Raw genomic sequence first — 54910 nt, forward strand, 5'->3', positions numbered from 1 at the left:
CAGGAAGGCCTCGACCGGCATGCCGGGCACGAGCGAGACACCCTCGGGCAGCGTGTCTTCGGCGAACGCGATCTCTGCGCGGTAATAGCTGCGGCCAGATTGCTGCTCTGTCAGCGCATCTGCCGAGACCCAGGACACGGTGCCATCGATCCGGGGCGTGCGCCGCTGATCGAGCGCGGTGAGGCGCAGCGTGACCGGCTGGCCGGGCCAGACACGGTCGATCTCCGACGCCGCGATCTGGGCCATCACGCGGAAACTCTGGTCCTGCGGAACGAGCGTCATGATCGGATCGCGCGGCCCGATCACCGCCCGTGCGGCGGTGACCCGCAGATCGTGCACCACGCCCGCAATCGGCGCGACGATCTCGAGCCTGCGGCGATCCTCGGCCAAGGCCGCGCGGCGGGCGTCCAGGAGACGCAGATCGGCGCTCGTGTCCCGCAATTCCGCGATGACCTCCGCTCGGCGCTCTTCCTCGAGCCGGGCGGCCAGTGCATCGACCTCCTGGCTTTGCATCCGCGTGGCGCTGGCTTGCACGGCGAGCGTGTCGAGCCGTGCATCGAGCTGTGCCGCGGTTCGCTGAAGGCCCCGCACGCGCGTCATCTGCACCAGCCCCTGGTCGAGGAGGCTCTGCTGGTCGCCCAGCTCTTCGCGCACGATGGCCCGCTCCGCGATGATGCCCGCGCGTTCCGTCGCGTGGGCGCGCAGCTCTTCGGCGAGGCGGGCGCGCATGATCTCGCGCTCGCGTGTCTCCTCCGCGCGGGTGCGGGCACGGGCATCGAAGAGGTTTTCCTGCCCGGTCGCAAGTTCGGCCACAGCCGGATCGGTCTTGGCCCGCGCGAGAAGGGGGGCCGCGAAGGAGAGAGTGTCGCTGCCGTCCCGCTCCGCCTCGAGCCGGGCGCGGCGGGCAAGGAGTTCGAAATACTGGCTGTCGGCCTCCGCGATCTCTGCATCGAGCCGGGTGGGGTCGAGCCGGACGAGTGTGTCGCCCGCCGCGACGCTGTCCCCCTCACGCAGGGGAACCGCTGCGACAACTCCGCCTTCGGGATGCTGGACGACGACCTCGTCCGTCGCGACCTCGATCACCGCCGGAGCGATCACCGCGCCCTCGATGCTCGCCGTCGCGCCCCAAAGGCCGAGGCCGCCCGCAAGGGCCGCAAGAACGGTGAGCCCGCCAAAGATCGGACCTTTCAGCGAATAGGAACGCCCGCTCATCCCGCCGCGCCTTCCGCACCTCGAACGGCAGGCGCGAGGCTTGCATGGTTGGCGACGCGCGCGCGCAAGACCTCTTCGCGGGGGCCGAGCGCCGTGCGCTGCCCCGCTTCGAGCATCATCAGGACATCGCATTCGGCGATGGCTGAAGGTCTATGCGCCATGATGATTGCCGCGCCGCCTGACGCTTTCACGCTACAGACGGCGGCGTTGAGCGCGGTCGCCCCCGGGTGGTCGAGATGCGCGTCGGGCTCATCGAGAACGAGCAGCACCGGATCGCCGTAGAGCGCCCGCGCGAGGCCGATCCGCTGTGCCTGCCCACCCGAGAGAGGCGCGCCGGGGGCGGTTATCTGGGTCTCGTATCCTTGCGGAAGGCTCAGAATCATCTCGTGCACGCCGGCTGCCTTGGCCGCTTTCAGGATCGCCTCGGCATCGGGATCTTCGTCCATCCGGGCGATATTCTCCGCCACGGTGCCATCGAAGAGACTCACGCGCTGTGGCAGGTAACCGATCAATCGCCCCAGGCGTTCGGGATCGTAACGGTCGAGCCGCGCACCGCCGAGGCGGATCTCACCGATCCGCGCAGGCCAGAGGCCGACCAATGCGCGGGCGAGCGTGGTCTTGCCGGCGCCGGACGGCCCGATGACGCCGAGCGCCTGGCCGGGCGCGATCTCGAAGCTGACATTGCGAAGCGCGGGATGCGCTTGCCCTGGCGGCAGAATGGTCACGCCCTGCGCCTCGATGCGGCCTTCGGGCCGTGGCAAGGCGAGGAGTTCGGGCGCTTCGGGCTCGGTGTCCAGCGATCGGCTCATGCTGCGCCAGGCGGCAAGCGCGGTGGAAAGGAGCCGCCATTGCCCGATCACCGCCTCGATCGGCGCAAGCGCACGGCCCAGAAGGATCGATGCCGCGATCATCGCGCCGGGACTGACCATTCCGGCGATGGCAAGCCATGCGCCAAGACCGAGCATCGCCGACTGCAGGAGAAGCCGGATCGCGCGCGCCGTGGCTGTGAACCCGCCGACCCTGTCCGAAAGCATGACATGATCGTCGAGCGCGGTGCGTCTGCGGCGCAGCCAGCGATCCTCGAGACTGCCGCGCATTCCGAGTGCGAAAATGGTCTCGCGTTCCCCCTTGGCCTGCGCCTCGAGTCGCTGCGTGCGGGTCTGCTCTGCAGCGAGGCCGGATTCCTGCGGCGTCGTCGTCCAGCGCTGCGTCAGCGCGATCAGCACGAGGACCGCGCCGCCCGTCAGCGCAAGAAGGCCGAGCCACGGATGGAAGAGCGCGATGACCAGGAGAAACAGTGGTGTCCAGGGAATGTCGAAGACTGAGGCGGCGGCCGTCGAGGACAGACCACGGGTCACGGTCGACAGCGCCTCCGGCCCTGGAGCCGGACCTTGATGCATGTTGTCTTCAGTCTGTGCGAGGGCGAGGCGGAAGGCGACGGGATCGAGCCGCGCCTGAAAGCTCGCCGCGATCCGCGACAGCGCCCGGCTGCGGAAGGCATCGATGAGCCCCATCGCGGCATAGAGAAACAGCGCGAGCGCCGACAGCGCCACGAGCGTCTCGACCGAACCGGAGCCCAGTACGCGGTCGTAGACTTGCAGCATGTAGAGGGGACCGGTGAACATCAGAAGGTTGATCGCGGCGCTGAAGAGCGCCACGGCAATCAGCCCGCGCCGCACGCCCCGCCGCGCGCGGCGCAGCTCTGCCCTCGTCGATTCGCCCCTCGATACCATCGCGTCCGATCCCCGTCCGGGACGCACCTTACGCTACGGTATGTTACCTGTCCATTTACGGCTGCGCGCCGCGTGACGGGGTCAATTGCCGAAGAGATCCCGCAACACCGAATCGATGATCGCGCCCACCGGGTCCTGCGGTTGCTGGCGCCGCTGCGGTTGCGGTTGGGGTTGCTGCTGCGGCTGGGGTTGCTGCTGGACCTGCGGCTGCGGTGCCTGCGGCACCGACATCGGCAGATCGCGCACGGGCAGGCCGTCATGGACCCGTGCCATCGTCTCGCGCCAGATCTCGGACGGCAGACCGCCGCCGGTAACACCGCTCAGAGGCGTGTTGTCGTCATAGCCCATCCAGACACCGGCCACGTAATCAGCGGTGAAGCCCACGAACCAGGCATCGCGCTGCTCGTTCGAGGTGCCGGTCTTGCCGGCGGCGGGTCTGCCGATCTGCGCCCGCGTTCCCGTGCCTTCGGAGATCACCTTCTCCATCATGAAGACGAGCTCACGCGCGGCTTCCTCCTGGATCACGCGCTCCCCGATGCCGCCTTGCACGTCGAGCAAGGGCTCGTTGTCGCCCTGGTAACGCAGCTGGTTGACGCCGTAAGGCTTGACCGAGGAGCCGCCGTTGAGAATGCCCGCATAGGCGCCCGTCATCTCGAGCAGCGTCGATTCCGACACGCCGAGCGCGACCGACGGGGTGTCCACCACGCGGCTGTCGATACCGAAATCCGTGGCGACGCGCGCCACGAGGTCGCGCCCGACGCTCTCGGAAATCTTCACCGCGGGAATGTTCAGAGAGCGCTTCAACGCTTCCGTCAGCGTGACGCGGCCGGCGTAGTTTCTAGAGTAGTTCTCGGGGCACCATTGGCCCGACCCCGGAATGTTCATGCAGAATGGCTCGTCGACCACGGTATCGTAGGGGCTGTAGCCGAGCTCGAGCGCGGTTGCGTAGACGAAGGGCTTGAAGGCTGACCCGGTCTGGCGCTTGGCCTGTGTGGCGCGATTGAAGACGCCCGACACGCCCGTCTTGCGTCCGCCGACCATCGCGCGCACCGCGCCGTCCGCGGACATCACGACGATCGCCGCCTGCGCCTTCGAGCCATCGCGGACCTTCTCGTCGAAGATCTGGATCATCGCATCCTCGGCGGCCTGCTGCAGGCGCGGGTCTAGCGTCGTGGTGATCTCCACATCCTCGCGCGAGGAGACATCCGCAAAGGGTGGGAGCGTGTCCATGATCCAATCGGCGAAGTAGCCGCCATCCCGGCGTTCGGCCGCCCGCGAGAGCGTCGCGGGGTTGGCTCTCGCGGTCTGCGCTTCGGCAGAGGTGAGGTATCCTTGGTCCTCCATCAGCCCGATGACCACGTTCGCGCGGTTCTGGCTGCGCTCGAGATCATTGGTGGGCGCAAGTGTCGACGGGGCCGTCAGAAGCCCGGCGAGCATCGCGGACTCGGACGGCTCTAGAAGCGCGGCGGGTTTCGAGAAATAGCGCTGCGACGCGGCCTCCGCGCCGTAGGCGCCGCCGCCCAAATAGGCGCGGTTGAGGTAGATCGAAAGGATCTCGTCCTTGCTGTACTTCGCCTCCATCGCCAACGCGTAGATCGCCTCGCGGGCCTTCCGCGCGATCGAGCTTTCCCGGCAATCGGCAATGTATTGGCTTTCCGTTTCCCAGACCGAACTGTCGTAGCGCACGCCGAGGCAGAGCAGTTTCGCCGTCTGCTGCGTGATGGTCGAGCCGCCATGACCCGAGAGGGGGCCACGCCCTTCGCGAAGGTTGATGCGAATGGCCGAGGCGATGCCGCGCGGGCTGACACCGACATGCCAGTAAAACCGTCGGTCCTCTGTCGCGATGACTGCGTGCTTGAGGTGACGCGACACGGTGTCGGCGGTGACCACGCCGCCGAACTGATCGCCGCGCCAGGCGAACACCTCGCCGTTCCGGTCGTAAAGCGTCACGGACCCGTTCGCGCGGCCGTCGAGAAATTCATCGACAGGGGGAAGTGTCGTGTAGGTGTAGCCGACCCATAGCCCGACCAGCAGAATTGCCACCAGGGCGACGCGCGACGTGACAACCCAAACAAGCCGCATCAGGAAGCGGAAAAGCCCAAGGATCATGGCTGCGATCGGGTTGAGCTTGCGTCCGCCGCCGCCGCGACCGCCACGCTTTTTCGGAGGCGTTTTGCGGGCTTTCGGTTTGGCCGGCTGTGCCTTGCCCTTGGCCGGCCGCCGGTCGGCGACAAGCCTGCGCTTGTTCTTCGGTGAATCGCTCATGGGTCCTGCCGGGGCCTCGTTCGTTTCGGGGAAGATAAACCTTCGGCGGCCGGATGTGGACAGAGCCTCGCGGATTTTTCAGAGTTTTATAAGTGCTCAATTCTTGTGCGTTTAGTCTGGAGCGCACAAAAATTATGCGAAAACTCAGGGGTGACGGCTCGAAAACGGGCGTTTTCCTTCCCCTAATCCCTCCGTCTTTCTTTTCTGCAGCTGCGAATTGCAGGTTCCGGCCTGCCAAACCGAAAGGGACGAAGGTGAAACTCATCATTGCGACGATCAAGCCGTTCAAGCTGGAGGAGGTGCGCGAGGCGCTCACCGCCATCGGCGTGCGCGGCATGATGGTGACCGAGATCAAGGGCTTCGGATCGCAGTCCGGCCACACGGAAATCTATCGCGGCGCGGAATATGCCGTGAATTTCGTACCGAAGATCAAACTCGAAATCGCCGTTGCAGCCTCGATGGCCGACCAGGTGATCGAGACGATCGCCAAGACCGCGAAGACCGGCAAGATCGGCGACGGCAAGATTTTCGTGCTCGATGTGGGTCAGGCGATCCGCGTCCGGACCGGCGAAACCGACGCGGACGCGCTCTGAGCGCGCGGCGGCTCGCCAACAAGATCACAAAGGGAAACGGACACAATGAAACTTTTCAAGACACTCGCTCCGGCCGTCGCGCTTGCCGCGCTCCCGAGCCTCGGCCTCGCCCAGGAGGCAGAGGCCGCGCCGGACATCAATCCGTATATCTTCACCACCCTGCTGTTCCTCATCGGCGGCTTCCTGGTGTTCTGGATGGCAGCGGGCTTCGCGATGCTCGAGGCCGGCCTCGTGCGCTCCAAGAACGTCACGATGCAGCTCACCAAGAACATCGCGCTCTTCTCGATCGCGGCCATCATGTACTGGCTCGTCGGCTTCAACCTGATGTATCCCGGAGATGGCTGGATCATCCCCGGCTATGTCGGCGGCTTCTTCAACATCACCTCGCTTGAGCCCGTGGGTCTCGACGCGGCCGATGCCGCGCTCGATTACGCATCGGTCGGCTCGGACTTCTTCTTCCAGCTGATGTTCTGCGCGACCACCGCGTCGATCGTTTCGGGCACCCTGGCCGAGCGTATCAAGCTGTGGCCGTTCCTGATCTTCGTCGTCGTGCTGACCGGCTTCATCTATCCGATCGAAGCATCCTGGCAGTGGGGTGGCGGCTGGCTCTCCGAAGCGGGCTTCTCCGACTTCGCAGGCTCGACGCTGGTACACGCAGCCGGTGGCTGGGCGGCTCTCGCGGGTGCCCTTATCCTCGGTCCGCGCCTCGGCAAGTACTCCAAGGATGGCCGCACCGTGCCGATGCCGGGTTCGAACCTCGCGCTCGCCACTCTGGGTACGTTCATCCTGTGGCTCGGCTGGTTCGGCTTCAACGGCGGCTCGCAGCTCGCAATGGGCACCGTGGGTGACGTCACCGATGTCAGCCGGATCTTCGCCAACACCAATATGGCCGCTGCCTCGGGTGCGGTTGCCGCGCTGATCCTCACGCAAGTGATGTACAAGAAGCCCGACCTCACCATGACGCTGAACGGCGCCCTCGCAGGTCTCGTGTCGATCACGGCAGAGCCGCTCGCTCCGTCGCTCTTCGGCGCGCTTCTCACCGGTGCGGTCGGCGGTGTGATCGTGGTCTTCACCGTGCCGCTGCTCGACAAGCTGAAGATCGACGACGTCGTCGGCGCGATCCCGGTACACCTCTTCGCCGGTATCTGGGGCACGCTCGCCGTGGCCTTCTACACCGGCAACTGGGGTGCACAGATCATGGGCATCGTCTCTATCGGCATCTTCACCTTCGTGGTCTCGGCCATCGTCTGGTTCATCCTGAAGGCCCTCGGCGGCATCCGGGTGTCCGAAGAAGCAGAGATCGCGGGGCTCGACATGTCCGAGCTCGGTATGGAGGCATATCCCGAGTTCTCCAAGGGCTGAGCTCCTCCCTCACAGCCTTTGAATGACGGACCCGGGCGAGCGATCGCCCGGGTTTTTTGCTGTCAGGAGATCCGGCGGCACCGAGCGCCTTCGAGCCGCAAGCGACACTCGACGCACAGAAGCGGCAGCGCGACGCGAGACGCGGCGAGCGTTACGGGCAGAATCGCGTCGGGCCTGACGAGGAACATCGCCTCGGCCAGCGCCGCCTCGCGTTCGGCCTCGAGCGAGACCAGCAGGAACCGGCAGAGCGCGTCCTCGTCCGGCGTCAGCGCCGCATCGCCGGGATCGCCGAGACGCGGCATGTGCCAGGCGCTTTTCCGCAGGATCCTGTCGAGATCCTCGAACGCAGAGAGGCAGGCGCGGGCTCGTCCCGCACCGAGGTCATGGCAGAGCCCGGACCAGACCTGAGCCTGAGCCTCGGCCCCCTCCGGCCAGAGCCGGAGCATCACGAGAAAGCGTGCTTCGGGACTGCGAAGCATCTCGATACGCCGCGTCGCGATTTCGGAGGAAACGAGGGTCTGATGCATGAGCGGTCCTTTCGCGATTATTCCTGATTAAAACAATCAGAAAAGTCAATCGCGCCATTGCTTGCTGAGGAGCCGAAGGTCGAAGATCCGCCGATTGCGGCGCGACTTTTCAAAAAAGTCAGTTCCGCTTCGCGCCATGTCGCGCTAGCTCAAGTTACATGGATGTCGTTGTCGTCATTGCGATTATCGCGGGATTGTTCATCGTGCTCGGCGTGGCTGAACCGCTCGCCGGTCGCTTGCGGCTGCCTTACACGGTGATCCTCGCGCTGATCGGGATCGTGATCGGCCTTCTTGCCTCGTTCTTCCTCAGAACCGAGCTGACCGATGCTCTGAACCCGGTCGCGAATGCGATCCTCGATTTCCCGATCCGCTCGAACGTCTTCCTTTATGTCTTCCTGCCGACGTTGCTGTTCCAGGTGACGCTTGGCATGAACCTGCGCCGCATGGCGGACGATTGGGTGCCGATCCTCGTCCTTGCCGTGGTCGCGGTCTTCTTCTCGACGCTGGTCGTAGGCTACACGCTGTCGCTGGTCAGCGGGATGGAACTTGTGGCCTGTCTTCTACTGGCGGCGATCGTATCGACGACCGATCCGTCGGCGGTTGTCTCGATCTTCCGCTCCATCGCCGCGCCACGGAGGCTTGCGCGCATCATCGAAGGCGAAAGCCTGATGAACGACGCCGCGGCCATCGCGCTCTTCGGTCTTCTGATGGGCTTCGTGATGCAAGGGGTGCCGGACCCGACATGGACCGGGGCGCTCCTGAGGTTTCCCGGCCTCATCTTCGGCGGTGCGGCGGTCGGGTTCCTGCTGGCGAGGGCGACCGTCTTCGTGATGTCCTTCTTCGATCGCTACGAGGCGGCGCAGGTGTCGCTCTCGGTGGCGCTACCCTATCTGGCCTATATCGCCGCCGAGCAGATGCTCGGGGCTTCGGGCGTCATCGCCGTGGTCGCCTCGGGCATGACGATGACGGTGGCGGCCCCCGGTGCCATCAGCCCGACGAGTTGGAACAACATGCGCGAAGTCTGGACGCTGTTGTCGCACTGGGCGGGCGGCTTAATCTTCGTTCTCGCCGCACTGCTGATCCCGCGCCTTTTGCAGGATGTGACGCTTCTCGATATCGGCCTCATCCTCGTCGTCGCCGGGGCGGCGCTTGCGGCGCGGGCGGTGATCCTGTTCGGGCTTCTGCCCCTCCTGACGCTGGTGCGCCTTTCTCCGGCGGTGGAGCGGCCCTACCGCACTGCGATCCTCTGGGGCGGCTTGCGCGGCGCGGTGACGCTGGTGCTGGCGCTCGCCGTCACCGAAAGCCTGCGCGTGCCCGAAGAGACGCGCCGCATGATCGGCATCCTTGCCACGGGCTATACGCTGTTCACGCTGATCGTTCAGGGCTCGTCGCTGAGATGGGTTATCAGCAAGCTGCGGCTCGACCGTCTCTCGCCGCTCGACGCTGCGCTGGCAAAGCAAGTCATTGCCGTGGCGCTTCAGGCGGTCCGCGAAGAGGTTTCGGAGACCACCAAGAACTACGACATCAGCCATGACATCGCCCGATCCGAAGCCAAGAGCTTCGGTGAGCGGCTCGACGGGGCGGTCAAGGAGGCCGAGAACTCCGAAGACGTCCTTGATCGCGACCGGATCACGCTGGGCCTCGTTGCGTTGGCCAGCGCGGAGCGGGACATCGTTCTGGAGCGCCTGAAAGAGCGTGCCGTCTCTTCGCGGCTCGGAGACCGCATCCTGTCGGACGTGGACCGGCTGGTCGAGGCGGCGCGGCAATCGGGCCGCTTCGGATATCGCCGCGCCGCGCGTCAGGCGGTTGGGTTGAACCTGTCCTTCCGAATTGCGGTGCGGCTCTTCAACCGCGCGCGCATCTCCGCGCCACTCGGGCGGCTGACGGCAGACCGCTTCGAGGTGCTGCTGTTGCAAGGCCTCGTCCTGCGCGATCTCGACGGGTTCATCGACCGGCGCATCCGGCGCATTCACGGCCGGCGCGTGGCCGAGCTCTTGCACGAGCTTCTGGCGCGGCGCGCCGAAATGGTCGAACAGGCGCTCGACGGTCTGCGCCTGCAATATCCCGGGTATGCCGAGGAACTCGAGCGCCGCTTCATCCGGCGCACGGCGCTGCGGCTGGAGAAACGCGAATATGACGAGCTTCTCGAGGAAGGTCTGATCGGGGTCGAGCTGCATACCGACCTGATGCACCGTCTGGCCCGCCGCATGGCGCGCGAGGATCGTCGGCCGGCGCTCGATATCGTACTGCAAAAGGCGGAGATCGCGCGGCAATTCCCGCTTTTTTCGGAACTCGACGATGCGACGCTGCAGCGTCTCTCCAAGGCGCTGATTACGCGCTACGCCTCCGAAGGCGACATGATCCTCAGCCATGCCTCGGTGCCGGAGACGGTCTATTTCATCGCATCGGGCGCAGTCGAGCTCCGTACGCGCGGCGTGTCCTACCGGCTTGGCCGGGGCGAATTGTTCGGCCAGCTTGCCATGCTCACGAAATCGGCGCGCAAGACCGAAGTGCGCGCGATCGCACCTTCGACGCTGCTCGCCCTCGACGAGCGGCGATTCCGCCGGCTCCTGCGCCGCTCGACCGCGCTGCAGGACGCGGTGCGCGAAAGCGCCGAGAAGCGCGGCATCAAGGTGCCCTATCTCGACGAGCTTCAGGAGCAACGCGAGGTGAAATCATCGGGCAAGCGCACTAAGTCCCCCGGATGGACAGAGACGCGCGAAGAGGATAGCCACGACGGTCATGGCAAAGAAGAAAGACGATAACCCGAATTACAAGGTGATCGCCGAGAACCGGCGCGCCCGCTTCGACTATCAGATCGAAGAGGATGTGGAATGCGGGATCGTGCTCACGGGCTCAGAGGTGAAATCCCTGCGCCTCAACCAGGCGAACATCGCCGAGAGCTATGCCGAGGTGAAGGATGGCGAGTTGTGGCTGATCAACAGCTACATCGCGCCGTACGAGCAGGCGATGTTCGGCCACGAGGATCGCCGCCCGCGCAAGCTTTTGGCCTCCCGGCGCGAGCTGGCGCGGTTCTGGAACGAGACGGCGCGCAAGGGCATGACGCTGGTTCCGCTGGTCCTTTATTTCAATCATCGCGGCATGGCGAAGATCAAGGTGGCGCTGGCCAAGGGGAAAAAAACCCATGACAAGCGCGAAACCGAAGCCAAGCGCGACTGGAACCGGCAGAAGCAAAGGCTTTTGAAAGAACATGGCTGAGCTTGCCTCTGCCCTGGCCGCACCGTAATCAAAGCCCGCACTCCATGACCCGAGCGAGGTGGTGAACGTGACAGACGATCCCAAGACCCTGGTCTCGACCGACTGGCTGGCCCGGCATCTGTCGGATCCCGACCTTCGTATCCTCGATGCAAGCTGGTACCTGCCGGATATGGGCCGGGAAGGGCGCGCGGAATACGACGCCGCGCATATTCCCGGGGCGCGTTTCGTCGATATCGACGATCTGAGCGACGCGCGGTCGGACTTGCCGCACATGGCCCCGCCGCCCGAGAAGTTCATGAGCCGGATGCGTGCAATGGGCGTCGGTGACGGTCATCAGGTCGTGGTCTATGACGGCGCGGGCATGTTCTCCGCTGCGCGGATCTGGTGGCTATTCAAGTTGATGGGTCACGCCGATGTCGCGGTGCTCGACGGCGGCTTTCCGAAATGGCAAGCCGAGGGCCATCCCGTGGAGGATGTCGCGCCCGTGGTGCGCGATCGGCACATGACCGTGCGGCGCCAGGCCCATCTTGCACGCGATGTCACGCAGGTCTCTTCGGCGGCGAAACTTGGCGATCACGAGATCATCGACGCCCGCTCTCCCGGCCGCTTCCGGGGCGAGGAGGCGGAGCCGCGCCCAGGCATGCGCGCAGGTCACATTCCCGGCTCCAAGAACGTCCATTACGCGGCCTTGCTCAACGAGGACGGCACGATGAAGGCGCCCGACCAGCTTCGGGACGTGTTCGAGAGCGCCGGGATCGACCTTTCCAAGCCCGCAATCACCACCTGCGGATCCGGCGTCACCGCCGCGATCCTGAGCCTTGCCATGGAGCGGTTCGGCAAGAGCGACCATTCCCTTTATGACGGCTCCTGGTCCGAATGGGGCCAGTTTCCCACCTTGCCCGTCGCAACCGGAGACGACTGATGTTCGAACATCTCAAAGAACAACCCGCCGACAAGATCCTTGCCCTGATGCAGGCCTACAAGGACGATCCGCGCGAGGACAAGATCGACCTCGGGGTCGGCGTCTACAAGGACGCCACGGGCAACACGCCGATCATGCGCGCGATCAAGACCGCCGAGAAGCAGCTCTGGGAGGCCGAGGAGACGAAGGCTTATACCGGGCTCGCGGGCGATCCGAAATTCGGGGATCGCATGGCCGAGCTGGTGCTCGGCGACGCGGTTCCGCTCTCCAAGGTCGCGCGGGTCGCAACGCCCGGCGGCACCGGTGCGGTGCGCCAGGCCTTCGACATGATCCGCATGGCCAATCCCGATGCGCGCGTCTTCGTCTCGGATCCGACTTGGCCGAACCACCTGTCGATCCTGAAGCACATGGAGATTCCCCATGTTGCGTATCGGTATTTCGACAGCGAGACCGGCGGCGTCGATTTCGAGGGCATGATGTCCGATCTCGCGGAGGCAAAGCGCGGCGACATCGTGCTGCTGCACGGCTGCTGTCACAACCCGACGGGCGCGAACCTCAACATGGAGGAGTGGAAGGCGGTTGCGGACCTTCTGAACAAGCAGGGCGCGATCCCGATGATCGACATCGCCTACCAGGGATTCGGCGACGGGCTCGAGGACGACGCCGCTCCGACGCGCCTCGTTGCCGCGCATTGTCCCGAGACGCTGATCGCGGCCTCCTGTTCCAAGAATTTCGGCATCTACCGGGAGCGGACGGGCTGTCTGATGGCCATCGCCCACGAAGAAGGCCGCCACAAGGTGAACCAGGGCACGCTGGCCTATCTCAACCGGCAGAACTTTTCCTTCCCGCCCGATCACGGTGCGCGGCTGGTGCTGATGGTGCTGGGCGACGACGCGCTTCGCACCGATTGGGAGGCCGAGCTCGAGGACGTCCGCACCGGCATGCTGCGCCTGCGACAGCAACTCGCGGACGAGCTGCGCGAACGCTCCGGCTCGGACCGGTTCGGCTTTCTTGCGCAGCATCGCGGCATGTTCTCGCGGCTCGGCGTCGGACCCGACAAGGTCGAGGCGCTGCGGGAGAAACACGGGATCTACATGGTCGGCGACAGCCGCATGAACATCGCTGGCCTCAACGAGGAGACGGTGCCGAAGCTCGCCCGCGCGATCATCGACGTCGGCATTTGATCCGGCGGAGCGGGCGGCAGGGCCGCCCGCGCAGGTCATGTCGTCCGGGGCCATAGGCCCCGGTCTCCGGTTTGCCTCCGGCGGGAGTATTTATCGCCGGCTCATACATGAAGCGCAGACGCGAAACCCCCGCCGGCGTGAGGCGCGGCGGGGGTGGCCATGCATCCGTATGATCCGGCGCGGTCATCGGCGCTCCCGCCTGTACCGCGCGTCGACTTTGGCCGGGCCTGGTTAATTCAAGGTTTACGTGCGGTGATAGGGCGTTCCCGCCAGGATCGTGGCGGCGCGGTAGATCTGCTCGGCGAGCATCACGCGGGCCAGCATGTGCGGCCAGACCATCTCTCCGAGACTGAGCGTGGCGTCGGCACTGTCGCGAAAGGCATGGTCGAGCCCGTCCGCGCCGCCAATGGCGAAGACGACATCCTGCCGGCCGGTATCGCGCCACTTGGCCAGAAGATCCGCGAATTGAGGGGAAGACAGGCGCGCGCCGCGTTCGTCGAGGCAGCACAGTAGGGCACCTTTGGGCAGGGCGGCGGAGAGAAGAGCGGCCTCCGAGGCTGCGCCGCCGCCTTTCTTGTCCTCGACCTCGGTCACGTTTACCGGGCCGAGGCCGAGGCCCCGACCGGTCTTTCCCGCGCGGTCAAGGTAATCGTCAACGAGCGTTTTCTCCGGCCCCTTTCGGAGCCGGCCGACCACGCAGAGATGCAGCCGCACCTACTGGGCTTTGTGGGCCTGCGGCGCTGGCATCCACATCTTCTCGATCTGGTAGAACTCGCGCACTTCGGGACGGAAAACGTGAACGACCACGTCGCCCGCATCGATCAGAACCCAATCGCCGGTTTCCTTGCCCTCTGTCTTGGACAGGATGCCGTAGGCTTGTTTGAGATCGTCCGCGACCTTTTCTGCGATCGCTCCGATCTGGCGCGACGACCGGCCCGAGCAGACCACCATGTAATCGGCCATGGCGGATTTCCCGCGCAGATCGATCTGCACGACGTCTTCGGCCTTCATGTCGTCGAGGGTGTTCCGGATCGCGGCAAGCGTCGTCTCGCTTGCGGGTTCGGAATGAGTCTGGCCCGTCATCGGGCCGCCGATGTCAGCGGCATAGGCCGCGGAAGCATTAGGCACCAGGACAATGTCCTCCTCTGGATGACGCGCAGATTAACGCACCGCGCATGGCGTGAGTAAAAGATAGCATCGCGGGCATGAAATCTCAATGACACAGCCATCACGCGCCGTAAGGCACCCACACGGTCTTGATCTCGGTCGCGGCATCGAGGAACGCGCGGGCGCCTGCCTCGGGTCCGAACCAGTCGCGGCTCTTGCCGTAATTGACCCAGCTGCGCTTCAGGTTGCCCGCCGCACGGCGTTCGATTCCGGCGGAGAGATCCGCGCCGGAGAAGGACCAGACCGAGTCCACGTCCGCGTGATCGGCGAGTGTCTTCGCCAGATCCTCGTGCGGTCCGGTCAAAAGGTTCACGGCCCCTGGCGGGATGTCCGAGGTTTCGAGGAGCTGGGTCATCTCCTGCGCGATCAGTGGGAACGGTTCGGAGGCGACGAGTACCAGCCGGTTGCCCATCGCGAGCGCGGGCGCCATGACCGAGATCATTCCCAAGAGCGGCACCTCGTCCGGCAGGAGCGCGCCGATCACGCCGGTCGGTTCGCGGAGCGCCATCGCAAGGCCGCGCATGGGCACGGCGCGGGCCTCTCCTGCGAACTTGTCGGCCCAGGCCGCGGCATCGAAGAGACGCGATATAGCCGTTTCGACTTCTCTCGCGCCGGACTTCCCGCCGGTCATCGCGTTGAGGCGCTGCGCCAGTTCGTCGCTACGGGCCGAGAGGTTCTCACCGAGATAGTAGAGCACCTGCGCGCGCATATGGGCGGTGGCACCGGCCCAGCCTTTCGCGGCGCGTGCCGCCTCGACCGCGTTTCGCACATCCTTGCGGTTCGCGATAGGCGCCTGACCCAGTACCCGACCCTTGGCGTCGTAGACGACCTGCGCGTAGCCCCCATCGGGACGGGTCTGCTTGCCGCCGATATAGAGCTTGGCGGTGCGGTCCACGGCCTGCGGCTCCACGGCGTCGCCCTCGAACGGCTTGATGCGCTTCAGCGCCTTCGCGCTGCCGGCAGGCTTGGTGTAGGCCATGAGGCCCTCCGGGCCGCCCTCGCGGCCGAAGCCCGACTCGCGCATCCCGCCGAAGGGCGCGGCGGCATCGAACATGTTGGTGCCGTTGATCCAGACCACGCCCGAGACGAGCTGCGGCGCGATATCGAGCGCGACGTTGATGTTTTCGGACCAGACCGAAGCGGCTAGGCCGTACCGGGTGTTGTTGGCGAGTTCCACCGCCTCGGAGGGCGTGCGGAAGGTGGTCGATACGAGAACGGGGCCGAAGATCTCTTCCTGCATGAGCGGCGAGGCGGGCGCGAGATCGCTGATGAGCGTCGGAGGATAGAAGCAGCCCTCGGGAACGGGCGCATCGGCCCGGTAGACATCGCCCTCGGCCCCATCGACCAGCGCGCGGATTCGCGAGAGCTGCTCGGGATGCACGATCGCGCCGACATCGATGGACTTGTCCAGCGGATCGCCGACACGCAGCTTGTCCATCCGGGCGCGCAGCTTCTGGTGGAAGCGCTCCGCGATGCTCTCCTGCACCAAAAGACGCGAGCCCGCGCAGCAGACCTGCCCGCCATTGAACCAGATCGCATCGACAAGCCCTTCGACCGCGCTGTCGAGATCGGCGTCGTCGAAGACGATGTAGGGAGACTTCCCGCCAAGCTCGAGCGTCAGGGCCTTGCCACTGCCAGCCGTCGCCTCGCGGATCTTGCGGCCGACCTCGGTGGAGCCGGTGAACGCGACCTTGTCGACCTCGGCGGAGACCAGCGCCGCGCCGGTTACGCCATCGCCCGTGACGATGTTGACGACGCCCTTCGGCAGCCCTGCCTGCCGGCAGATATCGGCAAAGAGAAGCGCGGTGAGCGATGTCCACTCGGCGGGTTTCAGAACCACCGTATTGCCCATGGCAAGCGCGGGCGCGATCTTCCAGGACAGCATCAGGAGCGGGAAATTCCACGGCACGACCTGGCCGCAAACGCCGTGGGCAACGCGGCCCGGCATAGTGTCTTCCATGAGCTGCGCGCAGCCCGCGTGATGGTAGAAGTGCCGCTGGGCGAGGGGGATGTCGATGTCGCGGCTTTCCCGAATGGGCTTGCCGTTATCGAGGCTCTCCAGCACGGCGAAGAGCCGCGAATGTTTCTGCAAAAGCCGGGCGATCGCGTAGAGATGCCGGGCGCGGCCCGGCCCGCCAAGCTTTTCCCACGGCCCTTGTGCCTTGCGCGCGGCGGCGACAGCCTTTTCGACGTCGCTTTCGCTGCCTTGCGTGATCTCGGCAAGCACCTCGCCTGTAGCGGGGTTCGTCGTCTCGAACGTCTCGCCGGGCTTCTTGAAGCTGCCGTCGATGAAATGTCCGAACCGAGCGCCCTGGTCCGTGATCCAGGCCAAAGCGTCACCCGCGCCTTCTGGAGCAGTGCCGTAGTCCATTGTCTCGAAGATCTCTTTCACGCCCATTCGGGAATCCTCACGCCGATGCGTGCCGCCAGGCCGCCGAATAGGCGCCGGTGACATGGTGTTCCAGTTGCCGCTCGATATCGCCCAGAAGGCTCGAGGCGCCGAAGCGGAAGAGATGCGGCGAGAGCCAGTCGTCGCCCAGTTCTTCCTTGATGAGAGCGAGATAGGTCAGCGCGTCCTTCGCCTTGGAGATGCCGCCCGCGGGCTTGTAACCGATCCGGACGCCCGTCGCGTCGTGAAAGTCGCGGATTGCGCGGATCATCACCAGGCTGACGGGCAGGGTGGCGTTGACGCTTTCCTTGCCCGTCGAGGTCTTGATGAAATCTGCCCCCGCCATCATCGCAACGAGGCTCGCGCGGGCGACGTTCTGCAGCGTGCCAAGCTCGCCGGTCGCGAGGATCGCCTTCACATGTGCATCGCCGCAAGCCTCGCGGAAGGCGCGCATTTCGTCGTAAAGGGCCTGCCAACTGCCGGACAGGACATGGCGGCGCGAGATCACGATGTCGATCTCCTGCGCGCCGGCATTCACGCTTTCTCCGATCTCGGCGAGGCGCAGATGGAAGGGCGAGAGGCCCGCCGGAAAGCCTGTGGAGACGGCAGCGACCGGGATGCCCGAGCCTTCGAGGAAGGAAACGGCCGGCGCGACCATGTCGTGATAGACGCAGACCGCGCCGGTGGTCAGGCCTTCGAGCCCGAGCGCCTCGAGGATATCGGCGCGCACCGGCTGGCGCGCCTTGGCGCAGAGCCGCCGCACACGACCCTCCGTGTCATCGCCGGAGAGCGTGGTCAGGTCGATCATCGAAACCGCGCGGGCCAGCCAGGCGGCCTGGTGGTCCTTCTTCACGCTTCGGCGACCCGGCAGCGTCGCCGCACGCCGCTCGATCGCCGAGCGGTTCGCGGTCGCGCGCATGACCCAGTCGAGATCGAGCGCGAGCCCCGGATTTCGGGGCTCGACGGTCTGGGGCAGGTGCGTGGCGAGGCGTGTCTCGTGCATGGGAAAGCCGTCTTTCGGTAGATTAGCCGAACGGTCGCATGCGGAGCCTCCATGAGCAAGAAGTGCCGCGCCGTCACGCGGGCCGCCCCGGTATTGGATAACCCAAGCCATGAGGCCTGTGCGCTCGCGCAGGGAGGCTTTGCGCAGGTCGGCATGGACCTCTTCGGGCGTCGCCGTAGTTTTCCATCCAAAGCTCAGGAGGAAGACATGGGAAAGCTTGTCGACGGCGAATGGTTCGATCAGGGGTACGACACATCGAAGACGGGTGGCAAATTCGTCCGCTCGGAGACCGCGTTCCGCAACTGGATCACCGCAGATGGCAGCCCCGGGCCTTCGGGCGAGGGCGGCTTCAAGGCGGAAAGCGGCCGCTACCATCTGTATGTCAGCTATGCCTGTCCCTGGGCGCATCGCGCGCTCGTCTTCCGCGCCCTGAAAGGTCTCGAAGATCATATCGGCGTCTCGGTCGTGCATCCCGACATGTTGTCCGACGGCTGGACCTTCGATCAGGAGTTCAACGAAGCGACTGGCGACCGGCTCTACGATCTGCCTTTTGCACGGGATATATATCTCAAAGCGGACCCGAAGATGACGGGCCGCGTGACGGTGCCGATCCTGTGGGACAAGGAGCGCGAGACCATCGTCTCGAACGAGTCAGCCGAGATCATCCGCATGTTCAATTCGGCCTTCGACGAGATCACCGGGAACACGGACGATTATTGGCCGGAAGAGCTCCGCGACGCGATCGAGCCCGTGAATGCGCGGATCTACGATACGGTCAACAACGGTGTCTACAAGTCGGGCTTTGCCACGACGCAGGAGGCCTATGACGACGCCGTTCATCCGCTCTTCGAAAGCCTCGACTGGATCGAGGAGCGTCTTGGCGAGAACCGCTACCTCATGGGCGATCGGATCACCGAGGCAGACTGGCGGCTTTTCACCACGCTCATTCGCTTCGACAAGGTGTATCACGGGCACTTCAAGTGCAATCGCAATCGGATCGTCGATTATCCGCACATGTGGGGATATCTTCGCGAGCTGTATCAGTGGCCCGGCGTGGCGGAGACCGTGCATTTCGATCACATCGTGCGCCACTATCACTACAGCCATGAATCGGTGAATCCGTATCGCATCATCCCGATCGGCCCCGCGCTCGATCTGATGGCGCCGCATGGTCGGGAGTCCCTCAAGGCGGCGTGAGCCGCTTTTGCCCCGCGGGATCGGGTGGTAGATGTCGCGGGAATGATGAAGAGGACGCTCATGTTTCGCGCGATCGCCTGCACCGTGACCATTGCGGCTGGACCGGCCTTGGCTCAAACGCCTTGCGGCGGGCCGTTTAGGGATTTCGTAGAAGCGCTTTCGGCCGCGGCAGTGGAGCGCGGGCAGAACCCCGGTACGGTCGACGCGTTCTTTGACGGGATCAGGCAAGACCAGTCGGTGCTCGATGCCGATCGCCGTCAGGGGATCTTCCAGGCACCATTCATCGACTTCTCGCGCCGGCTCATCAGCTCGGATCGTCTCGAACGCGGACGGTCGCTTGGGCGCGACTATGCCACGACGTTCGAGGCGATCGAGGCGGAATACGGTGTGCCGCGTGGCATATTGCTCGCGTTCTGGGCCTTCGAGACGGATTACGGAAGCTTCCAAGGCGACTACAATACCGCGAACGCGCTGGTAACGCTCGCCCACGATTGCCGCCGCCCGGAGCTGTTCCGTCCCCAAGTGTTCGCCGCGCTTGAACTCTACGCGCAGGATGCCTTCGATCCAGATACGACGACCGGAGCCTGGGCGGGCGAGATCGGCATGGTGCAAATGCTGCCCGAGGACATTCTGACCAATGGTATAGACGCGGATGGTGATGGGCGCGTGTCGCTCAAGACCTCGCCGCGCGATGCATTGTTTTCGGGTGCTGCGATGCTGGCGGACCTCGGATGGCGGGCGGGCGAGCCTTGGCTCGAAGAGGTCGAGATGCCCGCTGAGTTCGACTGGTATGAAACGGGCCTCGAGACCCGTAAGCCCGCGTCCGACTGGGCTGCGCTCGGCGTCACCGCGCGGGATGGCGAGATCGATGCGCCGGATCTTCAAGCGTCGATCCTCTTGCCGCAGGGCAAGGATGGCCCGGCCTTTCTCGCCTATCCGAACTTTCCGGTGCTCTTCGAGTGGAACCAGAGTTTCACCTACGTTTTGACCGCCGCCTATTTCGCGACGCGCCTCGAAGGCGCTCAGATCTATGACGCCGGCAACCCCGAGCCGGGGCTGAACGGCGAGCAGATGGTCCGGCTGCAAGAGGCATTGCAGGCGCGCGGGTACGATGTAGGCGGCGCTGACGGAATCCTGGGCTCTGGCACGCGCGCCGCGGTGCGCGATGTGCAGCGAGAGTTGGGTCTGCCAGCGGATGCCTGGCCGACCCCGGAGCTCTTGGAGCGGCTTTAACCATAGGCTGCGGGCGCGCTTTACCGAATGATAGCCTTTATGGTATTGCCTTGGCATTCGGTATGATTTGAGTTCACATGCTCACCTCATGAAAGACCCGGCAGAGCTGCTACTCTGCCGGGTCACTCTTTTTCAGCCTATCGGCCGATCCAGAGCCGGATGATCGCGACGCACAGCATCGCGATGGCTATCACGACCATCCACTTTCGGTATGATTTTTCATTCAACTAGTCTCACCTCCTTTCACCGCGAAGGGTCGCGGCAGAAAGAGGAAGGCTGAACTTTGTTAAGACCGCGTTGCACCGCGCGGTCAAGCCACCATCTTCTCGGCCTTCTTGAGATCCACCGAGACGAGCTGGCTCACGCCCTGCTCCTGCATCGTCACACCGAACAATCGGTCCATCCGCGCCATCGTCACCGCGTGGTGCGTAATGATGAGGAAGCGTGTCTCGGTGCGGCGGCACATCTCGTCGAGCATGTCGCAGAACCGGGTGACGTTGGCATCGTCGAGCGGCGCGTCCACCTCGTCGAGCACGCAGATGGGGGCAGGATTCGCGAGGAAGACGGCGAAGATCAGCGCGAGCGCGGTCAGCGTCTGTTCGCCCCCCGACAGAAGCGACAGGGTCGAGAGCTTTTTGCCCGGCGGTTGGCACATGATCTCAAGACCGGCCTCGAGCGGATCGTCGCTCTCGACCATGACGAGGTTGGCCTCGCCACCGTTGAAGAGGTGGGTGAACAGCATCGAGAAGTTGGCGTCCACCTGCTCGAAGGCGGTCAAGAGCCGCTCCCGGCCCTCGCGGTTGAGAGAGGCGATACCCGAGCGCAGGGTCTTCACCGCTTCCTCGAGATCCTGTTTTTCGGACAACAGCGTGTCGTGTTCGGTCTGAACTTCGCGGGCATCCTCTTCGGCGCGCAGGTTCACCGCGCCGAGTGCGTCGCGTTGTCGTTTGAGGGCGTTGACCTGCGTATCGATTTCTTGCGCCGCGGGAATGGCATCGGGATCGACGCCGAGCTTCTCGAGAAGTTTTTGAGGGGTTGTTTCCTGCTCTTCGCTGACGCGTTCGGCGGCAGCGCTGCCAGCTTCGCGGGCGGACTCCGCGCGGGCTTCGGCTGCCGCACGGGATTCGCGAGCCTCTGAGGCGGTGCGCTCGGCATCGCGCTCCGCTGCGACCAGCTCGCGGAGCGACGTTTCGGCATCGGCAAGCGCGTCGGCAGCTTTCTTGCGGCGCACTTCCGCATCTTCGATGGAGCGGCTCAGCTTGTCGTGCTGTTCCTCCAGTTTGGCGGGAATTCCCTGCGCCGCGGCCAACTCGCTCTCGGCCTGTTCCTTTCGGCTCGTAAGCTCCGCGCTACGGCCCTTCGCGGTCTCAAGCCGGTGCCGCCACCCTGACAGCTCTTTGGTGACCTGCTGGCTGCGCGCCTTGCGGGCATCGCCCTCGCGGCGCAGCTCTTCATGGGCGGAGCGCTTGGCCATCATCGTCATGCGTGCGGCTTCAACGGTCAGCTTGATGTCCTCGACCTCGGCGCGCGCTGCGTCGAGATCGCCAAGCTCGGCCACCGCGCGTTCGGCCTCGACGACCTGTTTGCGGGCGGCGCTCGCCTCGTCGGCGTAGCGGGTGACGGAAAGCCGCGCGCTTTCGAGCCGGCCTTCGGCCATGTCGCGGTCCGCCTCGGCGCGGCTCACGGCGCGAGACGCCTCTGTCACGGCCTGGTCGGCTGCGCGGCGTGCCTCGCGCGCGTCCTTGTCGGCACGGGCAAGGTCGGTGAGGCGGGTCTGAAGAACCTCGTGCGCTTGCCGAGCCCCGGCGACCCGCGCCTCCGAATGCGCCATGTCCTGTTTCAGCGCCTCGAGGCGGTTCAGCTGTTCGAGGCGCAACGCGGCAGCCGACGGCATATCCTCCGCCCAGGCCCGGTAGCCATCCCAGCGCCAGAGATCACCCTCACGACTGACGAGCCGCTGGCCGGGCAAGAGCCGTGGCTGCAAGGTGTCACCCTCATCGGCGTCGACCAGTCCGATCTGGCTCATGCGGCGTTCGAGGACGGACGGGACCGAGACGTGCTGGGTGAGGGCCGTCACGCCGCTCGGCAGTGCTTGCGCGGCGTCGTAGGCGGGCAGCACGGTCCAGCCGGAGGGACCGTCCGCGTCGACTTCGGGCGCGCGCAGATCGTCGGCGAGCGCGGCGCCGAGCGCCTTCTCGAACCCTTGTTCGACCTGAAGCCGGTCGAGGATCTGCCCGCCTTCGGCGGTGTCGCGGTCGAGAAGCCGGGCAAGCGCCGTGACCTCCGCGCTGAGCGCGTTGAGCTCGCCTTCGGCAGAAGAGCGTTCGCTGCGCGCCTCGGCCTCGCGGGCCTGGGTGTCCGCGCGCGCGGTCTCGGCCTCCGACAGCACGGTTTCGGCGCGCCGCGCCGTCGCCTGTGCGTCGGTCAAGCGAGTCTCGGCCTCTGTCCGCGTCCCGCTGGCAGCCGAGAGTTTCGCCTCAGCGTCTGAAACGATCCCGCGCGCCTTCACCGCCTCGGCCTCGTTGCGTTCGAGCGTCTTACGCATGTCGGCAAGATAGCGATGGGCCGATTGGTGACGCGCGGACAGACGCGCCACATCCTCGGTACGCGTTGAAAGAAGATCCTCGCGCTCCTGCAGGATCGTGGCCGCCTCACTGGCCTCGCTTGCCGCACTCGACAGCCGATCCTCGTGGCCCTCGCCCGCCTTTGCGAGCTCGCGCGCCTCCCATTCGAGCCGCTCGATCGTCTCGCCCGCATCGCGGTTGAGGCCGGTCTCGCGTTCGATATCGCGGGCAAGCTGCTCGATGCGGCCGGTCAGAGTGCGGATCGTGTCCTCGGCGCGGGCCTTCTCGTCTTTGAGCGTATCGCGCTCCACCGTCAGGCGCTGCAGGATCGCGGCCGCAACGGCTTCTTCCTCGCGAAGGGGCGGCAGTGCGCTCTCCTGTGCCTCGCGCGTCTTTCCGGCCTCGCGCGCGGCGGTCTCGGCACGGGCGGCCTCGGTCAGTTTGCCGCGCAGCACCTCCTCAGCGCTGGCACGCGCGGCGTCGGCATCCTTCCAGCGCCGGTAGAGGAGGAGCCCCTCTGCATGGCGCAGATCCTCACCGATGGCGCGATAGCGCGCCGCCTGTTTGGCTTGTCGCGCAAGGCTCGAGAGCTGACTGGCCAGCCCTTCGATCACATCGTCGACGCGGGTGAGGTTCGCCTCGGTGTTCTTCAGCTTGAGTTCCGCCTCGTGGCGGCGCTGGTAGAGGCCGGCGATCCCTGCCGCGTCCTCGAGGATCCGCCGCCGGGCCTTGGGCTTGGCGTTGATCAGCTCAGAAATTTGGCCCTGACGAACGAGCGCGGGCGATTGCGACCCCGTCGCGGCATCGGCGAAGAGCATCTGCACATCCCGCGCGCGGGTATCCTTGCCGTTGGCCTTGTAGGCCGAGCCGACATCGCGCGTGATGCGGCGCACGATCTCGATCTGGTCCTGGTCGTTGAAGCCGGAGGGGGCGAGCCGGTCGGAATTGTCGATCTGAAGCACGACCTCGGCGAAATTTCGGGCCGGGCGGGAGGCGGCGCCTGCGAAGATCACATCTTCCATTCCGCCGCCACGCATCGCGGTCGGGCGGTTCTCGCCCATGACCCAACGCAGCGCTTCGAGTAGATTAGACTTGCCGCAGCCATTGGGGCCCACCACGCCTGTCAGACCCTCGGCAATGACGAGGTCCGTGGGGTCGACGAAGCTTTTGAAGCCTGTGAGTTTCAGTTTCGAAAAGCGCACGTTCTGGAGGCTCCCGATTCCGCGGTTGAGGGAAAGCGTGCGAAGACGGCTGTCTTGAGTCAAACAAATTGCGCCGTATATCGGGTTTGCAGCGCCTTTATCCACAAGATATCGCGTAAAAGGCGAGATATTGCCGGCTTGACGCAAGGGCCCGCCGGCCTTGTGGTATGTCGCATAACGCTGACATCTGGCCGGAGCCCGTCATGGAAATCGTCATCGCGCACCCGTCCGATCCAAGCATTGCGACCGTCCTTCGGCAAAGCCACGCGTTGATGCAGGCGCTCTTCCCGCCCGAGCATAACAGCTTTCTCGATCTCGACGCGCTGGCCGCCCCCGGCATCACGCTATGGGCGGCACGCGACGACAGCCGGGTTCTCGGCACCGTCGCGCTGATGCGCTGCGACGGATATGGCGAGGTGAAGTCGCTCTTTGTGACCGAGGCCGCACGAGGCACCGGACTGGCGCACCGGATTCTGGAGCACCTTGAAGGCGCAGCGGCGGGCGAGGGCATCGGGCTTCTTCGGCTCGAGACCGGAAATCTTCTGGACGCAGCCGCTCGGCTTTACACCCGGATGGGCTATGTCCGGCGTGGCCCGTTCGGTGAATACAGGGAGAACGGCACTTCGGTCTTCTACGAAAAACCGCTCATCCGCGTGTGCAGTTGAGGGAGATGTCGCTGGAGACGAGGGCATCGGTGATGGCACGCGATGCGGTGATAGCGTGGCACGACCAGTTCTGGGTGCGCGGCATCTTGGGCGGAGGCGGGCCACCCGGACAATCGAGCGCCATCATCATCACCGCCTGATCGCCCATGATCCATGCGACATCGCAGCCGGTTCGCGCCTCGGCGGCGCGCCCGGCCTTGGTGGCGACCGTCTGAAAACGCGGCATCATTTCGGGTGAGATTCGCTGCGCCTCGATCAGCGGCCCGGTTCGACGGAAGAGGAAAGAGCTGCCATCCTGGCTCACCCGTTCGGGCTCGATACCTCCAAAGCCCGGCCCACCGGTGTTGCAGGCGGCGAGAATGAAGAGAAGAAGGGCGAGCAGCCAGCGCATTCGGCGAGGCTACCGCGCGCTGTCCTAACGCTGTGTTAACTCACGCGCCATTTCGCGGACAAGGCGCTGAGGCCGCGCGAGAGGAAGGTCACATCCGATCCGACGGCCACGAATTGCGCGCCCGCATCGAAATGGCCCTCGATTGCGTCTTCGGAGAAATCGATGATCCCGGCAGCCTTGCCCGACGCGGCGATCCGCCCAAGCGTTTCGGCGACGACTTTACGCATCTCCGGCGCATCGGCGCGGCCCGGAAAGCCCAGATCCGCCGAGAGATCGGCGGGTCCGACAAAGACACCGTCCACGCCCTCGACCTCGAGGATCTCGTCCAGTGCCTCGAGCGCCGCGCCTGTCTCGACCTGCACGATCAGGCACATCTCGTCATTCGCGGTCGCTGCATAGTCTGGAGTGCGTCCGAAATTCGTCGCTCTCGCCAGCGCGCCGCCCATCCCGCGGATACCTTCGGGCGGATAGCGCATGGCACGGACGAGGGCGCGCGCCTCTGCGGCTGAATTGACCATCGGGATCAGCAAGGATTGCACGCCGGTGTCGAGCACCTGCTTGATGAGCCAGGGCTCCCCCATCGGAAGGCGCACGACCGGGTGCGTATGCGGTTCGATCACCTGCACCTGGCGCACGATCGCGGCGAGGTCGTTCGGCGAATGCTCTCCGTCGATCAGAACCCAGTCGAAGCCGGAGCGCGCGACGATCTCGGAAGCATAGGGATCCGCGAGACCCATCCAGAGACCGATTTGCCGCTGCCCCTGTGCGAGCGCGTCCTTGAACAGATTCTTCGGTGCGGACATATGTTCGGTCTTTCGCAAAATGGACCTGCGCGTCAGCGCCGGCCCCAGAGTTTCCAGGCCGACCAGATCGCGGTGCCGAGGAAGAAGACGCCCGCGATACCGAAAACCTCGAAGAGGGCGGGACCGCGCGGCATTCCGCGCATTGCCACGGCAACGGCGAGAAGGCCAAGTCCGCATAGCGAAAAGCAGAGGCGGAAGATCAGTTCGCCCCGGCTTGGACCTCCGGCTGCCATCAGAAATCCACCTCGACGCCGGGCAGGTTCAGCGTCTTCATCAGGTCGCGCAGCTCCTGCCGGGCGGCGATGTTGGAGATGTTGAGCTGCTTGACCCCGATATCCTTGAGATCGAGCAGCGTCAGCCCGCGCGGGAAGAGTTCGCGGAAGATCACTCGCTCTGAAAAGCCCGGCGCGATGCGGAAGCCGATCCGCTTGGACAGACGCTCGAGCGCCTTTTCCATCTTCTGCTTGTTGACCATTTGCTGCGCGCCGAGCCGGTTGCGGAGCACGACCCAGTCGATCGGCTGAAGCCCGGCCTGCGCCCGAAGCTGGCGGGCATGCCAGACCATCTCCGAATAGACCGAAGGCCCTTCGATCTTCTCGCCGTCCGCGCCGATATGGGCGAGCAGGTCGAAATCGACGAAACTGTCATTGAGCGGTGTCACCAGCGTATCGGCAAGCGAATGCGCTACTTGGCTCAACCGGGTATGCGAACCCGGACAGTCGATCAGGACAAAATCGCTTTCCGGCTCCAGAACCGCGACCGCGGCCGACAGGCGATGGTCGTAGGCATTCTCGCCGGGCTGCAGCGTCTCCTTGTCGATCTCGGGCAATTCCATGTAGCGCGGCGAGGGCAAGTCGAGCCCTTCGGCCTCCATGAACGCCTTCCGATTGCGGACGTAGCGGCCAAAGCTCTGCTGCCGCAAATCCAGATCGAGCGTGCCGACGCGAAAGCCCTGCCGCGCGAGCGCGGAGGCGATATGCATCGAGACGGTGGACTTCCCCGCGCCACCCTTCTCGTTCCCGACCACAATGATATGTGCCACGTGGTTCCCCAGATATTCCCCAAAAGTTCTTGGGCGCTACGGTATCTTGGGGGCTGCCACAAGTGAAGGCGTCACGGCATCTGAAGCGGAATCCGCGGCGCGGAAGCCACTACGGAAATGTGAGGTCCGCGACGACGGGATAATGGTCGGACGGCCAGTCGCCCGCGAACTTGCGCTGCAGCGTGACCGGCCCGGACACCGCGTTCATGCCGGGGCTGATCGCGATATGGTCGATCGCGCCGAAAAGATTGATGCCGAGATCGAAATGATAGGTGGAGCCGGGAACGTCGAGAAATCGCAGCCCTGCCGCTTCGAGCGTCTCGGTTGTTGGGGAGCCGAGGCGGGCATTCAGATCGCCGGTCAGGATCACCGGCTCGCCCCGCTCGAGAAACGGGTCGATGCGGCGCGCCGTCAGCTCGGCCGACAGGATGCGATTGGACCCAGATGAGTATTCGTAATGCACGTTCATCACGGCAAAGACCGGCCCGCCGTCACGCGGCCGGAACCGTGCCCAGGACGCGAAGGCCGGGTAGGATCCGTCGAAGGTGCGGGAATAAATCACGTCAGGCGTGTCCGAAAAGAAGAACCAGCCTTGTTCTACAAGCTCATAGCGCTGGGTCCGGTAAAAGATCGGCTGTGTCGACGGAAACTCTCGCCAATCGCCGACCGCCGCCGCGGCATAATCTGGGTTTCGCTCCAGAAGGTAGCTGCGTGCGAGGTTCACGTCATCCGAGTTGCCGCCTGCAAAGCTCTCCATCTCCTGAAACGCGACGATATCGGCGCCGAGAGCCTTGAACGCGGCGTCCATCGACGGCGCGCGCGCCGTCCAATCGCCGCGTGACCACGGGCCGTCGGCGCGGTTGTACCAGATGTAATGCACGTTATGCGTGGCGACCCGGTGCGCCCCGTTCTGCTTTGCGGGCAGGTCCGGATCGACGGAGTTTCCGACCTGAAGGGCGCAGGCCACGAGCACAAGCAGCGCAGCCATAAGACCGCCCGCCTTCGCAATCCGTATCAAGATGGTCATGGTTCGCCGCCTGACTTTCGTCTCTGTTCGGACCCTGATGGCCTTGTTGCGCGTTAAGACACTTATAGTGACTTATAGGACGGGCCCGATATGTCGAACACGGCACCGAAGACGTCGCAGCGAAAAAGCGGCACATCCGCGAAGACGACATCCTCTGCCAAAGCGGCGAAGAGCGAAGCGCGCGACCGCGTGCGGCACAAGCAGAAAATCGGCAGCCGTCTCGAAGAATATCGCCGTTTGACGGAGGCCTATGTCGCCTCGCCGATCACGATGCGCCCGAAGGACATCACCGGGCAGGATCGGCGCCATCATGTGCGCGAGACCATCCTCGAGGACCATGCGGTTCGGATCGACCAGCAAGCTTTCGGAACGAAGGAGAAGTTCGACAAGCTCGCGTCCTCGCTCTTCAAGTTCTTCCGCGGCACTTCGCTGCTTTTTCACCGCGACATGCTGGGCGAAGATGCCCGGATGCCGACGGTCTTGGCGCTGGGCGATGTGCATCCCGAGAATTTCGGCGTAATGCCCAATGCTGATAACGTGCCGATCTTTGGCGTGAACGATTTCGACGATGCGATCTACGCGCCGTTCTCGTGGGATCTCAAGCGTGGCACGGCAGGCTTCATGATCGCCGCGGAGGAAGAGGGCGGCTACAAGCGCAAGAAGCAGAAGAAGATCGCGCGCAAATTCCTCAAGGGCTATTTTGACGGCATGGCGCATTTCGCGCGCTACGAGACCGAAAGCAGCGAACAGATGCGGGAGGACAATGCCCCGAAGGTCATCAAGCGCCTGTTCGAGGAAGCCAAGAAGCCGCGCGAAGACTGGCTGTGGGATCGCTATCTCAATGAAACCGGCACGGGCTTCCGTGCCAGCGATGAGCTGACGCCGATCTCGACGCGCTGCGACGAGTTTCAGAAGCTCATCGACAAGCTTGGCAAGCAGAACAACATCGAGGGAACGGGGCGGATCGGCTCACTGAAACTCAAGGATGTCGCGATGCGGCACGGGCAGGGCACCGCGTCGCTCGGGCTGCCGCGCTATTACTGCCTTCTGGAGGGGCCGTCGCAGAACGCGACCGACGACCTGATCGTCGAGTTCAAGAAGGCACGCCATTCCGCGCTCGACGGGCTGGTGCCGCCGCACGAGTTCGATGCTGGCGAAAAAGGCGACCGGATCGCGCACGGACAGTCCGTCCACCTCGCAAAAGGCGATGTTTTTTACGGGAGCGCCGAAATCGACGGCGAGAGCTTTATGACCCGCGAACGTGCGCCATTCCGCGAGGATATCGACCTCGACGATTTGTCGAAGAAGTCATGGAAAGCCTACGCCCATGCATGCGGATGGGTGCTTGCGCAGGCCCATGCGCGCTCGGACGAGGCGGGTCAGCTCGACTACGATGTCGAGCAGAGCATCCTTGAGGCGGTGATGCCGCAACCCCTCTATATTGAGGATGTGATCCGCAGCGCAGAGGAAGCCGTCGAACGGCTGCGTAGGGATCATGTGTTCTACAAGGAAGATCTCAAGAGAGGGGCCTTCGACAACACCCTCAGCCACTATCGCTAAGGGACGGTGATGCCTTTCTCGGCCAGCACGACGTGACGGGGAAGCCAGTCGTAGCGCGCATCCTCTAGGGTTGGTCCCCAATAGAGGACACCGCCCTTGCGCCATGGGTCTATGACGAGACCTTCCTGCATGGTTTTCCCGCGCGCACTCATGATGAGCGTGGAATGCTCGAGGCGCAGAATGTTACGCGGCGGCGCAACGGCGCGGTGCAGGTCGAGCGTCGCGAAATTCTCCGACCGCATCCGGCGTTCCATGTCCTGCGCCCAGTGCCAGCACAGCCCGCGCGGCTTGAGGCCGGCATTGACCTTGGTGTTGTGAACGACAGGGCTGTCCTCGATCTCGTAAAGAGCGCGCAACTCGAGCGGATAGGTCACGGCGATACGCGCGGCGCGGTCTGCCTCCTCGGGATCGACGTTGGGATCGAGTTCGAGGAAGGCCTGCCGAAGCGCCGCGATCTCGGTGCGCGTAACGTCCGGCGTCTCGGGAATTGGCGCCGCGGCACAGGCGGTCAGAAGCGCGGCTAGGCAGACGAAGAGCGTGGTGCGCAGGTAGGCCAGGATTGTCATGGATGCTCGTATCCCTCACGTCCCGTGTTTTGAGCCCGCTTACCCCGGATTGCCGCATCTGTCGAATGACAGAGCCGGGAGGCCAACGAAAAACGCCGCCCCGACGCGGGAGCGGCGTTCGATCTTGCGGGCTGTGCCGACTTCAGAAGCCGAGGCCCTCGTACTTCTTCTTGAAGCGCGACACGCGGCCGCCCTGGTCCATCAGGCGCGAGGAGCCGCCGGTCCAGGCCGGGTGCACGGTCGGGTCGATGTCGAGGGTCAGCGTATCGCCCTCTGCGCCCCAGACGGTGCGGGTGTCAAAGGTCGTCCCGTCGGTCATCTTGACGGTCACGACGTGATATTCGGGATGAAGGTTCTTTTTCATGTCGAGGATCCTTGCACCGGCTTCTTGCCGTCGCCCTTGAGCACCTTGTAGTTGACGTCTTCCGCGATACGGGCCGACTTGCCGCGGCGCGAGCGCAGGTAGTACAGCTTCGCGCGGCGAACACGGCCACGGCGCACGACCTCGATATGCTCGATATTGGTCGAGTAGAGCGGGAAGATCCGCTCGACGCCTTCGCCGAAGGAAATCTTGCGAACGGTGAACGAGCCTGCGACCCCGTGGCCGTTCTTGCGGCTGATGCAGACGCCTTCGAAGTTCTGCACGCGGGTGCGGGTGCCCTCGGTCACCTTGTAGCCGACGCGAATGGTGTCGCCAGCTTTGAAATCGGGAATCGTCTTCCCGAGCGAGGCGATCTGTTCCGCCTCGAGTTCTGCGATCAGGTCCATTGACCTTACTCCTATGTCGCTTGCGGTTTTTTCCGCAAAGGTGATTGCCGCCTCAGAGCTCTTGGTCTTCGTCCGGGTCCCTATTCTGCGCTCGCAGATAAGCCCGCCAGAGATCAGGTCGTCTTTCCTTGGTCAGCCTTTCGGCCTGCACCCGCTGCCAGTCGGTGATCTTCGCGTGATGTCCCGAAAGAAGAATCTCGGGGATCGCGCGACCGTTCCAGACGGCGGGCTTCGTATACTGCGGGTGCTCCAATAATCCGTGCGAGAAGGATTCCTCCTCGACGGATTCCTGATTCCCGAGCACGCGCGGTATAAGCCTGACGCTCGCATCGATCAAGGCCTGCGCGGCAATCTCTCCGCCGGTGAGCACGAAGTCCCCGAGGCTGACTTCCTCGATCTCGTAGGCGTCGATCACGCGCTGGTCGAGTCCTTCGAAACGCCCGCAAATCAGCGTCATGCCCGGCCCTTCCGCAAGCGCCCGAGCACGGGCCTGCGTGAACGGTTTCCCGCGCGGCGAGAGGTAGAGGAGCGGCGCGCCCGGAAGCCGGGACTGCGCCGCGTCGAGCGCCGAGGCCATCACGTCCGGTCGCAGCACCATCCCCGCGCCCCCGCCCGCAGGCGTGTCATCGACGTTGCGGTGTTTGCCGTCGCCGAATTCCCGCAGCGGCACGGTTTCGAGCTGCCACAGCCCGTCCTTCAATGCGCGGCCCGTGAGGGACAGGCCCAACGTGCCGGGAAAGGCTTCGGGAAAAAGCGTGACGACCTGCGCGGTCCAGACGCCTTTCAGCCGCTTCTCGGCCATGAGGTCGCGCGGCTGGAGCGAGGCCTGGATGGATTTGCGGCCGAGTGAGCGCATCTTGGCTGTCCTTGGAGCGGGTTCAGCCGCGTCCCATACCCGCTTGGCCCCCTCTTGGCAAAGGGCCAGGTTCAGACCGGATCGAAATAATCCTGCGGCTGCGGTGTGCCGATCAGGACGCCCGCCTGAATGTCCCAGGCTCGGCGTGGTCGCGCGACGTCGCCCGAATAACAATCGAACGCGCCTTCGGGGAAGGGCCAGTCTTCTGCGAGCGCGCCGAGTTCGGCTTTTAGCGCCGGCCCCGCATCGACGACCGCGTTTGCCGGATCGAGTCCGATCGTCTTGTTCCTGTATCCGCCCTCGTTCCAGCGCCGGATGGCATGACGCGCGCCTCGAAGGAACAGGGTGTCGCCCGTGGCTTCGGCGTCGGTCAGGAGCCTCTCACGCCCAAGGCGCGCGAAGAACAGTGCAACACTCGCCCGGCTGAGCGTCGGTTGCTCGAGACACCAGAGCGCCGCAGCCCGCAATCCTGGATCTCGAAGATCTCCCTCCGCGATGACCCGGTGCCAGAGGTCCGCGTCCGGCGCGGTCATCAACATGAGGCTCGTTTTCAGGTCCCAGGGCCGCGCCGCGCTATCTGCCAGGTCGAGCGTGGCGCGGTAGGCGTCGCGCGCCTCCTCGAAGGCCTCGCGCCGCTCTGCCAGCGCCGAGATCTGGTCGCGGATGTCCGTGGCGAGCGCCGGATTGCGGAAGGATTGCGCGAGCTTTCCCGCGGCCACGGCATCGGCGAGGGCAAGCGTTTCGAGAACGTGCAGCTCCCGGAGCTGCGTCTCGCTCAACGCCTCGGCGCTGTCGGCCTCCCAAAGATCGACAACCTGCCCGACGATCCGCGACAGCGCGAAATCCATGCTGTCGGGCTCTGCCGGCCCGAACGGCTTGTTATCGGGGCAGTGACGCCGCACCAGCCGCGCCGCCACGCGGGCGCGAAGCTCTTCGGTGTCGGGTATGTCGATGGGCGGCGTATGATGCGCCGCGGTTGTCAGCAGACTGCCCTCGTCCCGTAGGCCTGCCTGTTCTTCTTTATCTCGTGTCCGCCGCGTGGCGTGAACAGCAACGAAAGCGAGGAAGATCGCCAGCGACGACACGCCGAACGGTCCGATCATCCCGAGGACGGGACCTTGCACAAAGCCCGGTACGGCAAGTGCCGCCAAGGCAGGTGCCAGAGCAACCGCTGAAAAGATCAATCGTTGCGACATCGTCCCCCTCAGGCCCGATATGTCGAAAAACATATCAACCAAAAGGGGCGGAAACGTGGCGACGATGTGGCGCAGCCGCGAATTCCCTAGTCGAAAATCCCAGCAGGCGGATCGGCGATCAACCGGCCCGCGGCGAGATCGACCGTTGGCACAGCTTCGCGAGTGAAGGGAAGGAGCGCTGTCTGCGACGATCCCGGCGGCGCGATCTCCAGAAGGTCGGTCGCGCCGTGGTTCAGAACCGCCTTCACATGACCGAGCGACACGCCACCGGTATCCATGACTTCGAGCCCGATGAGATCGGCATGGTAGAACTCGTCATCGGGAAGCTGCGGCAAGCGCTCGCGCGGGGCGTAGAGCCGAACGCTCTTGAGCGCATCGGCGTCTTCCTTGCTGCGAACGCCAGACAGCCGCGCGGCAAAGCCTTGCTTGACCGGCCGCGTGAGCTGGACGTCGAAGCTCTGCGAGCCGTCCTCGCTTTCAAGCGGGCCATAATCGGCGATGGCTTCCGGATCGGCGGTGAAGCTCTTCAAGCGCACTTCACCGTGGACGCCGAAGGCGCCGCCGATCATGCCCACGCAAATCCTGTCGCTCACGCTTTGCCTCGTCTCAGCCTTGCTCTCGCGTCTCAATAGCGCGGGCGCGGGCGGAGGTGCAATCGCAGCGAACGATCAGAAGCCGAGTTGGAAGGTCCGGGTCAGGCCGACGCGCGCGCCCCAATCGTCCTCGCGACCGTTCTCGACGATCGGGCTGTCGGCCGCGTCGTTCATGTAGCGGTCCCAGGTCACGGCCGTCTCGACGCCCCAGACATCGTTGATCTGGTAGGTCGCGCCGAATTCCATGCCTGCAGAGACCAGCCCGCCATCGGCGTCATAGGCCGGGTTGAGCACGCTCGCCTCGGAGGAGGACACGCCGAAGTAAGTGTCCGTGTACTCGGAATTGCCGAACAGAACCCGGGGACCGGCGGTCAGGGTCAGTTGATCGCTGGGACGGAAGATCGCATCGGCGCCCGCTTCGGCGACAACGCCGGTATGCCCGCCGAAGCCCTGGCGCACATCTGCGAAGGCCGCGAAATTGCGCGTCGTGTAACCGACGCCAAGGCCAAGCTCGACCGCCGCGTCGATATCGTCGAGCCCGGTCAGCGCATCGTATTCGCTCGCATCGCGCATCCCGATGTAATTGAACGAGCCGCGCAGCCCGAAGCCGAGCTTTTCTGTCCGGGGATCCGGATCGCCGAATTGCAGCGGGCCGATATTGACCGAATTGAAGCCGAAGCCGAGATCGGGCTTCACCTCGTATTCCTCAGCGCCGAAATAGGCCGGGCCGGATGCCACGCCGCCGCGCAGAGTAAAGCTCAGCGCCGGATCGGAGGATTGCGCGGCGAGAGGCGCGGCAAGAAGGGTCGCGGTGAGGGTCGTCGAGGCGAGAAGCAGGCGGGTCATGTAGGCTCCGGATGCGTCGGATGTGGCGTGTTTGACCAAGCCTTATCCCGTCGCGCGCGACATTGCCAGTTTCCGCCGATCCCGTCTGTGTGATGCGCGAAAAGTCGCGACAAAAAAAGCGCGCGGACGGGGCCCGCGCGCTCTTCGTTTCGGGCCGGGCCCGGATTTACTCTTCTGCAGAGGCTTCCTCGGCAGGAGCTTCCGCGGCCGCGGCCTTCTCGGCGCGGGCTGCGGCGCGTTCCTGCGCGGCCTTGCCGGGCGTGCCTTTCTTGGGGTTCGAGCGTTCCTTCTTCTCGACTTCGCCAGCCGCTTCGAGGAAGCGGGAGACACGGTCCGTGGTGACGGCGCCATGCTCGATCCAGTGCTTGGCGCGCTCGACATCCATGATCACGCGGCGCTCGTCGCCCTTGGGCAGAAGCGGGTTATAGGTGCCGATCTTCTCGATGAAGCGGCCGTCGCGCGGCATACGGCTGTCGGCGACGACGATCGAGTAGTGGGGGCGCTTCTTGGAGCCGCCGCGGGCGAGACGAATTTTGAGAGCCATGGTTTATCTCCTTTGGGCTGTCTTTGATCGGGCCGGTCGCACCGGCCTCAGGATTGGTGCTTTCGGTGGTGCTGGATGACTTCCTGAATGATGAAATTCAGAAAGTTCTTGGCGAATTCGGGATCTAGGTCCGCGTCATGCGCCAAGGTTTCGAGCCGCGCGATCTGTTTTTCTTCCCGCGCGGGATCGGAGGGGGGCAGGCCGTGGCGTGCTTTCAGGACGCCGACGGACTGGGTGTGCTTGAACCGCTCTGCAAGCGTGAAGACGAGGATCGCGTCGAGACGGTCGATCGACTCGCGGTGATGCTTGAGAAGCTCGGCCGCCTGGGCCGCGTCTGTGGCGGATGTGTCAGTCAATGGCCCAGCCTTTCGGTTTGAAGAGAGGGTCGATGTAGTTCTGGATCTCCATCTCGATCCCGTGGGCGAGCTGCGAGCCTTTGAGGGCCGCCGGTTCGGGATGGCGGTAGCAGACATCATGTCCGTCGACGCTGGAGGCCGAATGGTCCTTCTTCGCGCCGAGCCGCTCGCAGAGGCGGATGGAATCGAGATCCTTGGGGTCGAGGTAGGACACCGCGCCATCCCAGCCGCGATCCTCGTAGAGATGCCGGCGCACGCGTGCCGTTGCCTCGAGCGCGTAACCGCGGCCCGCGCGGTCCGACCAGATGATCCAGGCGATCTCGCGCTCTGGCCATTTCGCGGGCTGCCAGCCCCCGGCCATGCCCACGGTCTCGCCGGTCTCGCGCAGGTGGACCATCCACATCCCGAAGCCGCGGATCTGCCAATGGCCGATCTCTGCGGCATAGAGCATCCAGGTCTCATACGGATTGAGCGGCCCGCCCATGAAGCGCGAGCGGTACGAGGCGAAGGTCGCCTTGAAGTCCGGGTAATCCTGCGGCTCGGGCGCCCGCAATTCCAGACGGTGGGTGGAGAGGACGGGAATGTCGGTCATGCCGCGCCCTCCTGCTCGAGACGTGCGCGGTCGAAGCGGAAGGCCCGTTCATCCGCGTAGCGGGTCGGAATGGTCTCGTCGGCCACGCCGCCGAGTGCTTCGGCGATCCTGGCAGAGCGCGCGTTGCTTTTGTGCACGATGGCAGAGAGCGCCGGCAGGGCAAGAGCCCGGAACGCATGATCGCGCACGGCGAGACCGGCCTCGCGCGCATAGCCCTGTCCTTCGGCCTCGGGCGTCCAGAGCGTCCAGGTCAGCTCGGGCAGTGCGCCATCGGCCATTTGCATGAGCCCGGCGTGACCGAAACCCTCGTCCTCGCCGCGCAGGCAGATCGCGAAACGGCCGAAACCGCGCATCTGCCAGTGTCCGATCATCGAGCAGAAGCGGTTGAACGCATCGACCCGGGAAATCGGCCCGCCGACGAACTCCGCGCGCGGCCCGGTATAATAGCCCGCATAGGCTTCGAAATCGCCGGCGCGGAGCGGGCGCAGGACCAGCCGGTCGGTATGGAGAAAGACGCGCTCGGTCATGCCGCGTCCTCTTGCAGGGCGGGGTGGCGATAGACCCGGGCGAGCTTGCCGCGCAGCATGATATCGTCCTCGCGCACCGCACCGAGACGGATCGCGAGGCGCTGGGAGCGCTCGTTCTCGGGCGCGATAAAGCTCGGCAGTTCGGTCAGCCCGAGATGGGTCGCGGCCGCCTTGCGCGCGGTTTCGACGGCCTCAAAGGCGAGCCCCTTGCCTTCGTGCTCCGCCGTGATGCCGTAGCCGAGTTCGGGCTCGGGCCAATCGACCGGGTGAAAGATTCCGGCAAAGCCGATGAACGTGTCGGAACCCGCCAGGGTGACATGCCAGATGCCGTGACCTCTGAGCTGCCATTGGCCGGCATTGGTAAAGATCGCGCGGCCCGCATCGTGCCGCTCAAGCGGCCCCCCATTCCACGCGCTGCGCGGATCGCGGAAATAGGCGGCCATTTCGCCCAGATCCTCAAGACGCGGCTCTCGCAGGGTCACACGCTCGGTATGAATGACAGGAACGTTCATGCCGCCACCGCCTCGGGGCCGGGATGTCGCCAGAGCTCGTCCTCGCCCATGTTCTCGTTGTGGTAGGTCCGCTCGTAGACCGCGCCGAGCCGCGTTGCGAGACGCTTGGAGCGGTCATTGTCGGGAAGGATGTTCGACGTAAGCGTGGTGAAACCGAGCTCGTCGTAGGCCCAGCGACGCGCGCGGCATGCTGCCTCGAAGGCCATGCCCCGGCCTTCATAGCCGTCGAAAACCACCCAGCCGAGTTCCGGCTCGGGCCAGGTCTCGGGGAACCAGATGCCGGAAATGCCTGCGGGCGCGGCTGTCTCGCGATCCTCGATCACGAAATAGCCGTAGCCGTGCCAATGCCAGTGGCCGACATTCATCGCGAACCAGCGCCAGGCCTCGCCGCGCTTGGCGATGTGGCCGAATCCAGCGCTGCGTGCGGGGTCCATAAGGAAGGCCATGACCGCCTCGGCGTCGGATTTCTCCGGGCCGCGCAGGATCAGGCGCTCGGTCTCGAGGCGGGGTGCCGTGGTTAGGCTCATGCGTAAGCCTCCGCACCGCCATCGGTGTCTGGAAGGTGCCGGTAGACGATGGTGTCTTCGGGTGTCTCGCCATCCGGCAAGGCAGCGTCTGCGTCATGGGTCGCGCCGAGGCGTTTCGCGAGCGAGATGGAGCGGGCATTCGCCGGATCGATATAAGAGACGAGGGTCTCGAAGCCCTGATCCCACGCCCAGAGGCTCGCAGCCAGCGCGGCCTCGAATGCGTAGCCCTTGCCCTCTGCCTCGGCGAGGACGGTCCAGCCCAGCTCGACTTCCGGGAAATGCGGCGGCTTCAGAATTCCGACCTGCCCGACGAAGTCGCCATCCTGGGTCTCGATGCCCCAGGCACCGTGGCCCATCAGCTCCCATATCGCGACTTCGGACGCGAGCCAGCGCCAGGCCGCAACGCGCGGCACGGGGCCGCCCATATGCACAGCCCGGTCCGTCCCGAACAGATCGCAGAGCTGCTCTAGGTCGGCCAGGGTGTGGCCGCGCAGGCGCAGGCGCGCCGTGGATATGACCGGGGCCGCCGTCACTTACTTCTTCTTGCCGAAGCCCGACATACCCGGTGGCAGACTGCTGCCGCCCATACCGGGAAAGCCGCCCTTGCCGCCCATCGCCTTCGCGGCCGCTTCGAGCTGCTTGGGATCCATCTTGGACGGGTCCATGCCCTCGGGCATGCCGCCGCCCTTGCCGAACATGCCGGACATGGCTTGTTTGAGCATGCCGCCTTTGCCCATCTTGCCCATCTTCTTCATCATGTCGCCCATCTGGCGCTGCATCTTCAGAAGCTTGTTGAGGTCAGAGACTTCGAGGCCCGACCCTGCCGCGATGCGCTTTTTCCGGGACGCCTGGAGGAGCGCGGGATTGGCGCGTTCCTTCTTTGTCATGGAGTTGATGAGCGCGATCTGCTGGCGCAGGATCGAATCGTCCATGCCGCTCTCGTCGAGCTGCTTGGCCATCTTCGCGGCACCCGGCATCATCTGGAGCATCGCGCCCATGCCGCCCATCTTCTGCATCTGTTCGAGCTGCATCTTGAGGTCGTTCATGTTGAACTGACCCTTTTGAAAGCGCTTCATCATGCGCTCGGCCTGCTCGGCCTCGAGCGTTTGCTGCGCCTTCTCGACGAGCGCGACGATATCGCCCATGCCGAGGATGCGGCCCGCGACGCGCTCGGGCTCGAAGGTTTCGAGCGCGTCCATCTTCTCGCCAAGGCCGACGAACTTGATCGGTTTGCCGGTCACGGCGCGCATCGAAAGCGCCGCACCGCCACGTCCGTCGCCGTCCATCCGCGTCAGCACCACGCCCGAGATGCCGATGCGTTCGTCGAAATTCTCGGCGGTGTTGACGGCATCCTGGCCGGTCAGGCCGTCCACGACCAGCAGCGTCTCGCGCGGGTTGACCACGTCGCGGACCGCCTCGACCTGCGACATCAGCTCTTCGTCGATCGACAGGCGGCCGGCGGTGTCGAGCATATAGACGTCATAGCCGCCGAGGCTTGCCTGAGTCTTGGCGCGCTTGGCGATGGCGACGGGATCCTCGCCCTTGACGATGGGCAGCGTGTCGACCCCGATCTGCTTGCCCAGCACTTCAAGCTGTTCCATCGCCGCGGGGCGCTGGACGTCGAGCGACGCCATCAAGACTCTCTTGCGATCGCGCTCGGAGAGGCGCTTGGCAAGCTTCGCGGTGGTGGTTGTCTTGCCGCCGCCCTGCAGGCCGACCATCAGGATCGGCGCGGGCGGCGTGCCGATACGCAGCTCTCCGGACTCCTCGCTGTCCCCCGCGAGCACCTGGATCAGCTCGTCGTGGACGATCTTGACGACCTGCTGGCCGGGTGTCACCGATTTCGTCACTGCCGCGCCGGTGGCCTTCTTCTCTACCGACTTGATGAAGTTGCGCGCCACCGGCAACGAGACGTCGGCTTCCAGAAGCGCCACGCGCACCTCGCGCAGCGCCGTCTTGACGTCCTCCTCGCTGAGCGCGCCCTGCTTTGTCAGCCGGTCGAAGACGCCGCCCAGGCGATCTGACAGGTTCTCGAACATGGGCAGATGCCCCCTTGTCTTCCGTTGATCCTCTGTCCCCGAACTTGGGGGCAGAGGCGCGCGCACGCAAACCGCTTCGAGGCTCAAACCAGTAGCGCCCCCGTGGGCGCAACGCGCTGACGGAGGGCGATCCCGGGCCGAGCCCATGGGACCGGAAGCTATGGCACTTCCGGAAGTTGTCGTGGCGCTTACGCGCGCGGGCCTCACGAGTCAAGCGGGGCGGGGTCCGAGGCGACGGGCTCACGCGAATGCGCCTTGCAAAATTGCACCTTATGACGAACTTTCCGCGAAAACTGTGAAACCACGCACAAAACACGGAGCCCGCGCCAATGGAAAACTGGGACGAGGTCCGCACGGCCTTTCAGGTTGCGCGCATGGGGACGGTGTCGGGCGCGGCGGATGCGCTCGGCGTGCACCATGCGACGGTGATCCGGCATATCGACGCGCTCGAAGGCCGGCTTGGCGTGAAGCTGTTCCAACGGCACGCGCGCGGGTACACGCCGACCGAGGCCGGTCAGGATCTGTTGCGCGTCGCACAATCGACCGATGAGCAATTCCAGCAGCTCTCGAGCCGGATCAAGGGGCAGGGCTCCGAAGTGTCGGGCGAACTCGTGGTGACTTCGCTCATCAATTTCTCACCGCTTCTCGTGCCGGCCATCGCGTCCTTCCAGACCGCCCATCCCGAAGTGACGGTGCGCTACCTGACCGATGATCGGGTCTTCCGGCTCGAATACGGCGAAGCGCATGTCGCATTGCGCGCCGGGCCGAAGCCCGACGAGCCGGACAATGTCGTGCAATCGTTCATGAAGGCGTATGTCGCGCTTTATGCCTCGCAATCCTATGTCGAGACGCACGGGCGGCCCACGACGTCCGAAGAGCTGCTCGAGCACCGTTTCGTCGGCCCGGACAATATCGACAACCGCGCTCCCTTTTTCCGGTGGATGAAAGAGAACATCCCGCGCGAGCGGGTCGTGTTCCGCGCTGGCGATAGCCGCGTGATCGAGCGCGCGGTGATGGATGGCGTCGGCATCGGTTTCGTCGCCGAGCGGGTCGCCGAGGTGGATGAGAACCTCGTGGAGATCATGCCCTCGCTCGAGGATTGGGTTTCGGATACCTGGCTCGTCACCCATGTGGACCTGCACCGCACCGCGAAGGTCCAAGCCTTCCTGAAGCACCTCAAGGCTTACGTCGCCGAGCGCGGCCTCGCCTGAGGCAGCTCATTCGCCCAGGCTGGCGTCTTCGCGGATGAGTTCGGTTTCGAGAAACCGCTCGAAAGCGTCGAGGTTGATTGGCTCGATCTGACCGAAGCTCTGCATCCAGATCGCTGCCTCTCGCAATGCGCCGGGTTCGAGCTGGCACCATTTCACCCGCCCGCGCTTCTCCTGCGTGATAAGACCGGCGCCCGCGAGGATCGCCAGGTGCTTGGAGATCGCGGCCAGCGACATCTCGAACGGCTCGGCGACATCGGTCACGGCCATGTCGTCTTCGAGCAGCATCGCAAGGATGCGGCGTCGGGTCGGATCGGCGAGTGCCGCGAAGACGAGGTCGAGATCATGCGCCATGACCCGGCACATGGGCGCGAAACGCAGGCCCGGTCAAGCGGCTGCCGCGCCATAGTCAACTTGCCGGTTGAATATGGCTTTCGGGCCGCATTGCACGCTCGAAGGCGCTTGAAGGTCCTGAGCCACAGCGCCGAGCTCTCATGGAGTATAATGAAATCAATTACTTACGCGCGCCAAGCCTGCGGCGGCCTGCCGCTTGACTCGGAGCCGGGCGGCGCATAGCACCTTGCCAAACTCCGAACGGGGCTCGCAGACGTGGAAGACCACGACAGACAGCGGCGGATGGCGGCGCTCGACGCCAAGATCGCGGCGATGAAAGCGGCCAAAGAGCCGCCCAAGCGCCACCAGGAGGAGCATTACAGCCAGGCTCATCTCGCCTGGCGCATGGTTATCGAGCTGGTCGCGGGACTCGGGATCGGCTTCGGCATCGGATACGGGATCGACGCGGCGCTCGGGACGCGCCCCTTGTTTCTGGTGCTCTTCACATTGCTGGGTTTCGCGGCGGGCGTGAACGTGATGATCCGCTCGGCGCGCGAGATCCAGGACCAACGTCTGGCCGAAGCGGCCGAAGAGAACGAGAGGGACGAGCATGGCGACTGAAGCCAATGGTGCAGAAGAAGGCGGCCTGGTCTTCCACCCGATGGATCAGTTCATCGTCTCCCCGCTGTTCGGGGACGGCGCGGTGAACATGTTCACGATCACCAACGTAACGCTGTGGATGGCGATCACCGTTCTGTCGGTGATCGGCCTTCTGGTTGTCGGCACGAGCCGCCGCGCCATCGTGCCCTCGCGCGCCCAGTCGATCGCGGAGCTCGCCTACGGCTTCATCTACAAGATGGTCGAGGACGTGACCGGCAAGGAAGGCGTGAAGTACTTCCCCTACATCATGACGCTGTTCATGTTCATCGTGCTGGCGAACTTCCTCGGGCTCATCCCGATGGCCTTCACCACCACCTCGCATATCGCCGTAACCGCAGTGCTCGCGATGGCGGTGTTCCTCACGGTGACGGTCCTTGGCTTCGTCATCAACGGCGCGTCGTTCCTGTCGCTGTTCTGGGTAAGCTCGGCCCCATTGGCGCTGCGGCCGGTTCTCGCGATCATCGAGATCATCTCGTATTTCGTCCGCCCCGTCAGCCACTCCATCCGTCTTGCCGGCAACATGATGGCCGGTCACGCGGTGATCAAAGTCTTCGCGGGCTTCGCGGCCATCGCGGCGATTTCGCCGCTGTCGATCTTGGCCATCACGGCGATGTATGGCCTCGAAGTGCTGGTGTCCTTCATTCAGGCGTATGTCTTCACGATCCTGACCTGCGTCTACCTCAAGGACGCGCTTCATCCGCATCACTGATGCTGCGGCGGGGCTTGACCCGTCCGGCGCTAATTCACGCAATTCCATCGTAAGGAGAAAGATCATGGAAGGCGATATCGTTCAAATGGGTGCATTCATCGGTGCCGGTCTCGCATGCATGGGCATGGGCGGCTCGGCCATCGGTGTGGGCAACGTCGCTGGCAACTACCTTGCCGGCGCTCTGCGCAACCCCTCCGCCGCAGCGTCGCAGACCGCGACCCTCTTCATCGGCATCGCATTCGCAGAAGCGCTGGGCATCTTCTCGTTCCTCGTCGCTCTGCTGCTGATGTTCGCCGTCTAAGACACGGGCCTAACAATCCTTACGCGACGGGCGGGACCGGACCCTTTCCGGCCCGCCCGCTGATTGATTGAGAAGCCTGACGGAGGGCGCAATGGCGACCGAAACAACTGCCGCAGCCGGCGAAGGGCTTGCAACCAGCCCCGAGACCGCGCCGGGCATGCCGCAGCTCGATTTCTCGACCTTCGGCAATCAGATTTTCTGGCTGATCGTCACGCTTGTCGTGATCTATTTCATCCTGTCGCGCATCGCGCTGCCGCGCATCGCGGCTGTCCTCGCTGAGCGTCAGGGGACGATCACCAACGACCTCGCCAAGGCGGAAGACCTGAAGAAACAGGCAGCCGAGGCGGAAGAGGCCTATGAGAAGGCTCTCGCCGACGCACGCGCCGAGGCGCAGAAGATCGCGGATCAGACCCGCGAGGAGATCAAAGGACAGGTCGCTGAGGCGCAAGCCAAGGCCGACGCCGAGATCGCCGCCAAGACGGCTGAATCGACGAAGCAGATCGAAGAGATCCGCGCGTCGGCACTGTCGAATGTCGAAGCCGTCGCCAAGGACACCGCCGCCGCTCTCGTGGCTGCGCTGGGCGTCTCGGCGAACCAGGGCGAAATCGACAAGGCTGTCGACGACCGGATCAAGGGGTGAGCGCGATGAAGAAACTGCTGACACTCACCGCAACCGCCAGCGTGATCGCGACTCCCTCCTTCGCGGCGGGTGACGTGTTCTTCTCGCTGTCGAACACAGACTTCGTGGTGCTTCTGGCATTCCTCGTGTTCCTTGGCGTGCTCGTCTACTTCAAAGTGCCGGGCATGTTGGGCAAAATGCTCGACGACCGGGCTTCCGGCATCCAGTCCGAGCTCGACGAAGCCCGCGGTATCCGCGAGGAAGCGCAGAGCCTTCTGGCCAGCTACGAGCGCAAGCAGCGCGAAGTGCAGGAACAGGCCGATCGCATCGTCGCAAAGGCGCGCGAAGACGCGAAGGCCAATGCGGAACAAGCGAAAGAAGACCTGCAACGCTCCATCGAGCGCCGCATCGCTGCTGCTGAAGACCAGATCGCCTCGGCGGAAAGCCAGGCCGTCAAGGAAGTCCGCGACCGCGCCATCGTCGTGGCCACTGCCGCTGCACGGGAAGTGGTGGCGAAAGAACTTGGCGCGAAGGACAAGGCCAAGCTCGTCGATCAGTCCATCGACACGGTCGGTGCGAAGCTACACTGAGGCATTTGAAGGCAACCAACTAGAAAGACCCGGAGCGTCTGCTCCGGGTCTTTTTGTTTGTGTCAGGCGGTGAGCTTGCGGAGAAACGCAAATCCTTCAACGCGGCATCGGCGTTGCGTGCTTGTTATAGGCCGACCAGTCTTCGACATGGGGATAGAACTGTTTGCGCCAAGCACGGACGCGGGGGTTCATCACGCGTCGCCAGACCGGCGGCACCATCGCCGCCATCGTCATTACCGGATAGCCGTAGGGCAGCTGCGGGGCCTCGTCCTCGTCGTAATTCTGAAGAAGCGGGAAGCGGCGGTCGGGTTTGTAATGGTGGTCCGAATGGCGTTGCAGGTTGATGAGCAGCCAGTTCGACGCCTTCTGTGCTGCATTCCAGGAATGGCGCGGCTTCACATGCTCGTATTTGCCGTCGCCCAGGTGTTCACGCGTGAGCCCGTAATGCTCCACGTAATTCACAAGCTCGAGCTGCCAGATCGCCACGCCGGCCTGCAGCAGGAAGAGGCCAAGACCGGTCCATCCCCCGAGACCGACAGCGAGAAGAAGGAACCCTGCCTGCAGCCCCCAATACTGCCAGAAGGGATTGCGGTGGTGTGTCCAGGGTAGGCCCTTCCGTGCGAGCATCGCGCGCTCGGCCTCGAAGGCCGATGTGAGCGATTGCCAGAGAACGCGCGGATAGAAACGGTGAAACCCCTCGTTGTAACGCGCAGTCACCGGATCGCGGGGCGTACCCACGTAGCGGTGATGGACGTGCAGATGCTCGGATCGGAAATGCGAGTAGAGCACCGATGCCAGGAGGATGTCGCCCAAGAGGCGCTCCCACTTGTTCTTCTGATGCATCAGCTCATGCGAGTAGTTGATCCCGATCGTGCCCGACACGACGCCCATGCCGAAGAAGATCCAGATCTTCTCTGCGGTGCCGAGATGGCTCGCATCGGGCACATAGGCGAGCAGCGCCACCAAGGTCGCAAGCTGGACGGGCAGCCAGACCAGCGTGACGAGGCGATACCAGAACAGCTGGTTTTCTTCCGTCTCGGGATCCGCATTGTCGATATTCACGCCGAGCGCTGCATCGAGCGCGGAGAACAAATACCACGTCATCAGCGGGGTCAGTGCGATCCACCAGCCGCCCAGCATGACGCCGAGCCACAGCACCGGAATGAGCGCAAGTGACATCCAGAAGGGCAGGGCCGCCGAGAGGCGCGAGACCTTGTCTGGCGAAAGGAACGGACGTTGCGACAGAGAACCGTCAGCCATTTGAGACCTTTGACCTTGCTCGATTTTGCCCGGCAGGATACGCGCCCCGCCCTGTCTCGCAAGAGGTCAGATCAGCGCGGGCGGGCGAGATCGAAAGCCTTTCGCATGAGCGTCGGCAAATCGGCCGGACGGAACTCTTCGGCCGCAACGAATGCGCCGCGTTCCGGCGCGCGATCCATCGGCACGAGCGCGGTCTTGAGCGTCAGGCGCAGGTGGAAATGAGTGAAGGTGTGCCGCGCTTCCTCGGGCAGCGTCTTCCATTCGGCGCGGATCGGCGGTGCCTCGGCCGGGGCCGGCTCGCTCGTGTCGACCCAATCGGTGCCAGGCCAGCCCAGCATTCCGCCGAGAAGTCCGGTTTCGGGCCGGGTCTCCAGAAGCCACGCCCCATCAACCCGGCGGACAAGGTACGCAGTTCCCTGGCGTATGGGCTTGCGCTTTTTCGGCGCCTTTTTCGGCAGCTCGGCTTGCGTGCCCGCCGCCCATGCCGCGCAGGCGGGCCGCCAGGGGCAAAGCCCGCAGGCCGGATTGCGCGGCGTGCAGATCGTCGCGCCAAGATCCATCACCGCCTGCGCGTAATCGCCCGGCCGGTCGGTCGGTGTCAGCGCCTCGGCATGTTCGGTCAGGATCTTCTTCGATTGCGGCAGCGGCATGTGTTCGTCATGAAGCCGCGCCATCACGCGCTCGACATTGCCGTCCACGACCGTTTCGGGGCGGTCGAAGGCGATCGCGGCGACGGCGGAGGCCGTGTAGGGCCCGATCCCCGGCAGCGCCATCAGCCCGGCATGGGTATCGGGAAAGACGCCGCCGTGCTCTTCCGCCACCGCCCGCGCGCATTTGAGAAGGTTCCGCGCCCGTGCGTAGTAGCCAAGCCCCGCCCACGCCGCCATGACCTCTGCATCCTCTGCCGCGGCAAGGTCGGTCACGCGCGGCCAGCGCTCGGTGAAGGCGAGGAAGTAGGATTTCACCGCCGCGACCGTGGTCTGCTGCAGCATCACCTCTGACAGCCAGACGCGATAGGGATCAGGCCGCACACCGTCCGCCCGTGCTTTCGGACCGACACGCCACGGCATCTGCCGGGCATGGCGGTCATACCAGGAGAGCAGCGCGTCGGGGTCGGCGGTCTCACGCACGGATCACACTCCTCTGATCGCGGGGCTGTCGCGCGGGGTGGTGCTCGCGCTGCGGCTGACTAGTATATGCGCTAGAAGGAGAGTCCAACCATGGCGCGACATCAGGGCAGCACGCGCGGCTTTCAACAAACCGCGAGCCTCCTCAAGAGCCGGATCCGCAAGGCATCCGAGACGCGCGGCTTCGCGCAATCGCGCCTCCTGACCCATTGGGAGGAGATCGCAGGCCCCGATACCGCCCGCATCGCCCGACCCGTCGAGGTCAGCTATTCGCGGGGCGGCATGGGGGCGACGCTGGTTCTGCTGACGACCGGTGCGAACGCGCCGCAACTCGAGATGCAGAAAGAGCGGATCCGCGCCCGCGTGAATCAGGTCTACGGCTATAACGCGATCCAGAAGATCCGCGTGACGCAGACCGCGCCGACAGGGTTCGCCGAAGGGCAGGTGGCCTTCACACCCGCACCGAAGGCCGCACCCGCGGAGCCAACTCCCGAGGTGCGGCAGGCAGCGCGGCGAACCGCCGAGGATGTCGGCGATGACGGGCTCAGGGTTGCGCTTGAAACGCTGGCAACCAACGTTCTATCCCGAAACAGACATTCGGACTGAAGATCCGGCAGGCAAAAGGTGATGACAATGACACGCATAATTTCCGCGACCGCACTCGCAGCGGTGCTGGGCGCAGGCGGCTTCTGGGCGATCGAGCGACTCGGTGCGCCGGACACGGCCGAGTTCGAACTGCCTGGCGCAGCGCAGGCGCAGGACAATGCAGATGCCGGCGAGAGCGCGGAGGCCGAAGGCACGGAGACCGAAGCCGCTCAGGCCGATGGCGGCGTTCAGGAGATGACCCTCGGAGCCGAGGATGCGGCGGTCGAGGTGATCGAATACGCGTCCTACACCTGCCCGCATTGCGCGACCTTCCACCAGAACGTCTTCGACCGCATCAAGGAGAATTACGTCGATACGGGCGATGTGAAATTCACCTATCGCGAGGTCTATTTCGACAAGTACGGCATGTGGGCGTCGCTCGTGGCACGGTGTGGCGGCAACCAGGAGCGTTTCTTCGGCATCACGGACATGATCTACGAGCAGCAATCCGAATGGGTTCGCGCAGGCTCCGATGCGGCGGTCGCGGATGAGCTGCGCCGGATTGGCCGGGTCGCGGGCCTGGACGGGGACCAGCTGGAAAGCTGCCTGACCGATGGCGACAAGCTGCGGACCCTCGTGGAATGGTACCGCACGAACGCGACCGAGGACGGGATCGAATCGACGCCGTCCTTCGTGATCGACGGCGAGCTTCATTCGAACATGAACTATGACGACTTCGCCGCGCTTCTCGATGAGAAGATCGCCGAAGCGGAATGAGCGTATCGGCACCGCGTGGGCCGCTCGAGGGCCTGAAGGTCGTCGAACTGGCGCGCATCCTGGCCGGCCCCTGGGCCGGTCAGACACTTGCCGATCTCGGCGCGGAGGTCATCAAGGTCGAGGCCGCTGCGGGCGATGATACGCGCCAGTGGGGGCCGCCCTTCATCGATCGCGACGACGAGCGGTCGGCGGCCTATTTCCATTCCTGCAATCGGGGCAAACGCTCGGTCGTGATCGACCTGCGCGACCCGTCGGGGCAGGCGGCGTTGCGCGATCTCGTGGCCGATGCGGATATCCTGATCGAGAACTTCAAGGTCGGCGGGCTCGCGAAATATGGCGCGGATTACGAGAGCCTCTCGGCGCTCAATCCGCGGCTCATCTATTGCTCGATCACCGGCTTCGGACAGGATGGGCCTTACGCGCATCGTGCAGGCTACGATTACATCATCCAGGGCATGTCGGGTCTGATGTCGATCACCGGCGATCCGGAAGGGCAGCCGCAGCGCGCGGGCGTGGCGGTCACCGACCTTTTCACCGGGCTTTATTCGGTCATCGGAATCCTCTCGGCGGTGGAGCAGCGCCACCGCACTGGGCGGGGCCAGCATCTTGACATGGCGCTTCTTGATTGCGCGGTGGCGGCAACGGCGAACCAGGCGCTGAACTATCTCGCCACCGGTACCCCGCCGGGCCGGACGGGCAACTACCACCCGAACCTGACGCCCTATCAGGTCTTCGACGTCTCTGACGGGCATATCATCATCGCGACGGGGAACGACGCGCAGTACCGAAGGCTCTGCGGGCTTCTGGGCGTCGCGGAGTTGGCGGAAGATCCTAGCTTCCTCACCAATGCCGACCGCATCGCCAATCGCGAGGAACTGACGCGGCGGCTGACCGAGGCGAGCCTGCGCTTCACCAAGGCGGAGCTTCTTGCCGCCTGCGAGGCGGAAGGCGTTCCCGCCGGGCCGATCAACAATATGGCCGAGGTGATGGCCGATCCGCAGATCGTCGCGCGGGGGATGCAGATCGCGCCCGAAGGCCTGCCGGGCGTGCGCGCGCCCTTCCGGTTCTCGGATGCGGAGCTGGTGTTGGATCGCGCGGCGCCGAAGCTCGGACAGGAGAGCTGATCGGCGGGGCCTCACCCCGCCGTGCCGTGGCAGAACCAGCCTGAGGACAGCGCGCCGCCATGCGCGTAGAAGAGCCAGAGCCGCTCGCCCCGGTCCGTCTCTACCCACCAGTAATCGCGCTGGCCCGAACGCCAGTCGGGTTCGTCGAGCCACCATTCGGGCGCGATCCGTTCGGGGCCCGTTGCCGCGCGGGCGGACATGTCGCGTCCGCGCCAGCGAAAGGTTCGTGGCGGATCGGGCGCATCCGGGGCGTACACCGGCTCGGGCCGCCAGAGCCGGAGGGGGCGCCCGCGCGCCACGTCGGGCCAGGGCGTCGCAGCTTCTGACCAGGCGGCCGCGAGGGTCAGCGCGCCTTTCTCTGGAATGTGGCTCGAGGCGGGATGCCTGCGCGTGATCGCCTCGAGACCGAGCCGCGCGCCGAGGCGTCCGATCAGATCTTCGAGCGCGGTATCGGCCCGCATCCGCTCGCTCACCGCGCGGCCTGCCTCGAGATGCCCGGCAGGCTGGGCGGCGTGGACGGGTTCGTGACCGACCACGTCGAGGCGCAGCATGTCGATGCCGAAGCCCGCGTCGATCTCGGCCACCTTCATCGCCAGAAGCGGGCGCAGCCGGTCGGGATCTCGCGTCGCCCGTGCCAGGCTGACAAGCGCCCATTCCATGCTCTGATCCGCGCGGTAGGCCTCGAGCCGCACCCGCCGTGCGCCTCGCCCCCGCCGCCGGAGCTTGTCGCAGAGCGGCGGCAGCATCCGGTCGAGCCCGGCCATCAGGTCCGCCTCGAGCCCGATCGGGTCGGGCAGGGTGAGCCGGATCGAGAAATGCTCGGGCGGCGCGGCAGGAGCGACGGGCTCCGGCGCCGCTCCCATCGCCTGGTCGAGACGCGCAACGAGCCCGGTGCCGAAACGACGGGCCAGAGCGGCGCGGGGCTGGCCCGCGAGATACTCGATTCGCCGCAGCCCCAGGCGCGAGAGCGCCTCGACGGTCTCGGCATCGAGCCGGAGCGCCGCGACGGGCAAGGGCGCGAGCGCGCCATAGGTCTTGCCGGGCGCGGCAATGCGGGTGACGTCCGGTCCCGGTGGTGCCAAGAGCGCGGGTGCAGCGCCGCCCCGTTCCCAATGCCGCCGCTTGCCGGCGCGTGAGCGGGTGGCGCGCGCTTCCTGGTCGACCGCATCGCCGCTCCGGTGCGATCCGGCCCGCGCACCGCCATGCCGGGCCAGCGCCCAAGCCGCGCCAAGCGTGTCGGCGATCCCCGCGCGCACGCTCAGCCCCAGATCGGCGCAATCCTGTTCGACCTGCGCCAGAAGCCCCACCTCGCCACCGAAAAGATGCGCGCAGCCGGTCAGGTCGATGACCAGCGCATCCGGCGCTTCCCGCGCGACCCAGGGCGAGAACTTGCCCGCCCAGCGGTGCAGACTGCCGAGAAACGCCGCTTCCCGGTGCGGGTTCGCGATGCGCGTCAGAAGGTCGGCGCAGGCGGCATGGGCATCCCGCAAGGGCTGACCGGGATATAGCCCTGCGCGCGAGGCCGCCACCGACAGCGCCGCGAGGCTCTGGGCATTGCCGGTTTCGGTAACGGTGGCAAAGGGCACCTCGGCCAAAGCCGGGTCACGCCGGATCAGCCGTTCGGCGCCCAGCCGGGGAAACCAGAGGGAAAGAATGCGTCGGTTGGGCATCGGGCAGCATGAATGTTCCTGATATGTTCCATCTAGCCCGAGTCGCCTCCGGGGTCGAGTCCGGAGCTGCCGCGCCGCCTCTCAGCCGCAATAGACGCGGACGATCTCTCCGGCCTCGTTCACCTCGATATTGAGCCGGTCGGCGCGGAAATCCATCGTGACCGCCATGCCCGGCCGGATGATCCGCGCATCGAGATCCGCAGGCAGCGCTGCGGCGGCGAGCGGCGTGCCGACGAGGCTCTGGTATCCAGATGCTCCGCACGCGTCGGGGCCGGGCTCGGCAGGAGGCGTTCCAGCGCTCGTGCAGGCCGACAAAAACAGCGCTCCGAGCGCGATGATCTTCTGTTGCATAACGCGATCCTTTCCTGAAAACAGGTCCAGACAAACATAGGGAGCCTGACCATGAAAACCCGCGCCGCTGTCGCCCTCGAGGCTGGAAAGCCCCTTGAGATCATGGAGGTCAATCTCGAAGGCCCTAAGGCCGGGGAAGTCCTCGTGGAGATCAAGGCCACCGGCATCTGTCACACCGACGAATTCACCCGGTCGGGCGCGGACCCCGAAGGCCTTTTCCCGGCGATCCTCGGCCATGAAGGCGCAGGCGTCGTGGTGGAGGTCGGCGAGGGCGTCACCAGCCTCAAACCCGGCGATCACGTGATCCCGCTTTACACGCCGGAATGCCGCGAATGCGCCTCCTGCCTCTCGGGCAAGACCAACCTCTGCACGCGGATCCGTGCGACCCAGGGCCAGGGCGTGATGCCGGACGGGACGACGCGGTTCTCCATGTTGGATGGCACGCCGATCCATCACTACATGGGCTGCTCGACCTTCGCCAATCACACCGTCCTGCCCGAGATCTCGCTTGCCAAGGTCCGTGAGGACGCGCCCTTCGACAAAATCTGCTATATCGGCTGCGGTGTAACCACCGGCATCGGCGCGGTCATCAACACGGCTGGCGTCGAAATCGGCTCGACCGCCGCGGTCTTCGGGCTGGGCGGCATTGGCCTCAACGTCATCCAGGGGCTCCGCATGGCCGGGGCGGACAAGATCATCGGTGTCGATATCAACCCCGAGAAGAAGGCGATGGCCGAACGGTTCGGCATGACCCATTTCGTCAATCCAAAGGAAATCGACGGCTCGGTTGTCGCGCATATCGTCGAGATGACCAAGACCGAGTTCGACCAGACCGGCGGCGTCGATTATTCCTTCGACGCGACGGGCAACGTGCAGGTGATGCGCGATGCGCTCGAATGCACGCATAGGGGCTGGGGTCAGTCGATCATCATCGGCGTTGCGCCGGCGGGCGCCGAGATCTCCACCCGTCCGTTCCAGCTCGTCACGGGGCGCGTCTGGAAAGGCACGGCATTCGGCGGGGCGAAGGGCCGCACCGACGTGCCGAAGATCGTCGACTGGTACATGGACGGCAAGATCGAGATCGATCCGATGATCACGCACACGCTGTCGCTCGACGAGATCAACCACGGCTTCGACCTGATGCACGAGGGCAAGTCGATCCGGGCGGTCGTGACGTTCTGACCGGTGACCAGCCCCGTCCGCGATACAGACCAGATGATCCGGCAGATGGCGCCATCGCTGCTGCCGGATCGCTACGTCTTCGCCGGGCCGGAGGCCGCAGCGGCAGCGGATCGTGCGATCGCGACCGTCCGGGAGGCGGAGGGGCTGTCACTGATCCTGCCCGTGGAGGTGGCGGCCGAATTCGGCGCGCCGTCCGGTCCCATAATGCGGCAAATCACGCTGAACGTGACCTCGGCGCTTGACGGAATCGGGCTGACGGCGGCGGTCGCTGACGCGCTGACCCGCGAAGGGATCGCCTGCAACGTCGTCGCCGGGCTCAATCACGATCATGTCTTCGTGCCGGAAGAGGATGCGGATCGTGCGCTCTCCGCTCTTGAGGCGCTCAGCCGCGATGCGGGCGAGCCGACCGCGATCCGCCCGGCGACGGAGGCGGACAACGCGGAGATCGCCGCGATCCTGATGCCGGTCTTTCGCGCGGGCGATACCTATACGGTCGATCCCGATATCTCCGAGGCCGACGCGCTTGCCTATTGGACCGGCGGCGAGCGACAGGTCTTCGTGGCCGAGCGCGATGGCAGGGTTCTCGGCACCTACTACCTCGTGCGAAACCAGAAGGGCGGGGGGAGCCACGTTGCCAATGCCGGTTTCGCAACTCATTCCGATGCGCGCGGCAAAGGCCTCGCGCGGGCCATGCTCGCCCATGCCGAGGACGCGGCGCGGCAGACGGGTTTCCGCGCGATGCAGTTCAATTTCGTCGTGGCCTCCAATACCCGCGCCGTGACAACGTGGGAACGCGCGGGCTACGTGACGGCAGGCCGGTTGCCGGAGGCTTTCCGGCATCCCGAACACGGCTACGTCGATGCTCTCGTGATGATGAAACGCCTTTAGGCGGAAAGGACGGATCCGATGGCCGACGAGAAGGGCACCGCGCTGCTTGCTGTGCTGATCGACGCCGACAACACGTCACCGAAATACGCGCGCGCGCTCTTCGATGAGATCGCCACGCTCGGTGAAGCGGCTGTGCGCCGTCTCTATGGCGATTTCTCGAGCCATCAGATGTCCGGCTGGTCGAAGGTCGCGGCCGAGTTCGGTCTTGTGCCGCATCACCAGCCTGCGAACACGGTTGGCAAGAACGCCTCCGACATCGCGCTTGTGATCGACGCGATGGACCTGATGCATTCGGCGCGCTTCGACGGGTTCGTTCTGGTCTCCTCGGACAGCGATTTCACCCGCCTCGCCTCGCGCTTGCGCGAACAGGGGCTCGAGGTGTTCGGGATGGGAATGCAGAAGACACCGGATGCCTTCCGCAAGGCCTGCAAGCGCTTCATCTTCCTCGAGAACATCGACGCGGCCGCCGAAGCCTCGAAATCGGGGCAGCGCGACACGAAGGCCACGGGCAGCCTCGAGGAGGCGCGCAATCTCATCTTCAACGCGATGGATGCGATCGAGCAGGATGACGAATGGTACACGCTTGGCCAGCTCGGCCAGTATCTGACCGCCGCCAATCCCGACTTCGACACGCGGACCTATGGCAAACGCAAGCTGTCGGATCTCATCAGGGATCTGAAGGTCTTCGAGACCAAGCGCTCACAGGGCAACCAGATGCTGGTGCGGCGGCTCGACTGACGGTCAGGCCGTGCCGTAGCGCGCAAGGAACACCTTGACCGCGTCGCGGACATTCTCGTCCTTCTCGACGTCCGAGACCGTGCCACGTATGTTGAAAAGCCGTGCCATGTAGAGCCCGGCCTTGCAGAGCTCCCCGAACTGGTGCGCGGCGTGTTCGCGTCGATCCTGCGGGATGTCGAGATCGCCGCGCGCGATGGCGAGGTCGAAGAGGCTCAGCATGGCATCGACGAAGTAAACCGGGCCAAAGCGCCAGAACTCTTCGGCAAGGGCCGGAAAGCGCTCCGCCTCCGCAAGGCACATACGGCAATTCTGGATGGCAAGCGGCGAGAAGATGATGTCGAGGAAGGTCCGCCCCGCATCGTAGAACAGCTCCGCCGTCGGCTTGTCGCGATCGAGATGGGTGATCGCCTCTTCGGCCTGATGGCGGCACTGCAGGCGCGCGACCTCCATGAAGAGAAGGCGCTTGTCGGAGAAATACGAATAGAGCGTCGCTTTGGACACGCCGGCGGCGCGAGCGATGTCATCGACGCTCGCACCGTCGTAGCCGTCGCGCAGAAACACATCGCGGGCCCCTTCGATCACCTGATCGTATTTTCGGCCCTTGCGGATCTTGTCGACTGAAGCGTCCATGAATTCTCCTCGCTCGAAGGAGAAGTATAAACCGCTTGGTTCAGTTTCAACAATCTCCGCCGCGACGTCGCAAAGCCTACCGTGTCTCCGCCGCGCCGTCCTGGGCAGGCTGCGGCTCTGTCGGAGCGCTGTCCGGGAACCACAGGTAAGGCAATTGCGGCGCGGTGATACCGGCGGATGCGCCCGTGGCGATACTGACGGTGACGATGAGGGGGAGTAGTAGAGTTCGCATGGAAATCTCCATCGTTGAAAGACAAAAGTAAACTAAACAGTATGGTTCACTATTCAAGGTTAAGTTTAAACTGTTCGGTTCATTTATTGGGCTTGCGCCATGAGGCTGAGCGTCTAAATTAGAATTATTCTAATTTCCGGTGGTCTCATGCGTTTCCTTCCCAGCCGACGGCGGTTCGATGACCTGTCTGAACAAGAGATCCTCGCGCTCGCGATTTCCTCCGAGGAAGACGATGCACGGATATACAGGATGTATGCCGAGCATCTTCGAGAGGAGTATCCGGGGTCGGCCAAGGTTTTCGATGGCATGGCTGCCGAGGAAGATGGGCACCGCCAGCGGTTGATCGACATGCATACCGCGCGTTTCGGGACCGTCATTCCCCTGATCCGGCGAGAACACGTAGCGGGTTTCTACTCCCGCAACCCGGTTTGGCTGATCGAGAACCTCAGCCTCGACCGGATCCGCGAAGAGGCCCGCGCGATGGAGCGGGACGCCGAGCGCTTTTACCACGAGGCTGTGCGGAGAACGCAGGATGCCGGCACCCGCAAGCTTCTTGGCGATCTTGCCGCTGCCGAGGCCGGGCATGAAAGCAAGGCCGGTGCGCTCGAGGCAGAGCATTTGCCGGACGATGTCCGCAGCGCCGAGGATGACGGCGCGAAACGGCAATTCCTGCTGACCTGGGTGCAGCCGGGCCTTGCAGGGTTGATGGACGGTTCCGTCTCGACGCTTGCGCCGATCTTCGCC

Annotated in this window: 59 protein-coding genes (2 of these 59 cut by a window edge); 23 read left to right on the top strand and 36 right to left on the bottom strand. The window is 64.8% G+C overall.

Going from position 1 to position 54910, the window contains the following annotated elements:
* The 3 genes from FIU91_RS00995 to FIU91_RS01005 all read right to left on the bottom strand — a co-directional run.
* Positions 1-1212, bottom strand: partial view of an HlyD family type I secretion periplasmic adaptor subunit gene (locus FIU91_RS00995; RefSeq protein WP_152461075.1) — the 5' portion only. It extends 141 nt beyond the left edge of the window; only the first 1212 of its 1353 coding nucleotides appear in the window; the start codon lies at positions 1210-1212; its stop codon lies off the left edge, out of view.
* Entirely contained in the window at positions 1209-2945 is a 1737-nt protein-coding gene (locus FIU91_RS01000) for a type I secretion system permease/ATPase (RefSeq protein ID WP_152461076.1), read from the bottom strand. Before FIU91_RS01000 ends, FIU91_RS00995 begins: the two co-directional genes overlap by 4 nt.
* A gap of 81 nt (positions 2946-3026) precedes the next feature.
* On the bottom strand, positions 3027-5210 hold the full coding sequence (locus FIU91_RS01005) for a transglycosylase domain-containing protein (RefSeq protein ID WP_152461077.1): 2184 nt from the start codon (positions 5208-5210) through the stop codon (positions 3027-3029).
* A 254-nt stretch (positions 5211-5464) separates the two neighbouring features.
* Between FIU91_RS01005 and FIU91_RS01010 the strand changes: the two genes are divergently transcribed.
* A complete protein-coding gene (locus FIU91_RS01010) occupies positions 5465-5803 on the top strand; it encodes a P-II family nitrogen regulator (RefSeq protein WP_093012143.1) in 339 nt (112 codons plus the stop codon).
* Between the two features lie 45 nt (positions 5804-5848).
* Positions 5849-7165, top strand: coding sequence for an ammonium transporter (locus FIU91_RS01015; RefSeq protein ID WP_152461078.1), 1317 nt, complete (start codon positions 5849-5851; stop codon positions 7163-7165).
* Positions 7166-7227: 62 nt separating this feature from the next.
* Here the strand turns inward: FIU91_RS01015 and FIU91_RS01020 are convergent, their stop codons facing one another.
* Positions 7228-7692, bottom strand: coding sequence for a hypothetical protein (locus FIU91_RS01020; RefSeq protein ID WP_216651618.1), 465 nt, complete (start codon positions 7690-7692; stop codon positions 7228-7230).
* Between the two features lie 158 nt (positions 7693-7850).
* On the opposite strand from FIU91_RS01020, the gene FIU91_RS01025 reads away from it, so the two are divergent.
* From FIU91_RS01025 to FIU91_RS01040, 4 genes are all read left to right on the top strand, one after another.
* Entirely contained in the window at positions 7851-10457 is a 2607-nt protein-coding gene (locus FIU91_RS01025; protein WP_152461079.1) for a cation:proton antiporter, read from the top strand.
* Entirely contained in the window at positions 10435-10911 is a 477-nt protein-coding gene (smpB, locus tag FIU91_RS01030) for an SsrA-binding protein SmpB (protein WP_152461080.1), read from the top strand. Before FIU91_RS01025 ends, smpB begins: the two co-directional genes overlap by 23 nt.
* A gap of 67 nt (positions 10912-10978) precedes the next feature.
* Positions 10979-11833, top strand: a complete 855-nt coding sequence (gene sseA / locus FIU91_RS01035) for a 3-mercaptopyruvate sulfurtransferase (protein ID WP_152461081.1) — start codon at positions 10979-10981, stop codon at positions 11831-11833.
* Positions 11833-13017, top strand: coding sequence for an amino acid aminotransferase (locus FIU91_RS01040; RefSeq protein ID WP_152461082.1), 1185 nt, complete (start codon positions 11833-11835; stop codon positions 13015-13017). The genes sseA and FIU91_RS01040 overlap by 1 nt, the downstream gene beginning before the upstream one ends.
* A 243-nt stretch (positions 13018-13260) precedes the next feature.
* Here the strand turns inward: FIU91_RS01040 and rlmH are convergent, their stop codons facing one another.
* The 4 genes from rlmH to deoC all read right to left on the bottom strand — a co-directional run bounded on the left by rlmH (position 13261) and on the right by deoC (position 17576).
* Positions 13261-13731, bottom strand: a complete 471-nt coding sequence (rlmH, locus tag FIU91_RS01045; RefSeq protein WP_093012159.1) for a 23S rRNA (pseudouridine(1915)-N(3))-methyltransferase RlmH — start codon at positions 13729-13731, stop codon at positions 13261-13263.
* A complete protein-coding gene (gene rsfS, locus FIU91_RS01050; protein ID WP_152463606.1) occupies positions 13732-14100 on the bottom strand; it encodes a ribosome silencing factor in 369 nt (122 codons plus the stop codon). It lies immediately after the preceding gene.
* A 145-nt stretch (positions 14101-14245) separates the two neighbouring features.
* Positions 14246-16582, bottom strand: coding sequence for an aldehyde dehydrogenase family protein (locus FIU91_RS01055; RefSeq protein WP_152461083.1), 2337 nt, complete (start codon positions 16580-16582; stop codon positions 14246-14248).
* A 10-nt stretch (positions 16583-16592) separates the two neighbouring features.
* Entirely contained in the window at positions 16593-17576 is a 984-nt protein-coding gene (gene deoC, locus FIU91_RS01060) for a deoxyribose-phosphate aldolase (protein WP_152461084.1), read from the bottom strand.
* A 207-nt stretch (positions 17577-17783) separates the two neighbouring features.
* Between deoC and FIU91_RS01065 the strand changes: the two genes are divergently transcribed.
* Both FIU91_RS01065 and FIU91_RS01070 read left to right on the top strand, forming a co-directional pair.
* On the top strand, positions 17784-18773 hold the full coding sequence (locus FIU91_RS01065) for a glutathione S-transferase family protein (RefSeq protein ID WP_152463607.1): 990 nt from the start codon (positions 17784-17786) through the stop codon (positions 18771-18773).
* A gap of 60 nt (positions 18774-18833) precedes the next feature.
* Positions 18834-20006, top strand: a complete 1173-nt coding sequence (locus tag FIU91_RS01070; protein WP_254702011.1) for a lytic murein transglycosylase — start codon at positions 18834-18836, stop codon at positions 20004-20006.
* A 310-nt stretch (positions 20007-20316) separates the two neighbouring features.
* On the opposite strand, the gene smc is transcribed toward FIU91_RS01070, so the two are convergent.
* Positions 20317-23772 (bottom strand): chromosome segregation protein SMC, encoded by a 3456-nt coding sequence (smc, locus tag FIU91_RS01075; RefSeq protein WP_152461086.1) that lies wholly within the window; start codon positions 23770-23772, stop codon positions 20317-20319.
* 203 nt (positions 23773-23975) lie between these two features.
* On the opposite strand from smc, the gene FIU91_RS01080 reads away from it, so the two are divergent.
* A complete protein-coding gene (locus FIU91_RS01080) occupies positions 23976-24437 on the top strand; it encodes a GNAT family N-acetyltransferase (RefSeq protein ID WP_152461087.1) in 462 nt (153 codons plus the stop codon).
* Here the strand turns inward: FIU91_RS01080 and FIU91_RS01085 are convergent.
* The 5 genes from FIU91_RS01085 to FIU91_RS01105 all read right to left on the bottom strand — a co-directional run bounded on the left by FIU91_RS01085 (position 24418) and on the right by FIU91_RS01105 (position 27700).
* Positions 24418-24828, bottom strand: a complete 411-nt coding sequence (locus FIU91_RS01085) for a hypothetical protein (protein ID WP_152461088.1) — start codon at positions 24826-24828, stop codon at positions 24418-24420. The two genes, FIU91_RS01080 and FIU91_RS01085, sit on opposite strands and share 20 nt — an antisense overlap.
* Positions 24829-24863: 35 nt before the next feature.
* Positions 24864-25631 (bottom strand): HpcH/HpaI aldolase/citrate lyase family protein, encoded by a 768-nt coding sequence (locus tag FIU91_RS01090; protein ID WP_152461089.1) that lies wholly within the window; start codon positions 25629-25631, stop codon positions 24864-24866.
* Between the two features lie 32 nt (positions 25632-25663).
* Positions 25664-25864, bottom strand: coding sequence for a hypothetical protein (locus FIU91_RS01095; RefSeq protein ID WP_093012177.1), 201 nt, complete (start codon positions 25862-25864; stop codon positions 25664-25666).
* The gene (locus FIU91_RS01100) at positions 25864-26673 is read right to left on the bottom strand and encodes a division plane positioning ATPase MipZ (RefSeq protein WP_093012180.1); all 810 of its coding nucleotides are present in this window, start codon (positions 26671-26673) and stop codon (positions 25864-25866) included. Before FIU91_RS01100 ends, FIU91_RS01095 begins: the two co-directional genes overlap by 1 nt.
* Positions 26674-26782: 109 nt before the next feature.
* Positions 26783-27700, bottom strand: coding sequence for an endonuclease/exonuclease/phosphatase family protein (locus FIU91_RS01105; protein WP_152461090.1), 918 nt, complete (start codon positions 27698-27700; stop codon positions 26783-26785).
* Between the two features lie 90 nt (positions 27701-27790).
* Here FIU91_RS01105 and FIU91_RS01110 point away from each other — a divergent pair, with 90 nt between their 5' ends.
* Entirely contained in the window at positions 27791-29260 is a 1470-nt protein-coding gene (locus tag FIU91_RS01110) for a DUF2252 domain-containing protein (RefSeq protein WP_152461091.1), read from the top strand.
* On the opposite strand, the gene FIU91_RS01115 is transcribed toward FIU91_RS01110, so the two are convergent.
* The 15 genes from FIU91_RS01115 to ffh all read right to left on the bottom strand — a co-directional run bounded on the left by FIU91_RS01115 (position 29257) and on the right by ffh (position 39182).
* Complete coding sequence (locus tag FIU91_RS01115) at positions 29257-29826, bottom strand: hypothetical protein (protein ID WP_152461092.1); 570 nt, start codon at positions 29824-29826, stop codon at positions 29257-29259. The two genes, FIU91_RS01110 and FIU91_RS01115, sit on opposite strands and share 4 nt — an antisense overlap.
* 142 nt (positions 29827-29968) lie before the next feature.
* Positions 29969-30190: a 50S ribosomal protein L31 gene (gene rpmE / locus FIU91_RS01120; RefSeq protein ID WP_093012192.1), complete on the bottom strand. Its 222-nt coding sequence runs from the start codon at positions 30188-30190 to the stop codon at positions 29969-29971.
* Complete coding sequence (rplS, locus tag FIU91_RS01125; protein WP_093012195.1) at positions 30187-30594, bottom strand: 50S ribosomal protein L19; 408 nt, start codon at positions 30592-30594, stop codon at positions 30187-30189. Before rplS ends, rpmE begins: the two co-directional genes overlap by 4 nt.
* A 52-nt stretch (positions 30595-30646) precedes the next feature.
* A complete protein-coding gene (gene trmD, locus FIU91_RS01130; protein WP_152461093.1) occupies positions 30647-31450 on the bottom strand; it encodes a tRNA (guanosine(37)-N1)-methyltransferase TrmD in 804 nt (267 codons plus the stop codon).
* A gap of 71 nt (positions 31451-31521) precedes the next feature.
* Positions 31522-32553 (bottom strand): hypothetical protein, encoded by a 1032-nt coding sequence (locus FIU91_RS01135; RefSeq protein WP_172974888.1) that lies wholly within the window; start codon positions 32551-32553, stop codon positions 31522-31524.
* A gap of 179 nt (positions 32554-32732) precedes the next feature.
* A complete protein-coding gene (rimM, locus tag FIU91_RS01140; protein ID WP_152461095.1) occupies positions 32733-33239 on the bottom strand; it encodes a ribosome maturation factor RimM in 507 nt (168 codons plus the stop codon).
* 75 nt (positions 33240-33314) lie between these two features.
* Entirely contained in the window at positions 33315-34085 is a 771-nt protein-coding gene (locus FIU91_RS01145) for a MipA/OmpV family protein (RefSeq protein ID WP_152461096.1), read from the bottom strand.
* A 166-nt stretch (positions 34086-34251) separates the two neighbouring features.
* Positions 34252-34629: a 30S ribosomal protein S16 gene (rpsP, locus tag FIU91_RS01150; RefSeq protein WP_093012210.1), complete on the bottom strand. Its 378-nt coding sequence runs from the start codon at positions 34627-34629 to the stop codon at positions 34252-34254.
* Between the two features lie 47 nt (positions 34630-34676).
* The gene (locus FIU91_RS01155) at positions 34677-34985 is read right to left on the bottom strand and encodes a chorismate mutase (protein WP_254702012.1); all 309 of its coding nucleotides are present in this window, start codon (positions 34983-34985) and stop codon (positions 34677-34679) included.
* Positions 34978-35577 carry a GNAT family N-acetyltransferase gene (locus FIU91_RS19595; protein ID WP_152461098.1) on the bottom strand — a complete coding sequence of 200 codons (600 nt, stop codon included), beginning with the start codon at positions 35575-35577 and terminating at the stop codon, positions 34978-34980. The genes FIU91_RS01155 and FIU91_RS19595 overlap by 8 nt, the downstream gene beginning before the upstream one ends.
* Positions 35574-36104 carry a GNAT family N-acetyltransferase gene (locus FIU91_RS01165; RefSeq protein ID WP_093012219.1) on the bottom strand — a complete coding sequence of 177 codons (531 nt, stop codon included), beginning with the start codon at positions 36102-36104 and terminating at the stop codon, positions 35574-35576. The genes FIU91_RS19595 and FIU91_RS01165 overlap by 4 nt, the downstream gene beginning before the upstream one ends.
* Entirely contained in the window at positions 36101-36616 is a 516-nt protein-coding gene (locus tag FIU91_RS01170) for a GNAT family N-acetyltransferase (protein WP_152461099.1), read from the bottom strand. Before FIU91_RS01170 ends, FIU91_RS01165 begins: the two co-directional genes overlap by 4 nt.
* The gene (locus FIU91_RS01175) at positions 36613-37143 is read right to left on the bottom strand and encodes a GNAT family N-acetyltransferase (RefSeq protein ID WP_152461100.1); all 531 of its coding nucleotides are present in this window, start codon (positions 37141-37143) and stop codon (positions 36613-36615) included. The genes FIU91_RS01170 and FIU91_RS01175 overlap by 4 nt, the downstream gene beginning before the upstream one ends.
* Positions 37140-37676, bottom strand: coding sequence for a GNAT family N-acetyltransferase (locus tag FIU91_RS01180; RefSeq protein ID WP_152461101.1), 537 nt, complete (start codon positions 37674-37676; stop codon positions 37140-37142). The genes FIU91_RS01175 and FIU91_RS01180 overlap by 4 nt, the downstream gene beginning before the upstream one ends.
* Positions 37677-39182 carry a signal recognition particle protein gene (gene ffh, locus FIU91_RS01185; RefSeq protein ID WP_152461102.1) on the bottom strand — a complete coding sequence of 502 codons (1506 nt, stop codon included), beginning with the start codon at positions 39180-39182 and terminating at the stop codon, positions 37677-37679.
* A gap of 329 nt (positions 39183-39511) precedes the next feature.
* Between ffh and FIU91_RS01190 the strand changes: the two genes are divergently transcribed.
* A complete protein-coding gene (locus tag FIU91_RS01190; protein WP_093012233.1) occupies positions 39512-40393 on the top strand; it encodes a LysR family transcriptional regulator in 882 nt (293 codons plus the stop codon).
* A 6-nt stretch (positions 40394-40399) separates the two neighbouring features.
* Here FIU91_RS01190 and FIU91_RS01195 read toward each other — a convergent pair whose 3' ends face one another.
* The gene (locus FIU91_RS01195; RefSeq protein ID WP_093012236.1) at positions 40400-40744 is read right to left on the bottom strand and encodes a metalloregulator ArsR/SmtB family transcription factor; all 345 of its coding nucleotides are present in this window, start codon (positions 40742-40744) and stop codon (positions 40400-40402) included.
* A 255-nt stretch (positions 40745-40999) separates the two neighbouring features.
* On the opposite strand from FIU91_RS01195, the gene FIU91_RS01200 reads away from it, so the two are divergent.
* The 5 genes from FIU91_RS01200 (at position 41000) to FIU91_RS01220 (ending at position 43602) form a co-directional block, all read left to right on the top strand.
* On the top strand, positions 41000-41344 hold the full coding sequence (locus FIU91_RS01200) for an AtpZ/AtpI family protein (protein WP_093012239.1): 345 nt from the start codon (positions 41000-41002) through the stop codon (positions 41342-41344).
* Positions 41334-42092, top strand: a complete 759-nt coding sequence (locus tag FIU91_RS01205) for a F0F1 ATP synthase subunit A (protein WP_152461103.1) — start codon at positions 41334-41336, stop codon at positions 42090-42092. The genes FIU91_RS01200 and FIU91_RS01205 overlap by 11 nt, the downstream gene beginning before the upstream one ends.
* A gap of 64 nt (positions 42093-42156) precedes the next feature.
* Complete coding sequence (locus FIU91_RS01210) at positions 42157-42393, top strand: F0F1 ATP synthase subunit C (protein ID WP_093012245.1); 237 nt, start codon at positions 42157-42159, stop codon at positions 42391-42393.
* Between the two features lie 91 nt (positions 42394-42484).
* Positions 42485-43033: a F0F1 ATP synthase subunit B' gene (locus FIU91_RS01215; RefSeq protein ID WP_093012248.1), complete on the top strand. Its 549-nt coding sequence runs from the start codon at positions 42485-42487 to the stop codon at positions 43031-43033.
* Between the two features lie 5 nt (positions 43034-43038).
* The gene (locus FIU91_RS01220) at positions 43039-43602 is read left to right on the top strand and encodes a F0F1 ATP synthase subunit B (RefSeq protein ID WP_093012379.1); all 564 of its coding nucleotides are present in this window, start codon (positions 43039-43041) and stop codon (positions 43600-43602) included.
* A 96-nt stretch (positions 43603-43698) separates the two neighbouring features.
* Here FIU91_RS01220 and FIU91_RS01225 read toward each other — a convergent pair whose 3' ends face one another.
* Positions 43699-44862 carry an alkane 1-monooxygenase gene (locus tag FIU91_RS01225; protein WP_152461104.1) on the bottom strand — a complete coding sequence of 388 codons (1164 nt, stop codon included), beginning with the start codon at positions 44860-44862 and terminating at the stop codon, positions 43699-43701.
* 71 nt (positions 44863-44933) lie between these two features.
* Positions 44934-45992: an A/G-specific adenine glycosylase gene (mutY, locus tag FIU91_RS01230; RefSeq protein WP_152461105.1), complete on the bottom strand. Its 1059-nt coding sequence runs from the start codon at positions 45990-45992 to the stop codon at positions 44934-44936.
* Positions 45993-46082: 90 nt separating this feature from the next.
* On the opposite strand from mutY, the gene FIU91_RS01235 reads away from it, so the two are divergent.
* Genes FIU91_RS01235 through FIU91_RS01245 form a run of 3 tightly spaced genes read left to right on the top strand, consistent with a single transcriptional unit; the run spans position 46083 to position 48475 of the window.
* Positions 46083-46595: a DUF721 domain-containing protein gene (locus FIU91_RS01235; RefSeq protein ID WP_093012258.1), complete on the top strand. Its 513-nt coding sequence runs from the start codon at positions 46083-46085 to the stop codon at positions 46593-46595.
* A 27-nt stretch (positions 46596-46622) separates the two neighbouring features.
* The gene (locus FIU91_RS01240; RefSeq protein WP_152461106.1) at positions 46623-47351 is read left to right on the top strand and encodes a DsbA family protein; all 729 of its coding nucleotides are present in this window, start codon (positions 46623-46625) and stop codon (positions 47349-47351) included.
* Entirely contained in the window at positions 47348-48475 is a 1128-nt protein-coding gene (locus tag FIU91_RS01245; protein ID WP_152461107.1) for a CaiB/BaiF CoA-transferase family protein, read from the top strand. The genes FIU91_RS01240 and FIU91_RS01245 overlap by 4 nt, the downstream gene beginning before the upstream one ends.
* A gap of 11 nt (positions 48476-48486) precedes the next feature.
* Here the strand turns inward: FIU91_RS01245 and FIU91_RS01250 are convergent, their stop codons facing one another.
* Together FIU91_RS01250 and FIU91_RS01255 are read right to left on the bottom strand one after the other, a co-directional pair.
* Positions 48487-50145: a DNA polymerase Y family protein gene (locus FIU91_RS01250; RefSeq protein WP_152461108.1), complete on the bottom strand. Its 1659-nt coding sequence runs from the start codon at positions 50143-50145 to the stop codon at positions 48487-48489.
* An 81-nt stretch (positions 50146-50226) separates the two neighbouring features.
* Positions 50227-50496, bottom strand: a complete 270-nt coding sequence (locus FIU91_RS01255) for an I78 family peptidase inhibitor (protein ID WP_093012267.1) — start codon at positions 50494-50496, stop codon at positions 50227-50229.
* A 51-nt stretch (positions 50497-50547) separates the two neighbouring features.
* On the opposite strand from FIU91_RS01255, the gene FIU91_RS01260 reads away from it, so the two are divergent.
* The 3 genes from FIU91_RS01260 to FIU91_RS01270 are packed head-to-tail and all read left to right on the top strand — an operon-like array spanning position 50548 to position 53304.
* Positions 50548-51678, top strand: coding sequence for an S-(hydroxymethyl)glutathione dehydrogenase/class III alcohol dehydrogenase (locus FIU91_RS01260; protein WP_152461109.1), 1131 nt, complete (start codon positions 50548-50550; stop codon positions 51676-51678).
* A gap of 45 nt (positions 51679-51723) precedes the next feature.
* Entirely contained in the window at positions 51724-52566 is an 843-nt protein-coding gene (locus FIU91_RS19760) for an ACT domain-containing protein (RefSeq protein ID WP_216651619.1), read from the top strand.
* Positions 52567-52584: 18 nt separating this feature from the next.
* Complete coding sequence (locus FIU91_RS01270; RefSeq protein ID WP_093012276.1) at positions 52585-53304, top strand: NYN domain-containing protein; 720 nt, start codon at positions 52585-52587, stop codon at positions 53302-53304.
* A 3-nt stretch (positions 53305-53307) separates the two neighbouring features.
* Here the strand turns inward: FIU91_RS01270 and FIU91_RS01275 are convergent, their stop codons facing one another.
* Together FIU91_RS01275 and FIU91_RS19290 are read right to left on the bottom strand one after the other, a co-directional pair.
* Positions 53308-53934 carry a TetR/AcrR family transcriptional regulator gene (locus tag FIU91_RS01275; protein WP_152461111.1) on the bottom strand — a complete coding sequence of 209 codons (627 nt, stop codon included), beginning with the start codon at positions 53932-53934 and terminating at the stop codon, positions 53308-53310.
* A gap of 76 nt (positions 53935-54010) precedes the next feature.
* A complete protein-coding gene (locus FIU91_RS19290) occupies positions 54011-54166 on the bottom strand; it encodes a hypothetical protein (protein ID WP_172974889.1) in 156 nt (51 codons plus the stop codon).
* 147 nt (positions 54167-54313) lie between these two features.
* Between FIU91_RS19290 and mbfA the strand changes: the two genes are divergently transcribed.
* Positions 54314-54910: the 5' portion of an iron exporter MbfA gene (gene mbfA, locus FIU91_RS01280; protein ID WP_152461112.1), read on the top strand. The gene runs 378 nt beyond the window's last position; only the first 597 of its 975 coding nucleotides appear in the window; it begins with the start codon at positions 54314-54316; its stop codon lies off the right edge, out of view.

The organism is Roseivivax sp. THAF30 (genome assembly GCF_009363575.1).
Lineage (GTDB): Bacteria > Pseudomonadota > Alphaproteobacteria > Rhodobacterales > Rhodobacteraceae > Roseivivax > Roseivivax halotolerans.

Excerpts from the sequence above, each read along its gene's own strand:
- FIU91_RS01000 (WP_152461076.1), bottom strand. The coding sequence starts at position 2,945 with ATGGTATCGAGGGGCGAATCGACGAGGGCAGAGCTGCGCCGCGCGCGG.
- FIU91_RS01005 (WP_152461077.1), bottom strand. The coding sequence starts at position 5,210 with ATGAGCGATTCACCGAAGAACAAGCGCAGGCTTGTCGCCGACCGGCGG.
- FIU91_RS01015 (WP_152461078.1), top strand. The coding sequence starts at position 5,849 with ATGAAACTTTTCAAGACACTCGCTCCGGCCGTCGCGCTTGCCGCGCTC.
- FIU91_RS01020 (WP_216651618.1), bottom strand. The coding sequence starts at position 7,692 with ATGCATCAGACCCTCGTTTCCTCCGAAATCGCGACGCGGCGTATCGAG.
- FIU91_RS01025 (WP_152461079.1), top strand. The coding sequence starts at position 7,851 with ATGGATGTCGTTGTCGTCATTGCGATTATCGCGGGATTGTTCATCGTG.
- smpB (WP_152461080.1), top strand. The coding sequence starts at position 10,435 with ATGGCAAAGAAGAAAGACGATAACCCGAATTACAAGGTGATCGCCGAG.
- FIU91_RS01040 (WP_152461082.1), top strand. The coding sequence starts at position 11,833 with ATGTTCGAACATCTCAAAGAACAACCCGCCGACAAGATCCTTGCCCTG.
- rsfS (WP_152463606.1), bottom strand. The coding sequence starts at position 14,100 with ATGACGGGCCAGACTCATTCCGAACCCGCAAGCGAGACGACGCTTGCC.
- FIU91_RS01055 (WP_152461083.1), bottom strand. The coding sequence starts at position 16,582 with ATGGGCGTGAAAGAGATCTTCGAGACAATGGACTACGGCACTGCTCCA.
- deoC (WP_152461084.1), bottom strand. The coding sequence starts at position 17,576 with ATGCACGAGACACGCCTCGCCACGCACCTGCCCCAGACCGTCGAGCCC.
- FIU91_RS01065 (WP_152463607.1), top strand. The coding sequence starts at position 17,784 with ATGGGAAAGCTTGTCGACGGCGAATGGTTCGATCAGGGGTACGACACA.
- FIU91_RS01070 (WP_254702011.1), top strand. The coding sequence starts at position 18,834 with ATGTTTCGCGCGATCGCCTGCACCGTGACCATTGCGGCTGGACCGGCC.
- FIU91_RS01080 (WP_152461087.1), top strand. The coding sequence starts at position 23,976 with ATGGAAATCGTCATCGCGCACCCGTCCGATCCAAGCATTGCGACCGTC.
- FIU91_RS01085 (WP_152461088.1), bottom strand. The coding sequence starts at position 24,828 with ATGCGCTGGCTGCTCGCCCTTCTTCTCTTCATTCTCGCCGCCTGCAAC.
- FIU91_RS01090 (WP_152461089.1), bottom strand. The coding sequence starts at position 25,631 with ATGTCCGCACCGAAGAATCTGTTCAAGGACGCGCTCGCACAGGGGCAG.
- FIU91_RS01095 (WP_093012177.1), bottom strand. The coding sequence starts at position 25,864 with ATGGCAGCCGGAGGTCCAAGCCGGGGCGAACTGATCTTCCGCCTCTGC.
- FIU91_RS01105 (WP_152461090.1), bottom strand. The coding sequence starts at position 27,700 with ATGACCATCTTGATACGGATTGCGAAGGCGGGCGGTCTTATGGCTGCG.
- FIU91_RS01110 (WP_152461091.1), top strand. The coding sequence starts at position 27,791 with ATGTCGAACACGGCACCGAAGACGTCGCAGCGAAAAAGCGGCACATCC.
- FIU91_RS01115 (WP_152461092.1), bottom strand. The coding sequence starts at position 29,826 with ATGACAATCCTGGCCTACCTGCGCACCACGCTCTTCGTCTGCCTAGCC.
- rpmE (WP_093012192.1), bottom strand. The coding sequence starts at position 30,190 with ATGAAAAAGAACCTTCATCCCGAATATCACGTCGTGACCGTCAAGATG.
- rplS (WP_093012195.1), bottom strand. The coding sequence starts at position 30,594 with ATGGACCTGATCGCAGAACTCGAGGCGGAACAGATCGCCTCGCTCGGG.
- trmD (WP_152461093.1), bottom strand. The coding sequence starts at position 31,450 with ATGCGCTCACTCGGCCGCAAATCCATCCAGGCCTCGCTCCAGCCGCGC.
- FIU91_RS01135 (WP_172974888.1), bottom strand. The coding sequence starts at position 32,553 with ATGATCGGACCGTTCGGCGTGTCGTCGCTGGCGATCTTCCTCGCTTTC.
- FIU91_RS01145 (WP_152461096.1), bottom strand. The coding sequence starts at position 34,085 with ATGACCCGCCTGCTTCTCGCCTCGACGACCCTCACCGCGACCCTTCTT.
- rpsP (WP_093012210.1), bottom strand. The coding sequence starts at position 34,629 with ATGGCTCTCAAAATTCGTCTCGCCCGCGGCGGCTCCAAGAAGCGCCCC.
- FIU91_RS19595 (WP_152461098.1), bottom strand. The coding sequence starts at position 35,577 with ATGACCGACATTCCCGTCCTCTCCACCCACCGTCTGGAATTGCGGGCG.
- FIU91_RS01165 (WP_093012219.1), bottom strand. The coding sequence starts at position 36,104 with ATGACCGAGCGCGTCTTTCTCCATACCGACCGGCTGGTCCTGCGCCCG.
- FIU91_RS01170 (WP_152461099.1), bottom strand. The coding sequence starts at position 36,616 with ATGAACGTTCCTGTCATTCATACCGAGCGTGTGACCCTGCGAGAGCCG.
- FIU91_RS01175 (WP_152461100.1), bottom strand. The coding sequence starts at position 37,143 with ATGAGCCTAACCACGGCACCCCGCCTCGAGACCGAGCGCCTGATCCTG.
- ffh (WP_152461102.1), bottom strand. The coding sequence starts at position 39,182 with ATGTTCGAGAACCTGTCAGATCGCCTGGGCGGCGTCTTCGACCGGCTG.
- FIU91_RS01190 (WP_093012233.1), top strand. The coding sequence starts at position 39,512 with ATGGAAAACTGGGACGAGGTCCGCACGGCCTTTCAGGTTGCGCGCATG.
- FIU91_RS01195 (WP_093012236.1), bottom strand. The coding sequence starts at position 40,744 with ATGGCGCATGATCTCGACCTCGTCTTCGCGGCACTCGCCGATCCGACC.
- FIU91_RS01205 (WP_152461103.1), top strand. The coding sequence starts at position 41,334 with ATGGCGACTGAAGCCAATGGTGCAGAAGAAGGCGGCCTGGTCTTCCAC.
- FIU91_RS01210 (WP_093012245.1), top strand. The coding sequence starts at position 42,157 with ATGGAAGGCGATATCGTTCAAATGGGTGCATTCATCGGTGCCGGTCTC.
- FIU91_RS01215 (WP_093012248.1), top strand. The coding sequence starts at position 42,485 with ATGGCGACCGAAACAACTGCCGCAGCCGGCGAAGGGCTTGCAACCAGC.
- FIU91_RS01220 (WP_093012379.1), top strand. The coding sequence starts at position 43,039 with ATGAAGAAACTGCTGACACTCACCGCAACCGCCAGCGTGATCGCGACT.
- FIU91_RS01225 (WP_152461104.1), bottom strand. The coding sequence starts at position 44,862 with ATGGCTGACGGTTCTCTGTCGCAACGTCCGTTCCTTTCGCCAGACAAG.
- FIU91_RS01235 (WP_093012258.1), top strand. The coding sequence starts at position 46,083 with ATGGCGCGACATCAGGGCAGCACGCGCGGCTTTCAACAAACCGCGAGC.
- FIU91_RS01240 (WP_152461106.1), top strand. The coding sequence starts at position 46,623 with ATGACACGCATAATTTCCGCGACCGCACTCGCAGCGGTGCTGGGCGCA.
- FIU91_RS01245 (WP_152461107.1), top strand. The coding sequence starts at position 47,348 with ATGAGCGTATCGGCACCGCGTGGGCCGCTCGAGGGCCTGAAGGTCGTC.
- FIU91_RS01250 (WP_152461108.1), bottom strand. The coding sequence starts at position 50,145 with ATGCCCAACCGACGCATTCTTTCCCTCTGGTTTCCCCGGCTGGGCGCC.
- FIU91_RS01255 (WP_093012267.1), bottom strand. The coding sequence starts at position 50,496 with ATGCAACAGAAGATCATCGCGCTCGGAGCGCTGTTTTTGTCGGCCTGC.
- FIU91_RS01260 (WP_152461109.1), top strand. The coding sequence starts at position 50,548 with ATGAAAACCCGCGCCGCTGTCGCCCTCGAGGCTGGAAAGCCCCTTGAG.
- FIU91_RS19760 (WP_216651619.1), top strand. The coding sequence starts at position 51,724 with ATGGCGCCATCGCTGCTGCCGGATCGCTACGTCTTCGCCGGGCCGGAG.
- FIU91_RS01270 (WP_093012276.1), top strand. The coding sequence starts at position 52,585 with ATGGCCGACGAGAAGGGCACCGCGCTGCTTGCTGTGCTGATCGACGCC.
- FIU91_RS01275 (WP_152461111.1), bottom strand. The coding sequence starts at position 53,934 with ATGGACGCTTCAGTCGACAAGATCCGCAAGGGCCGAAAATACGATCAG.
- FIU91_RS19290 (WP_172974889.1), bottom strand. The coding sequence starts at position 54,166 with ATGCGAACTCTACTACTCCCCCTCATCGTCACCGTCAGTATCGCCACG.